The sequence below is a fragment of the Kitasatospora sp. NPDC101176 genome (assembly GCF_044768035.1).
GTDB lineage: Bacteria > Actinomycetota > Actinomycetes > Streptomycetales > Streptomycetaceae > Kitasatospora.
In genome coordinates this window covers 1-57,521 of the sequence record NZ_JBIWPA010000031.1, presented here as the reverse complement: position 1 = coordinate 57,521, position 57,521 = coordinate 1, and the positions used below count along the sequence as shown (strand labels likewise).

Below are 57,521 nucleotides of genomic sequence, written 5' to 3'. Positions count from 1 at the left end.
GGCTTCAACGCCGGCGACTTCGGCCGCTCCATCGAGAGCTGGAGCGACGCCCGGATCGTCGACAGCGCCATGGGCACGCTCAAGACGATCTTCGGCGGTGCGATCCCCGCTCCGATCGACTACCAGATCACCCGGTGGGCGTCCGACCCCTACTCCCTGGGCTCCTACTCCTACAACGGGGTCGGCTCCACGCCGGCCATGCGCGATCAGCTCGCGGCCGCCGTGGGCAGCCGGGTCCACTTCGCGGGCGAGGCGACCAGCCGGACCTCCTTCGCCACGACCCACGGCGCCTACCAGTCGGGCATACGTGCCGCCAAGGAAGTCCTGGCCTGAGCCAGGACTTCCTTGGAGTCCCGGGTTTCGGCCCGCCCCTCCAAGCAGGCCGAAACCCGGTCCGCCGGCCGGTCCGACCGACGGGCGACGGAGGGCCGCGGAAAGCCGAGCCCCTCATATCGTCCAGCACGTCTTCGCACCTCACAGCCCCGCAAGGCGTGCCCTCACCGAGCCACGACGCACACGGAAGCAGGTCTGAAGTGACCACGCCCATCACGGTCAACGGCGGTGTCTCCCACTGGTACTCCGCACTCGGCCTCCCCGTCCCGCGTCCCGCTCTCGAAGGCTCCACCGAGGTCGACGTCGCCGTCGTCGGCGGTGGCTACACCGGCCTGTGGACGGCCTACTACCTCAAGCAGGCCGAACCGGGCCTTCGCATCGCGGTCCTGGAGGGACACTTCTGTGGCTACGGCGCGTCGGGCCGCAACGGTGGCTGGCTCTACAACGGCTTCGCGGGCCGCTCCGTCTTCGCCCGGCAGTACGGCAAACCGCGCGCCATCGCGATGCAGCGGGAGATGAACGCCGCCGTGGACGAGGTGTTGCGTGTGTGTGCAGCCGAGGGCATCGACGCCGACCAGGTCAAGGGCGGTGTTCTGGAAGTCGCCCGCACCCCTGCCCAGGTGGAGCGGCTGGACGCGTTCGTCGCCGGCGAGCATGCCTTCGGAGAGGCGGCGGTGCAGCGGCTGAGCGCTGCTGAGGCGTCGGAACGGATCGCGGTCGACGGAGTCCTGGGGGCGAGTTGGACTCCGCACGGCGCCCGGATCCAGCCAGCGAAGCTGGTCCACGGGCTGGTAGAAGCGGTCCGGCGCATGGGCGTGGAAGTTTACGAGCAGACCCTCGTCACCGAGATCATCCCGGCAGCCGGCCCGCTTCCCGCCCGAGCGATCACCCCGCAGGGCGCCGTCTCGGCACGGTACGTGCTTCGTTGCACCGAGGGGTTCACCGCGAATCTGCGCGGCGAGAAGCGATCCTGGCTGCCGATGAACTCCTCGATGATCGTCACCGCTCCGCTCCCCGCGTCGTTCTGGGAGTCCGTGGGCTGGGTGGCCGGTGAGACCTTGGGAGACTTCGCCCACGCGTACATGTACGCCCAGCGCACCGCGGACGATCGCATCGCTCTCGGAGGCCGCGGCCATCCCTATCGCTTCGCGTCCCGGACCGACGATGACGCAGCCACACCGCACAGGACCGTCGAGCAGCTGAGCCGGATCCTCACCCACTTCTTCCCCGCGGCACGTGACGTGGCAGTCGAGCACGCGTGGTCGGGCGTGCTCGGCGTTCCGCGCGACTGGTGCAGCACGGTCAGGCTGGACCGAGGCACCGGTCTGGGCTGGGCCGGAGGCTACGTGGGCAGCGGTGTCACCACCGCCAACCTCGCCGCACGAACCCTGCGGGACCTGATCCTCGAGGAGCGGACGGGACTCACCGGGTTGCCGTGGGTCGACCACCGGGTCCGCAAGTGGGAACCCGAGCCGCTGCGCTGGATAGGCGTGCACGGTCTCTACGCCGCCTACCACTTCGCCGACGCACAGGAGCGCGGAGGCCGGCCCCGTACCTCGCCGGTGGCGCGGGTCGCCGACGTGATCTCCGGCCGGCGCTGACGTTGCCACGTCGACGGGCGTTCGGTTCCGCATGTCGCCTTCAGGCTGACCCCGCCTTCCCGGGGCGGGCCGGAGGACAGTCTCGAATCCGATCGACCACCAGCCGCAGGTGACGAAGCGGCAGGGAACATCACGCCGTGACGGCACGAAATGGTTCTGCGTCCCGACCTTCACGCAGACACCCGAACCACACAGATGAGCAGGCGTCATCACACCGGTTCGCAAGAGACCCGCTACAGCGATCACCCCACCCAGGAGCCTCCGTGACCATCGTCCTCCACCGCGCCGACCGAACGGACCTCGGAGCGCCTCTGCCCAAACCGACGAGCACCACAGTGGGACAGGTCGAGGCCGCACTCGTGGTCTGGGAAGGCACGGAAGGCGTGGAGACCGGCGTATGGGAGGCCAGCACCGGCACCTTCACCGCCAGTCGGGGCGGCTACCACGAGGTCTGCCAGATCCTCTCGGGCCGGGCGACCGTGACGCAGACCGGAGGCACGCCGGTGGAGATCGGCCCCGGTGACACCCTGATCACGCCTGCCGGATGGACGGGTGTCTGGGAAGTCCACGAAAGGCTGCGGAAGACCTACGTCATCGTGTCCGCGCCTCGCCGCCTGTGAAGCACCAGCCAGTACGTCTCCGTCCACCCGCGCCATTCGCGGGTGCTTGACCTCAGCCGCGGAACGATGGTGCCCTCGGCGTCGAGCCCGCGTCGAAACCACGCCTCTACTGGGGCGACCGGCCAGCAGACCGTTGGCAGCGTGCCGGCGACCTGCAGGGGGTGCGTCCGCGGCTGGAGGTGAGGGCGGTGTGGCTGCACGCGGGACGCGCGAGGTGCCGCCGCCCGAGGACCGGTGCCCTCGCGGTGCCGATCGCGTCGTCGACGGACCCGGGAGACTGCTGTGCCGTCCATCCGGTGGACGGTTGATGAGGCTACCGACGCGGGAACGGGCGGGTGGAGCGCTGTGCTCCACCCGCCCTTTCGACTGAAGGAGTTAATTTTGACGAGTCGTCGACCGATGACGGCCCTGGGAACGGGGTGCTCGCATGAAACGGCTCGCGTCCTGGATGTTATCGATGCCTGCGGCAAGACCCGGCACGGCGATCCCTGGCTCAAGGCCGTCCTCGGCCAGGCCGCGTCCGCCGCGTCCCGGTCCAAGGGCACCTACCTGGCCGCCCGGTTCAAACGCATCGCCTCCCGGCGCGGCAAGAAGCGGGCCCTGGTCGCCGTCGAGCACTCGATCCTCATCGCGGTCTGGTACATGTTCACCCACGACATCGAGTACCACGACCTCGGCGGCGACTACTTCCTCGAACGCACCGGCAAGACCAGACAGACCCGACGGCTGGTGAGCCAACTGAACCAACTCGGCTACCAAGTCACTCTCCAATCCGTCGAGGCTGTTTGATCTTCAAGAAGGGGCGCGAGAGGGGATTTTCGTATCAGGTGACGACGACGGTCATCTTTCCCAGGGCCAGGCCGGCCTCCATCACCCGGTGGGCCTCGACGATCTCGTCGAAGCGGAAGATCCGGGTGGGGCGGGCCCGCAGGGTGCCGGCCTCCACCTGGGCGTAGATCTCGTCCAGTGGCACCTCCGAGAGGGGGAAGGCGGGGGTGCCCAGGACGAAGGCACTGCCGAAGAAGCTGAGCCGGACACCGCTGGGCAGGTCGGCGATGGGGTTGAAGTCCGCTACCGGGGCGAGTCCGCCGAGGAAGCCGACCTGGCAGACCCGCCCGCGCGGCCCGACCGCGCGGAGCGAGTCGCGAAGGGCGGTGTTCCCGACGACGTCGAGCAGTGCGTCGACGGTGAGGCCGCGGTGCTCGACCTCCGCGGCCAGCTGACCGTCGTCGATGAGCACGTCGGCGGCCCCGAGGTCCCTGAGCAGGGTCGTGTGCGCCGGGTTGCGCGTGGTGGCGAGCACCGCCGCGCCGTGGTGGACGGCGAGGTCGACGGCGGCCTGTCCGAGGGAGGAGGTCGCGCCCCGGACGAGCAGGGTCTCCCCGGCCCGGAGGGCCAGGTTGCCGTGCAGTGCGCTGTGGGCCGTGGCGTACACCTCGGGCACGGCGGCCAGGTCGGCCCAGGGCAGTGGCGAGTTCACCACCACCACGTTGGTCGCGGGGACGGTGACCAGTTCGGCGTAGCTGCCGTTCCTGGTCCGGCCCATGCCGCCGAGGATCGCCACCACCTTGGCCCCGACGGGCAGTCGGCCCGACGGGTCGGCCTCGACGAGGCCGGCGCACTCGATCCCGGGGACGGCGGCCACCGGCCCCCATGCGCCGCTCCGCATGTACGCCTCGGCGTGGTTGAGGCCGAAGGCCTTGACCCGGATGAGGATCTCGCCGGCGGCGGCCACCGGGTCGGGCAGTTCCGTGATCGTGAGGACCTCGGGGCCGCCGTGGGTGGAGATGACAATGGCCTTCATGTCCGAACCTCGTTCTTGAGTAGTCATTCAACTATGGCGCCGACGAAAGGGCCACCGCGTACGGTGGCCCGGGGTGCCGCGCCGTCAGGAGAGCGTGGCGAAGGCGTTGTCGACGATCGTCCGCAGGGCCGTCTCGTCGGGATCGGCCTTGCCGACGACCATGAGCCCCTGGCACGTCGCGACCAGCAGCTTGGCGCTGCCCGCCGGGTCGAGCGAAGCCCGTACCTCGCCCCGGCGGACGGCGTTCTCCAGGGCGTGGGTCATGCACCGCTCCAGGCGCGCCAGGTGGCCGCGCACGACGGCTGCCGCGGCGTCGTCCTCCGCGGCGTTCTCGATGGCCGTGTTCACCAGGAGGCAGCCCTGGCGCCCCTCGGGGCTGAGCAGGTCGCGCACCAGCCCGTCGAAGTAGCTGCGGATCTCCGCCACCGACGCGCCCGGCGCGTCCAGCTCGCCGAGCTTCTGCGGCACGACCAGCTTGGAGTAGCGCTCCAGCGACTTCACGAAGAGCGCGTGCTTTCCGCCGGGGAACGCGCTGTAGATGCTGCCGGGCTTGACGCCCGAGGCCTTGACCAGGTCCTCGATGGAGGTGGCCCGGTACCCGCGCTCCCAGAACCGGAGCATCGCCTGGTTCAGCAGGGCGTCGGGGTCGAACTCGCGCGGTCGGGGCATGGGGGAAACATACCTGAGCGATCATTCAAGAACAAGGGTCGGCCGGGCGCGGAACACGCCTCCGGCCCGGAACACGCCTCCGGCCCGGAACACGCCTCCGGCCCGGAACACGCCTCCGGCCCGGAACACGCCTCCGGCCCTGAAGACGCCGCGGGCCCTGAAGACGCCGCGGGCCCGGGCCGCCCGATGGCGGCCGGGGCCCGCGGCGTCATGTCAGGTGCCGGGTGGATCAGCCCTCGCGGGTCTCGCCCCAGGGCTCCGAGGAGTGCTGCGGGTCGCAGTCGATCCGGAGCTCCAGGCAGTTCACCTGCTCCACGTTCTGCGCGTGGTCGACCGAGCGGTACTCGACCGTGTGCGTGCCGTCGCCGCTCACGGTGAACGGCCCGGTGTAGCGCGTCCACTCCCCGCCGTCGATCCGGTAGTCGGTCATCGCGACGCCGCTGATGTCGTCGGTGGCGTCGAGGGTGACCGTGACGTCCGAGTGGTAGACGCCGTGCCGGTCGGGGTGCGGGTGGGTGCGCGCCGTGGTGACCGGCGGGAGGGTGTCGAGGGGCAGCTCCATGGCGGCGTCCTCGACGGTCATCTCGTTCTCCTCGGTGGGCGCCGGGGCGCCGCCCGTGCCGGAGTGGGCGATCGAGCCGCCGCGCAGCTGGATGCTGCCCCAGTCGTCGTGCCCGGGCAGCAGGGTCTGCACCTTGTCGTTGTTGGTGTCGAACGCGACGGGGCTCTGGTTGATCATGCCGTCGCAGTCCCAGTCGACCTGCCCCGCACTGGCCTGGACGGTGACGAACCGGGAGCCCTGCAGGGTGTTCGGGCACCAGTGCATGACGTCGTAGCCCGCTGCGCTGGAGGGGAACTGGCGCTCGTTCAGCGAGGGCTCGTTGAGCGAGCCCACCTGCCGGGAGTAGTCCATGACCCCGGTGGTCGTGCCGACGGACAGGCCGCCGAGCTGGTAGGAGTAGTTCATCACGCTGAAGTACTGCGGCTGGTGGTTGGGGGTGTCGGCGTTCCCCGCGTGCTTCAGGCCGAGGTTGTGCCCGAGCTCGTGCATGAACGTGCCGGCCTGCTGGTCGAGGTCGCCGACCTTGTTGGTGAAGCTGCCCAGGCTGACGATGAAGTCGCTGCTCGGGGCACCGGCGGCGATGCCGCTGTAGGTCACGCCGGGCTGCAGGTCGTGCGCCGAGACGGCGTAGTGGAAGATCGAGCTCCGGCCGGTGCTGATGAAGCCGCCCTTGGCCGTCTTGAGCTTGTTGAAGTCGTCCCACAGGTAGCGCCCGCTGGCGTCCACCGTCCCGAGGTTGGCGGCCTCGGTCTGCTTCTTCGCCCTGCTGAGCGTGCCCCAGGTGGTGTTCTTGGCGAAGTCGAGGATGCTGTCCGGCCCCTCGTCGACGTGCAGGTTGATCCCCGTGGTCGGGCTGTGCCGGTTGTACGGCGAGTTCTTGAAGGAGTCGACCACCTTCCTGATCGCGTCACTGGTGAGCGCGTGGCTGTGGGTGTCGTCGGCCATCCAGTCCACCTGGACGAAGATGTCCGGCTTGTTGACGTCGGCGCCCATCGCCTTGAGGTCGATGAACTGCTCGGGGCTGCCGTCGCTGGGCTTGATGGTGACGCCGTTGCGCTTCCAGTCGTCCGGGATCCCGTCGCAGGTGGTGGAGTTGCAGTCGACGGTGAAGGTGACGGGGGTGAAGGGGTCGGTGCCCCCGGCGCGGTTCACCACGTAGCCGGTGGGCGCCGTCTGGGTGAAGGTGTTCGGCTGGTCGAGCGGGGCCGGGACGTTCCAGCCGAGCGTGATCACGGTGCCCTGGGCCTCGCCTGTCACCTGGTAGGTGACGGTCCCGGACGCTCCGGTGGAGCCGTTGCACACCCCGACGTTGAAGTCGCCGGTGCCGCCGAGGGCGTTGAGCCGTGCCGGCGGGTTCGAGTTGGCGCAGCCGGTGGTGACCTGGAGGTTGACGAGGGTCAGGTCGCGGTCGCTGCTGTTGACGAGGTTCACCCCGAGCAGGCCGCCCGCCCGGCGTGCGGCCGCGGCGGGGGCGATGGTCGCCACGAGGGTGAGCAGGACGAGGGCGAGCACGAGGAGGGGGGCGGGGCCGCGGTGCCGGAGGAGCCGCGGGAGCGCGGCGGCACCGAGTGGGTGATCTGTCGTCATGCGGTCACCGTAGGTGTTCGTCCGTCGCGGACCTGTCATGCCCCGTCGAACAGTCACCCCGACGGACGCGCCGGTCACGCGGCCGATCGAGGTGCACCTGTCCGGGCCGCCGCGGCCCGCCGAAGCGGCCGACACGGCGGACGGTGACCGGGTGCTCCGGCGCGCGGCAGGCCGGGGCCGCCGTCCTCGGCCGCTCATGGCAGATCGTCACCTACCGTGTCAAAGGGTCACCTGGCGAGCTCCCCTCGTGCCGGTCACCGCCGACGGGGCCCGCCACCACCCTCCCTCGTGTCGCTCTGACCTCCGATCACGCGCCCGGGACCCGGGCGGGATCGGGCCCCGGACCTCCAGAAGGCAGAACCTCGTGCAGAAGATCACTCGGCTCGTCCTGGCCGTCGCCACCGCCCTCGCGGCGGCGACCGCGGGCGCCCCGTCGACCGCCGCGGCGTACGGCGGCGGCGACCAACCGCACGGCGGACACCACGCGGTGTTCGTCCAGACCGACAACCCGGCGGGCAACCAGGTCATCGCCTACCGGCGGTCCGACGACGGACGGCTCACCCCGGCCGGCACCTACGACACCCACGGCCTCGGTGGTGTGCTGGACGGATCCGTCGCCGACCACCTCGCCTCCCAGGGGTCGCTGACCTACGACCCGCGCCACGCCCTGCTGTACGCGGTGAACGCCGGAAGCGACACCGTCTCGGTCTTCTCCGTCGACGGCGACCGGCTCGCGCTGCGCCAGGTGGTCGGCTCCGGCGGTCGCTTCCCGGTGAGCGTCGCCGTGCACGACGACACCGTCTACGTCCTCAACGCGCTGGACGGCGGCTCGATCCAGGGCTTCACCGTCCGCGACGGCCGGCTCCACACCGAGGCCGACTGGAACCGCTGCCTCGGACTCGACCCGAACGCCACGCCCCAGTTCACCAACACCCCGGGCCAGGTGGGCTTCACCGGCGAGGGCTCCCAGCTCGTGGTCACCACCAAGGCGAACGGCAGCAGCCTCCTGGTGTTCAACCTGGACCGCTCGGGCGGCCCCGGCGACAGCCCCGTCACCACGGCCCTGCCCGGGGCCGTGCCGTTCGCGTTCGTCCCCAACGGCCCGCACGGCCTGTTCCTCGCCGAGGCCGGCACCAACGCCGTGGCCACGTTCACGATCCACCGCGACGGCACTGCCTCGCAGGAGGCCTTCGCGGCCACCGGCCAGGCGGCCACCTGCTGGATCGTCGGGGTGCGCGACCTGCTCTACGCCTCCAACGCGGGCAGCTCCACCCTCACCGGCGTGCGCACCGCCGACCAGGGCCGACGGCTGACCGTCCTGGGCAACACGCCCACCGACCCGGGCACCGTGGACGCGGCGGTCTCCTCGAACGGCCGCTACCTCTACGCCCAGACCGGCGTCAACGGCGTCCTCGACGAGTTCGCGATCAACGACGACGGCTCGCTGACCCGGATCGGCTCCCAGACCGTCCCCGGCGGCGCCGGCGGCGAGGGCGTCGTCGCCTTTTGAGTCATCGCTCGGCGGACCGCCCGGTCCGCCGTACGGAGGCCGCCCCGGAAACGGCCGGGGCGGCCTCCGCGTGCCGGGACGTCAGAGCCCGGCCGCCTTGGTCCGCTCGTAGTGGCGGGCCGCGCGGGCCCTGGTCCCGCAGCCGGCGGAGCACCACTCCCGCCGCGGATGGTTCTTGACGAAGTACAGGACGCAGCCGGGGGCCTGGCAGGCCCTCAGGTCGGCGGCCTGATCGCCGGTGAAGAGGTCGACGGCCTGCTGGGCGATCTCGGCGAGGGCGGTGGTGACGGGCGGCGTCGCGCTGCGCGCGAGGGCCGACGGCCGCTCCCCCCAGGACAGCTCCCGCCAGCGGGCCGCGGCGCGGACCCGCCGGTTCACCTCCGCGACCGCGTCCGACGGTGCCTCGCCGCCCCGGACCGCGACGCCCGCCAGGGCGCGGATCGCGTCCCTCAGTGCCCGCGTGGCGTGCAGTTCCCCGGCGCCGACCTCCAGCAGGTCGGCGTCCGTGCAGGGTTCGGCGAACCGCTCGCCGTTGTCGCGGAACCAGGCCGCCACGTGCTCGACCGTCTGCAGGCCGTCGACCAGGCGCCCGCGCACGGCGTACGTGGCGTTGGCCAGCTCGATGGGCAGCGCCTCTCCGAGCAGGGGAGCCCCGCCGTTCTCCAGGTCCTCAACCTTCACGACCTCATGGTAGCTCAGCCTTGCAACCGTGAGAAGAATCTGCCTACAGTTCTCACGGTTGCAGCGCCGAGCAACCGTAAGAACCTTCCGTTTCGTGTCCTTGGAGGATCACCGTGTCCCGACTCCCGATCATCGAGCCCGCCCACGCCCAGGCTCCCGCGGCCGGCTTGCTGGCCGCGGTCCAGAAGGCCCTCGGCGTCACGCCGAACATGACCAAGGTGATGGCCAACAGCCCGGCCGCGCTCAAGGGCTACCTGGAGTTCTCGGGCGCGCTCTCCGGCGGCGCGCTCTCCGCGGCGGTCCGCGAGGGCATCGCGCTCACCGTGGCCCAGGAGAACGCCTGCGACTACTGCCTCTCCGCCCACACCCACATCGCCACCAACCTCGCGGGGCTCACTCCCGAGGAGGCCGGGGCCGCCCGCCGCGCCGAGTCCGCCGACGTCAGGACCCGCGCGGCCCTGGTGCTCGCCGCCACCCTCGTCCGCACCCGCGGCGGCCTGGAGGACACCGACCTCAAGGCGGCCCAGGACGCCGGCCTCACCGATGCCGAGGTCGCCGAGGTGATCGCCAACGTCGCGCTGAACGTCTTCACCAACTACTTCAACAAGGCCGCCGACGTCGACATCGACTGGCCCGAGGTCAGCCACCTGTCCTGAGTCCGGCTGCCGGTGCGCCGCCGCCCGACGCGCGGGCGGCGGCGCACCGGCGGAACGCGGCGGCCCCCGGTGCGGTCGCACCTGGGCCCCGGTCGCGGTGCGGTGCCAGACTGGTGATGAGCGACGGGAGGTCGCCATGGGGCTCTACAACGACCAGGTCGTCCCGCGGATCATCAACGTGGCCTGCGGCATGAAGGAGGCCGACCGGCTCCGGAGCCGGGTCTGTGCGGGGCTGGGAGGCGAGGTCGTCGAGATCGGCTTCGGTTCCGGGCTCAACGTCCCCTTCTATCCCGAGGCCGTCACCAGGGTGGACGCCGTCGAACCCTCCGACGTCGGCTGGAAGCTCGCCGGCAAGCGTCTCGCGCAGACGGACGTCACCGTGCGCCGGGCTGCCCTCGACGGCCAGTCACTGCCCTTCCCGGACGACAGCTACGACGCTGCCGTCTCCACCTGGACCCTGTGCACCATCCCGGACGCCGCCGGCGCCCTGCGCGAGATCCGGCGGGTGCTCCGGCCGGGCGGGACGCTGCACTTCGTCGAGCACGGGCTGGCGCCGGACGCGGACGTGCGCCGGTGGCAGCGCCGCCTCGACCCCCTGCAGCAGCGGCTGTTCGGGGGGTGCCACCTCACCCGGAGGATCGCCGACCTGCTGATCGGCGCGGGCTTCACCATCACCGAACTCGACGTCTTCTACGAGAAGGGCGCGCCGAAGGCCATGGGCGCCGACTCCCTCGGCATCGCGGTCTCCCCGGCCTGAGGCGGCAGGTCGCCGGTCCGAGGCGGCCCGACCGGGTCAGGCCGCCCCGCTCACGCCGGGCGCGACGAAGCGCCGGTGCAGGGGGGAGAAGCTGGTCTCGGGCTCGCCCGTGATGCCCGCCTTCCGGACCGCGGCCGCGAGGCGTTCGGCGAAGAAGCGCTCGAAGTCGGCGCGCGAGGTCCACACGTCCACGACGTGCAGCGCGCCCGACTCGAACCAGGCCACGTGCATCAGGGCGCCCTCGGGGGTGCGTTCCTCCCAGCCCACCGCCTCGCGCGTGGCGTCGTACTGCTCGGGTGTGACCCCGGCCCACCGCATCGACATGACCTCGGCCATCGTGGACACCTCGTTCCCGTCGATCCGTGCGTACCTCCAGCACACCGCACACCACCACCGGCTGCATCCGCAGCCCGGTTCGTTCCGCAGGCCCGTTCCTCCCGGTCAGGACGGGGGATGCGGCCGGTCGGCGACGGTGAGGAGGGCGTGGACGGTGGCGGCCATGGTGTGGCGGGCCCGGTCGGGGGTGAGGCCGGTGCTGCGCCAGTGGTGCCAGGCGCTCCAGGTGGTCACCGCGTCCAGGCCGTTGAGGAGGTCGGTGCGGGCCGGCTCGGGCAGCGGGTCGAGTTCGGTGGCGAAGACCTGGGTGAGCCGCAGGCGGGCGAAGTCCAGCATCTGCTGGACGGCCTCCTGGATCCGCGGGGAGGGGTTCTCCAGGCGCATGATCGCGAGCCGGGCCGGGGTGACGCCCTCCAGGATGCGGGCGCGCTGCTCGGTGAGGGCGGCCACCCGTGGCGCGCGCGGTCCGTCCGTGGGCAGCGGGCCGATCTGGGCGGCGAGTTGTTCCAGGCGCCGGTTGACGGCGACCTCGGCCAGCTCGGCCATGTCGGAGAAGTGGTGGAAGACCAGTCGGCGGGAGACGCCGGCCCGCTCGGCCACCTTGTCGGCGGGGAAGAGCGCCTGGTTCTCGTCGAGCAGTGACAGCACCGCGTCGGCGATCCGCTCGCGGGTCTGCCGCCCGCGTTCCGTGCGTCCGTCGGCCCCGGGTGCGGCGGCTCGGCTCGGCTTCACGCGGCTCCTCCACCCTCGCGTTGACATTTTTGCACCGTGAGTGCAAGTGTACGCGTTGCACGCTGAGTGCAATGAGTTTGGCGGGGGTTCCGCACGCCCCGCCGCCGTACGAAGGGCGGTTCGCCGCAGATGTTCACCGGTGTCGGGCGCTGGTGCGCCCGCAGACCCAAGCGCGTGGTCGCCGCCTGGCTGCTCCTCCTCGCCGCCGCCCTCGCGGCGCTCGCCGTCTTCGGCCGCGTCACCAGCGAGGCCGTCAACATCCCCGGCAGCGACAGCCAGACCGCGCGCGACCTCGGTGACCGGGCCTTCCCCGGCTCGGCCTCGGGCAAGCAGCCCGTCCTGCTGCACACCGCACCCGGCGCCGCCCCGCTCACCGCCGCCGACACCGCCGCCGCCGTCCGCACCGCCGCCACCGCGATCGCCGCGGTGCCGCACGTCGTCGCCGTCACCACGCCCTACGACCCGGCCGGCACCGGGGCCCTCAGCGCCGACGGCCACACCGGCTACCTCTCGGTCGACCTCGACGTCACCGGTCGCGAGGTCACCCCCGACACCACCCGCGCGGTGCTCGCCGCAGCGGCCCCCGCCACCGCCGCGGGCATCGAGGTCACCCCCGGCGGCTACCTGGCCGCGGCCGTCGACAAGGGGAGCACCGGCCGCAGCGAGGCCATCGGCCTCGGGGCCGCCCTGGTCGTCCTCGCCCTCACCCTCGGCAGCCTGGTCGCCGCCGGACTGCCGCTGATCGCGGGGGTGATCGGCCTCGGCATCGCCCTGCCCGTGCTCGGCCTGGTCGGCCACCTGATGGACGTGCCCGAGGCCGGCGAGACCATCGCCGCCATGATCGGCCTGGGCGTCGGCATCGACTACACCCTCTTCGGCCTCACCCGCTTCCGGGAGCTGCGCGCCGCGGGCGTCGGCATCGAGGAGGCCTCGGTGCGCACCACCGCCGGCTCCGGCAAGTCCGTCGCCTTCGCCGGCAGCGCCGTCGTCGCCGCCCTCGCCGGCCTCGCGCTGGGCGGACTCCCGCTGCTGTACGCCCTGGCCCTCGCCCCCGCGATCGCCGTGGTCACGGCCCTGGGCGTCAACCTCACGCTGCTCCCGGCGCTGCTCGTCCTGCTCGGCGCCCGGCTGACGCCCCGGCCGGTGGCGCCCGCCGAGCCCGGGCGCCCGCGCGGCTGGGGCCGGATCGCGGCCCTGGTCGCGGCCAGGCCGTGGCCGCTGCTGCTGGCCGGGCTCGCCCTGCTCGGAGCCCTCGCAGCCCCGGCGGTCCACCTCCACCTCGGGCAGCTCGACGGCAGCAGCAAGGCGGGCGGCACCATGAGCCGCACCGCGTACGACCGGATGGCCGCGGCCTTCGGCCCGGGCGCCAACGGCGTGCTCCAGGTCGTCGACGTCCTCCCCGCCCCGGCGCAGACCGCCGGGGGAGCGGGCGACCCGCGCGTCGCCGCCGTGACGGCCGCGCTGCGCGGCGCGCCGGGCGTCGCCGTCGCCGGTCCGCCCGCGGTGGCCGCCGACGGACGCACCGTCCGCTGGCAGGTCACCCCGACCACCGCCCCGACCGACCCGGACACCACCGCGCTGGTCCACCGGCTGCGCTCCGAGGTGCTCCCCGCGGCCACCGCCGGCAGCGGTCAACAGCTCCACGTCGGCGGCACCCCGGCCGCCCAGGCCGACCTCAACGCGCGGATCTCGCAGCGGATGCCGCTCGTCGTCGGTTTCGTGCTAACCGTCGCGGGCCTGCTCCTGCTGCTCGCCTTCCGCTCGCCGGTCGTCGCGCTGAAGGCCGCCGTGATGAACCTGGTCTCGGTCGCCGCCGCGTACGGGGTGCTCACCGCGGTGTTCCAGGACGGTCGGGGCGCCCGGCTGATCGGGCTGGAGGGCGCGGTGCCCGTCCCCGGCTACGTGCCGCTGCTGATGTTCGCGGTGCTCTTCGGGCTCTCCATGGACTACGAGGTCTTCCTGCTCAGCGCCGTGCGCGAGGCGTACCTGCGGCAGGGGGACAACCGCCGCGCCGTGGTGGAGGGCCTCTCCCGGACCGGACGGATCATCAGTTCGGCGGCCCTGATCATGGTCGCGGTGTTCCTCAGCTACCTGCTCTCCGACGACCCGGTGGTCAAGATGTTCGGCATCGGCCTGGCCACCGCCGTCGCCCTGGACGCCACCGTGGTCCGCGGCCTGCTGGTGCCCTCGACCATGGTCCTGCTCGGCGACGGCAACTGGTGGCTGCCCGCCTGGCTCGACCGGCTGCTCCCGCACGTCGACATCGAGGGCGACGGCCACCCCGAGCACCCCGCCCCGGCGGAGGCTCCCGTCGACCCCGCCCCCGCCCGCGCCGTCCGCTGACGCCCGCGGCCCCCGGCCCCCGACCCCAGTCCCGAACCCGTTCCGGAACCGACCCGATCAGGAGCACCACCCCATGCACGCACGACTCCGCCGCGGCCTGCCCGCACTGATGGCCGCCGGCCTGACTGCCGGAGTGCCCCTCCTCGCCGCACCCCCCGCGCACGCCGGGACGGACTGCGGGCGGGGGCCGGTCCAGTACTCCGTCGACGGCGGTGCGCACTGGACGGCCGACGCGTCGATGCCGGCGGCCTCCGGCACCGTCCAGGTCCGGCTGGCGGGCGTGCCGACCGCGGGTTGCGACTACCACGTCTCGCTGGGCTCCTACGCGACCGAGGGCGCGACCTGGGCCACCTCCGGAGCGCACACCCTGCTCGGCTGGGCGACCACCACGCTCACCCGTGACCACTACCGCGCGACGCTCGACATCGGCGACCGACTTCCGCCGTGCTACGGGGAGTTGGCCCTCCATGCGGGAGGCGAGAAGTACGACGGCGCCGACGGCGACCACCCGCTGCCGCACTACCCGGACGAGCCGTACTCCGGACTGCTGATCGCCTCGTGGAACGGCGGATCGGCCTGCCCGCCCAAGCCCACCGGCGGCCCGACGACCGCTGCCCCGGCGCCGACCGTACCCACCGCGACCCCGGTACCGACGACCGCGCCGACCGCCGGCCCGACCGCCACCGCCACCGCGACCCCGACCGCCACCACGACCCGGGCGGCGACGTCGGTGACCTCCCCGCACCCGTCCCAGCCCCCGGCCACGCCCACCGCCGCGCTGGCCTCGACCGGAGCCGACGACGGCTCCCTCGCCGTCACCGCGGTCGCCGCCGCCGCGCTGCTCGCCGCCGGCGGTGCGGCGCTGCAGGCCGCCCGCCGCCGCTCCGCCCGCCGCTGACGACACGTCGACGGGCCCGCGAGCCGGGGGGCTCGCGGGCCCGGACGGGGATTCCGGCGGCTACTTCTCGCTGAAGACCAGGTCCTCGATCGGGCGGGTCATCCGGAGCGTTCCGTCGGTGACCTCGACCACGTGCTCGAGACCGATGACGCGCTTCTTCCGGTCCTCGGGGAGGGTGAACTCGTCGCCCCCGCCGGCCAGGAAGGCGGACAGGCCGCCCAGGCCCGGGCCGAAGACGCGGACGTAGTCGGCGAGTCGGCGGAACAGCTTGGGCAGCAGGACGAGGTCCTCGGTGATCGAGTCGAGGTTCTCGATCTTCGCGCCGGTGGTGGTCACGTCGTTCAGCCAGACGCTGTGGGGGGCCTTGGCCGCCCGCGCCTGCTGCGCGGTGGTGGTCAGGTCGGCCCGGAGGTCCTCGGGGAGGTTCGCGTAGAAGGTGGGGTAGACCAGCCCGAGCGAGAGCAGGTGGTGGTTGGCGGTCGCGTGCAGCATGTCGACGGTGACGTCGAGGTGGGAGCCGCTCCGCGCGGGCTTGGCGGCGGCGCCGACCTTCGGCGCGTCGCCCCGGCCGAGCAGGGCGACGCAGCGGCCGAAGAGGTCGGCGCCGCCGGTGAGGAGGTAGCCGGGGGCGGCCGCGGGCGTGGAGGAGGTGACCTTCTCGTCGTCGTCCTGCACGACCTGGCTGAAGCCCAGCCAGCTCAGCAGCTCGTCGCGGGCCGCGTGTGCGCCGAGCCCGAGCGGCTGGTGCACGAAGTCGCCGACGCCCTGGTAGTGGGTCTCCAGGGCGTCGATCCCGTCCAGCCGGATGGAGACGCCGCCGTTGTCGTCGCGCTTGACGCGGTGCAGGCCGGGCAGGTCGCACCAGAACGCCGGGTCGTAGGGCACGAAGTGGACGGTGTCGCCGTCGGGGCGGTCCCCGACGATCCGGTACGAGCCGGTGATGAGCAGCATGGACATGTGTGCCTCCCGAGTCCGATCGGGTGCTCATTGTTCCTCTTTGCCCGAACCATCGGTGGGAGCCCGGGCCGGTGGCCTCGCGGAGGAATCGTCAGGGACCGCGGCGGACGGACCGTCAGCGGGGCGGGATGATCCCGGTCAGCCAGGTGAAGGTCGGGACGACCAGCGGCTTCCAGGTCGAGGTCAGGTGCGGGCCGGTGGTCTCGAACGGGGTGACGCTGGTCGGGCTCTTCGCCGCCCGCTGCAGGGCGGTGGCGTCCTCCAGCCCGTCGCCGCGCCGGCCGGTGACGTAGAGCGCGACGTTCGGCGGAGTGGCGGCGTGGGTGAGGATGTGCAGCGGGTTGTCGGCCTCGCGCAGCTTCGGGTCCTTGGCGGTCAGCGAACTCGGCTCGCCGGCCGGGTCGTTGTAGCCGGACATGCTGATCGCGGCCCGGTACCGGTTCGGGTGGGCGAGCGCGAGGCGCAGGGCGCAGTGGGCGCCGGCCGAGTAGCCGGACAGGGCCCAGCGGTCCGCGGTGGTGTCGGCCCGGAAGTTGTCCACGATCATCTGGGGCACGTCCCGCGCGAGCCAGGTCTCGGCGTTCACCTTGCCCGGGACGTCGGCGCAGCCGGTGTCGTTGCCGGCGAGGAGGGAGACCCGCGGTGAGACCAGGATGAACGGCGTCACCTGGCCGGACTTCATGAGCGGTTCGAGCTGCTTGGTGGCGTCCATGGTGTCGCCGAACCAGGCGCTGGAGGAGCCGGGGTAGCCGACGAGCAGTTCGACCACCGGGAAGGTCCGGTCCTTGGAGGCGGGGTCGTCGTACTGCGGCGGGGTCCAGACCAGGACCTCGCCGTCGACTCCGGAGAGCCGGCCCTTGAGGTCGGCCTGCTTCACGCTCCTCGGCACGGCGTCGGAGTCGGGTGCGTGGAAGGCCTGCGGGACCTTCGGGGCGGGGCTGCCGGAGGCCCCGGGGGCCGCGGCGCGGTCGCCGGCCAGGCCCTCGTCCTTGGGGGGCACGGGCACCGCCCGCACGTGGCTGGCGGTGCCCAGCAGGTCGCCCCAGCTGTCGTAGAGCTGGTTCTCGTCGTTGACGACCACGAAGACCATGGCCACGGCGGTGACCTGGCAGAGCAGCACGGTGCCGAGGTAGGAGAGCGCGCGCAGCGGCGTGCGCCGCCCCTGTGCCGTCCGTCCCGGTCCGAGGAGGGCCCCTCTGCCCAGCCACTGCGCCATCGCCAGCGCGATCGAGGCCGCGAACAGGGCGATGGTGAGGAGGAGGAAGGGGGTGCCAGTGAGGTTCATGCGTTCGTGCCCGGTTCCTGTGCCGTCCGGGCCCGTGTGCCCGGTCTCGTGGGAGACGGTGGGAACGGCCGTTCGGTTGCCGGTTCCTGTGAGTTTCCTGGGAGGGGGGGTGACCTCGCGGGACCGGCCCGGAGCGGGCCCGGGGTCGCCCGGACAGCCCACCCCGGGGTGCCTGGCGGCGCGCGGTGCGCAGCAATGGTGCGAGACGCGTTATCCCGAGGGACAGGTGGTCATGACACGTCGCCCGAACATCCTGCTGATCGTGACCGACGAGGAACGGGCCGCGATACCCCGGCCGCCGGGCTTCACGCTGCCCGCGCGGGCCCGGCTCGCCGAGCGGGGCACGACCTTCGAGCGCTACTACACCGCCTCGGCGATGTGCAGCTCCGCCCGGTCCGTGCTCTACACCGGTCAGCACCTGCCGCTCACCGAGATCTACGACAACGACAACATGCCGTACATCCGCCCGCTCGACCCCGGGCTGGGCACCCTCGGCACGATGCTGCGCGGGGCCGGCTACCTCTGCACCTACCAGGGCAAGTGGCACCTCTCCAACGCGTACCGGACGCCGGAGCGCCCCGGACCGACCACGGACGCCCTGGAATCCTACGGCTTCAGCGAGTTCAACGACTGGGGGGACATCGACGGCGGCGCCTGGGCCGGGCTCAAGCTCGACCCGGTGATCGCCGGCCAGGCGGTGAAGTGGCTGCGCAACCGGGCCCCGACGGTGGCGGCGGACCAGCCGTGGTTCATGGCCGTCAACTTCGTCAACCCGCACGACATCATGAGCTTCGACTACGGGGGCCGGCCCGCGATCGACATGCCGCCCGAACTGGCCCGCGCCTGCGTGCTCAAGGCCGCGGCCGACATCCCGCTGTACCGCAAGCGCTGGGATGTCGACCTGCCGGCCACGCTGCGCGACGACCTGAGCGGCGCGGCGCCCGCGGTGGCCGAGTACGCGCGCATGCTCGACACCGTCTTCGGCCCGGTGGCCGGCGACCGGCACTGGTACGACGGCCTGAACTTCTACCTCAACGCGATCCGCGACGTCGACCGCAGCATCGAGCACGTCCTCGACGCGCTGGAGGCCTCCGGGCAGGCCGACCACACCGTCGTCGTCCTCACCGCCGACCACGGCGAGATGGCCGGCTCGCACGGCCTGCGGCAGAAGGGCCCGCTCCTGTACGACGAGAACCTCCACGTCCCGTTCGTCCTGAGCCACCCCGACTCCGCCGGCGGGGCGCGCACCCAGGCGCTCGCCTCCGCGGTCGACCTCGCGCCGACGCTGCTGGACTTCGCCGGCGTCGACCCCGCCGAGGCCGCCACCCGCCACCCCGCGCTCAAGGGGCACTCCCTGGCCCCGGCCCTCGACGGCGGCAGCGTCCGTGAGGGCGTGCTGGCCGCCATCGAATCGGTGCTGGCCCTGGACGCGGACTTCTGGTTCGAGTTCGCCGACCCGCGGGCCCCGCAGCGGATCCAGGCCGGCGAGCTGCGCCCCGACTGGAGCAAGCGCGGCTTCCTGCGCGGCTACGTCGACCACCGGTACACCTTCGGCCGGTACTTCTCCCCGCTCGACCCCAACCGGCCGGCCGACCCGGAGTCCCTGTACGCGCGGAACGACGTGGTGCTCTACGACCGGGCCGCGGACCCCGGCGAGACGCGCAACCTCGCCGCCGACCCGGCGCACCGCGAGCTGGTCGCGCAGTACTGCACCCGGCTGGAGGACCTCATCACCGCCGAGATCGGCACCGACACCCGGGCCTGGGTCACCGAACGGCCGCGGCTGCTCGGCTGGCCCACCTGGCACGGCGACACCGACCGGCCCGCGGCCGCGCCGGCGGCCGCCTCCCACTGAGAAAGCAGGACACCGCCATGCACACCCACGTGAACCTCGCCGCCGACTACCCGGTGCTCGACATCTTCTGGACCACCTGCCTGATCTTCATCTGGATCCTCTGGTTCATGCTGCTCTTCCGGGTCTTCGGGGACCTCTTCCGGGACGACTCGCTGAGCGGCTGGGCCAAGGCCGCCTGGGCGATCTTCGTCCTGATCCTTCCGTTCCTGGGCGTCTTCGTGTACCTGATCGCCCGGGGCAAGAGCATGGGCCAGCGCGAACTCACCGAGGCGAAGGAACGCGAGGAGCAGTTCCGCACCTACGTGCGGGACACCGCGAGCGCCCCCTCCACCACCGACGAGCTGGCCAAGCTCGCCGAGCTGCACAGCAGCGGCAAGCTCACGGAGGAGGAGTACGCGGCGGCCAAGGCCAAGCTCCTCGGGTGAGCGGCCGGCCTCCCCGGATGAGCGCCTCCGCGCTCCCGCCCCGCGCGGCCGTGGGCCGTCACCTCCCCGGAAGCAGGGACCCCGGATCGCGGCGCGTCGGCCGCCGCCGCAGGATGGAGGGAAGCGGGCCGGGATCGCCGGCCCGCGGGCGGCCCCGCGGGGCCGTGGTCCGGCACCCGTCCGTCGACGGCGTGCCGGGCGGCAGGGCAGGCGCAGGGAGCACGGCATGAGCGCGAGCGATCCGGCCATCGACTACCGGGCGGTGTTCCACGCCCTGCCCGGCATGGTGGCGCTGCTGACGCCCGAGCTGGTGTACGCCGACGCCAACGAGGACTTCGTGCGCAACTCCGGCCGCTCACTCGTCGAGCTGCTCGGCCACCACGTCTTCGACGTCTTCCCCGACAACCCGAACGACCCCGCGGCGACGGGGGCCAGGAACCTCGCGGCCTCCCTCGGCCGGGTGGTGGCCGAGGGGGAGCGGGACACCATGGCGCTGCAGCGCTACGACGTGGAGTCCCGGGAGCGCCCCGGGGAGTGGCAGGAACGCTACTGGAGCCCGATCAACGCCCCGGTCCTCGACGCGCAGGGCCGCGTCGTGCTCGTGGTGCACCGGGTGGAGGAGGTCACCGAGCTGATCCGCGCCCGGTCCCGGGCGGCGGGTGACCGCTCCCGCGTCCTGGAGGCGGAGCTGTACACCCGCTCCCGCGAGCTGCAGCAGGTCATCGAGCGGCTGCGGCAGGCGCACGCCCGGGAACGGGAGGTCGCCCTCGCCCTGCAGGACGCCATGCTGCCCGCGCCGCGCCTGGTGGGCGACCACCAGGTCGCGGTGCGCTACCAGCCGGCGGTGGGCGCGCTCAACGTCTGCGGGGACTGGTACGACCTCGTCGAGCTGCCGGGCGACCGGATGGCGGTGGCCGTGGGCGACGTGGTGGGGCACGGCCTGGACGCCGCGGGGGTGATGGGCCAGCTGCGCAGCGCGCTGAGCGCCGCCTCCCGGGTCTCCCAGGGGCCGGGCCAGGCACTGGAGGTGCTCGGGCTGTACGCGCGGTCGGTGGAGGGCGCCGAGTCGACCTCCGCGGTGTCCGTGCACATCGACTGGACCACCCACCGGCTGGCCTACAGCAGCGCCGGGCACCTGCCGCCGGCCCTGGCCCGGGCGGACGGCACGGTGGTCTTCCTGGACGCGGCCACCGACCCGCCGCTCGGCGCGCGCCCCGAGCACCTGCCCCGCCCTCAGGCCGAGCAGGCCTTCGAGGCGGGCGACACCCTGGTGCTCTACACCGACGGCCTGATCGAGCGCCGCCACGAGGACATCGACACCGGTCTCGGGCGCCTCGCCGACTCGCTCACCGGGCACCGGAAGGACGGGCCGGAGGAGCTCGCCGACGCGCTCCTGCTGGATCTGCTGCCCGCGGCCGGTGCCACGGACGACACCGCGCTGGTCGTCATCCGGCTGTAGCGGGCGGTGGCTGTGGCGGGCAGTGGCCCGCCTCTCCGGACGTCTCCCTTCACCGGACGTCCCCGGGCGGGCGCGGGCCTCACACCGGGACGACCGCCACCGGGCACCGGGCGTACTGGACGACCGCCTGACTGGTGGAGCCGAGCCGGCCGAACGGGCCGCTCGGCTCGCCCCGGCGCCCCACCACGACGAGCGCGTGCCCGGCCGAGGCCGACACCAGCTCCTTCGCCGAGCCGGACCGCACCGCCGTGGCGGTGACGGCGACGTCCGGGAAGCGCTCCCGCCACCCCGCCAGGGCCTCGGTGAGCAGCCGCTCGTGCTCCGCTTCGACGTGCCCCTCCTCGTAGACCGGCGGGACCTCGTGGCCCGGGCCGAGCACCAGCGGGTAGCTCCAGGCGTGGACCACGGTCAGCGGCAGCGACTGCCGCCGGGCCGCCTCGAAGGCGTACGCGAGGACCGGGCCCTCCTCGTCCCTGCCCTCGACGCCGACCACCACCCCGCCGTCGCCCCCGGTGGCCGCGTCGTGGTGCACCACGACGACCGGGCAGGCCGCGTGGGCGGCCGCGTGCAGGCTCGTCGAGCCGACGAGCAGCCGGGGGAAGCCGCCCGCGCCCCGGGCGCCGAGCACCAGGAGCGCCGCGTCCGCGGCGGCTGTGAGCAGCGCCTCGCGAGGCGCGCCGTCGACCAGCTCGGCCGCGACGGTGACCTCGGGGTGGTCGGCGGCGACCCGCGTCCACTCCCGGTCGAGCTGCTGGGCCTCGACGGGCCCGGCCGCCCCGGACCGCGCGTGGACCAGTCGCAGGTCCGCCCGGCGGCGCGAGGCCTCGTCCGCGGCCCAGTCCACCGCGGCCCGGTTCGGCTCCGACGGGTCCACGCCCACCACGACAGCTCGGTTCATCGCCGGCACCTCCGTACCGCGTCGTCCGGTCCCGCTCCCAGGCTAAGCCGACGCCAGGCGGAGCACCCACCCGGTCGCACGGGGACGCCACCCGTCCGGTCTCACCGTGGCCGGAAGACGCGGCCGAGGTGCTCGGCCAGGCCTCCGGCGGTCGGCGGGGTGAGGCGGGCGCCCAGGTAGCCGTCCGGGCGCACCACGAAGGCGGTGGGTCCGCGCAGCCCGTAGGCGCGGGCGAACTCGCCCCGGCCGTCGCGGTAGGCGGGCAGGCGGAGTCCGTCGGCGGGCCGGTCGTCGGGGAGGATCGCCAGGGCAGTGACCTGGTGGCCCGTCAATTCTCTTGCAGTGTCGGTGAGTTCGTCGAATCCGTCACTCGGCGCGTCCGCCGTCGTGGCCAGCAGGAGGATGTGGTCGCGGTCGCGCAGGAGGTCGTACAGGCGCTGCGGGTAGCGGGCGATCGGACCGGTCAGGCCCCCGCAGTCCGGGGCGCGGTCGCCGGCCCGCGGGGCGGCCCCGTCCCGGTCGCCGTTCCCGTCCGCGGGGCCCACGATCGGGCTCTCCCGGTACCCGACGAGCAGTTGGGCCTCGCGCAGGAGCACGGTCTCCGGGTCCACCGGGTCGGCCGGGAGGCCCTCGGTGGCGTGCCGCACGGTGCGGCCGACGACCTCCTCGCCGACCGGGCGGCGTTCGGCGTCGTAGCTCGCGACCAGGTCCGGGTGTGCGCTCCCGTCGACGGCCAGGGCGAGTTTCCAGGCGAGGTTGTAGGCGTCCTGGACGCCGGTGTTCATGCCCTGGGCGCCCGTCGGCGGGTGGATGTGCGCGGCGTCCCCGGCGACGAGGACCCGGCCGTCGCCGTACCGGTCCACCAGCCGGTGGCTGATCCGGAAGACGGAGGACCAGCGCATCGCGGAGGCCGTGGTCGGCCGGGGTGAGAGCCGGTCCAGCACGGCCTGGATGTCGGCCAGGGCCGGGCCGTCGCCGCCCTCCAGCCCGTGCGCCACTGCGGCCCGGCCGGAGCCGGTCCCGGTGGCGCGCCGGGCGGCCGACAGTTCGGGGGGCACCTTCATCGACACCCGGTACCGCTTGTGCCCGGGCAGCGGGATGCAGACCAGCAGGTCGGTGGAGCCGTCGGCCGCGCGGCGGGTCGTGCGCACGCCGTAGCCGGGCGGCAGGTCCCAGTCGACCTCGACGTCGGCGAGCATGTACTCCTCGGGGAAGGCGCCCCCTTCGAAGGAGAGTCCGAGCCCCTTGCGGACGGTGCTGTGGGCTCCGTCGCACCCCACCAGGAAGCGCGAACGGACCTCCTGCTCCCGGCCGTCGGCGCCGACCAGCCGACTGGTCACCCCGTCGGCGTCCTGGACGAAGGAGACGAGTTCGGTGCCGCGCTCGATGCGGCCCCCGTGGCGGGCGAGGAACTCCTCGAGGATCCGCTCGGTCTCGTACTGCGGCAGCGCGGCGAAGCCGTACGGCACCTCCGGCGGCAGCGCGAGCTCGATGCGCTGCTGCTCGGCGCCGTCGACGAAGACCAGCTGCCCGCGCATCGGGACGGCGGCGTCGACCGCCGCGCGCACCAGGCCGCTGCGGTCCCAGAGCTCCAGCGTGCGCGGTTGGACGCCCACCGCCTTGGCGTAGGGCATCCGCTCGGGCAGCCGGTCCACGATGCGGCAGTCGACCCCTCGGCGCCGCAGCTCCACGGCGGCGGTGAGTCCGACCGGCCCGGCGCCGGCGATGAGGACGTCCACGACGTCGGTTCCCGCCATCGAAACCTCCCCCGGGGGTGCGTCGGGCTCCCCTGGTCGCGTGCTCCTCCCATCGTCGCGGGCCGGGCCGTCCGCGGCCACCGCACGGTGGGTGGCGTACCCGGTGCACGGTGCACGGTGCCCGTGGGTCACTCGGCGTGTGCGCCGGGCCCGTCGAGGCGGCCGGTCTCTTGTTGACGAAAAGTCAGCAAGTTCGACCGACTGTCTTGACGGTGCACGTACACGGCCCTACAACGTAGTCAGCGCCCCGGGCCCCCACCGCCCGGAGAGCCGTGAAAGGTCGTCTTCTCGATCCCCCCATCACCGAGGAAGAGGCTTTCCCATGCGCATCCGCACCCGTTTCGCCGCGCCCACCGCCGCCGCCGTCGCCGTCCTCGCCCTGACCGCGCCGGGAGCCGGGGCCGCCGACGCAGGCGCTCCCGGGCCCGTCGCCGCCTCGTCGGTGCTGACCGCCGGCGGGGCCGCCGTCGCCGCGGGCGACGCGCTCGCCGCGCCACTCGCCGCCGGCAGCCGCGCCACCTTCTACTCGACCGCGACCAGCACCACCGGCGTCACCTGCGCCACCTCCCAGCTCTCGGCCAGCGTCCAGGGCAACCCGGCCGCGCCCGGCACCGCGACCGCGTCCCTGACCGGGCTGGTCTTCGGCTCCTGCACGAGCAACGTCACCGGCGTCACCTCGGTCCGCAGCCTGACGGTCGGCGGGTTCCCCTTCGGCGTCGCCCTGAGCGACGCACCCGGCCTGCCGGTCACCCTCACCGGGCCGATCCAGGCCACCGCCGTGCTCAACACCTGGTTCGGCACCATCACCTGCAGCTACCAGCTCAGCGGCGCCTTCACCGGGAACGCCGACAACGCGGCCCACAGCCTGGCCTTCCGCACCGAGCACTTCGCCAAGAGCGGCGGATCCTCGCTCTGCCCCGGTGACGGCTACTTCTCCGCCGCCTACGGCCCCGTCACCGACACCAGTCGGCCCGGCAGCCCGGCGATCGACGTCAACTGACCGCTCGCCCGGCCGGCGGACCGCGGAGTTCAGGGCTCCCGCGGTGCCCGGCCGGGCCGGCCCCCTCCGGTGGGCCCGCGGGTCAGGGCCCGTCCGGCAGGCGGTCGAGGAGCCAGTCGCACAGCTCCCCGGTGATCGTGGTGTGCCCGGTGTTCTCCGAGGAGCAGACGAACTCGTCGAAGTCGCTCCCGTCCGGGGCGAGCGCGCCGATGTCGGCGTAGAGGTCCTGGTTGTCGTCGAGGTCGCGGATCGACACGGCGCTGACGGCGGGCACGAAGCAGACGTGCTCGTGGCGCAGGTCCACCGCGGCGCCGAGCTTCCGCAGGGCGTCGGCGAGGATCCCGTAGGAGCGCAGGGTGCCGCCGGGGGCGCCGTCCAGTTCCGGGAACCCGTCGGTGGTGACGGTCCGCTCGGCCCGGGGGAAGCGGCGCCTCAACTCGGCGACCACGGTGCCCTCGCCCTGCGCCTGGGCGCGGAAGGTGGTGCCGGGGTAGATCCGGTGCAGGGTCATCGCCACGTCGCCGGGGGTGACGTCCAGGCCGGTGCCGTCGCCCCGGCCGTTGGCGAGCGCGATCCTCCGGGGGATCCGCGGCCAGCCGCCGACGCGCTCCGACTCCGCCAGGAAGGCCGTGCGTTCGGGGGCCACCCCGATCCGGCCGGTCCTCGGGTCGTAGTGGCGCCAGAGCATCTGCCGGGCGGCCGGACTGTCCATCTGCCGGGCGAACCTGTTGAACGCGGCGGGCACCGGGATGAAGTGGGCGAAGGCCTGCAGGCCGACCGGCACGACGGCGCCGCGGTGCGGGCTGTCGTAGGAGAAGTACAGGGCCGTCCGGTGGTCCACGCCCTCGTGCTCCAGGCGGGCGAGCGCGTGGCGGGTGACGAGGCCGCCCATGCTGAAGCCGCCCACCGTCAGCGCGCCGTCGCCGAGCGACTCGGCGCAGGCGCGGCGGATGCAGGCGGCCGCGGCCCGGGCGTTGTCGAGGAGGGAGGCGGAGCGCTCCTCGAAGCCGAGCAGGACGACGTCCCGGCCGCCGCGGCGCAGCCGGGAGAGGAGCGGGTAGTCGCGGTCGAGCCCCGCGTAGAGCCATCTGAGGTCGCTGCGGCCGAGGTTGAAGCCGTCCGCCATGATCACGGGCCGGGTCAGGACGCTGCGGCCCTCGGCGTGGAAGACGTGGGCGAAGCCGTCGGGGAGGAGCCACTCGTCGTCGGGCGGGGGCACCGGGTGGGGGACCGGGGCCGGGGCCCCGCCGGTGAGCGGCGCCGCCACGGTGACGTCGCCGACGCCCTGCTCCGCCTGCTCGTCCTGGTCGGACACGGTGCCTCCTGCACGGCCGCGCGGGCCGCGGCAGGCCGCGGGGCGCGGGCTGGGGGCCGCGTCCCGCGCGGGTGCCAGGAGCATCATTGGGCGGCGGCGCCGCGCGGACCGGCTCCCGCGCGAACCGTTAGCCCCAAAGGCGCAGTCGGGAGCCCGGGAGCCGGGGAGCCGGTCCGCACCGGCGCGGGCGAGACCGTCAGCCGATCAGGCCGAGGCGCGGGCCGCCCCGTGCGTGCAGGCGGCGCAGGAACGCGAGCACGCCGGCGGAGCCGCCGGCCCAGGTGGCGCTGGCCCCGGTCAGTCCGGCGTCCGGGAAGACCGGGCGGGACGGCGGGCCGCCGGAGCGGCTCAGGATGATCGCGGTGACGGTCTCGGCGGCGGTCCAGAACTCCTCCGCCGTCCGGTCGTCGCAGGCCAGGGCGACGTCGACCATCAGCTCGCCGACGCCGGCCAGCCCGCAGCACTGGTTGACCAGGGGCATCCGGGGGGCCACGGCCGCACAGGTGCGGGCGGCCTGCCGGGCGAGCGCCAGGTGGCCGGGTTCGCCGAGCCGGTCGGCGGACCGGACGAGCACCGAACCGATCCCGGCCAGGCCGCGGCACCAGGAGCCGTAGCGGCGGGTCGCCCCCGGGGCGGCCGCGGCGGCGATGAGGCCGGGGACGGCGGCCGCGAGGTCCGCGCAGGCCCGGCGGGCCCGGTGGAGGGCGGCGGGGTCGCCGGTCGCGGCGGCGTGTTCCAGCAGGAAGTACGCGACGCCCGCGTCGCCGTGCGCGAGCCCCTGGCGCAGGGCGGCGCTGCCGGGGGTGTCGGCGCCCGCGGGGGTCAGCCGGGCCCGGCCGGACGCCAGCATCCGGTCGCATGCGGTGGCGACGGCGAGGTGCCGTGCGGCGAGCCGGTCGTCGCCGGCGGCACGGGCGTGCCGGGCGAGTAGCAGGCGGCCGGTGCCTATGCCGGCGACGCCCTCGATCTGGTCCGCCTCGGGGAGTCCGCCGTCCGGTCCGTGGGTGGGCAGCGGCGGGTGGGGTTCGGGGTGGCCCGCGGCGCCGGCCCGGCCGGTCGTGCCTGCCGGGCCCGCCTCGGCGAGGAAGAGTGCCACGCCGGTGCGGCCCGAGTAGAAGGCGGGGGACAGGCTCCGGGACTGCCCGGCCGTCCAGCGCGCCAGGGCGTCGACGGACGCGCGCACGCCGGGCCGGTGCAGGTGCCGGAGGAGTTCCAGGCCGAGGCCGGAGGCTCCGCCGTACACGTCGACCGGGGTGGGCACGGCCGCCCGCGCGGCGAGCTCCGGGTCCGCGATCCGGTGGGCCTCCTCGACGCAGTAGGCCGTCGTGTGCGCGAGGACCTCCTCCAGCAGGCCCGCGTCGAAGGGGAGTCGGCCGGGGCCGCCGGCCGCGCGGGGGGCCGCGGGCGCTGCGCGCCGGAGCCGGTCGGCGCCGGCGGTGCGCACGGCCGGGTCGAGGCTGGTCAACTCACCGATCACCGAGCGGATCCACCGGTGGCCGTCGCCGGGCAGCAGCCAGGCCAGGCCGGCCAGGGTGCGCTCCCGGTTGACGGCGGGGTCCCGGTCGACGACCACCGGGTCCATGCCGGTGGCCGCGAAGCAGAGGGTGGTGCCCAGGGCGTAGTAGTCGTCGGCGGGCTCGGCCGGGCCGGTCCGGCGGCGGACCGGGCCGCTGTAGCCGGGGGTCGCGCCGTCCGGGCCGCTGCCGTGGAGGGCACTGATCCCGAAGTCGACCAGGTGGCAGCGGCCGGCGGCGTCGAGCACGACGTTGTCGGGCTTGAGGTCGCGGAACACCACGCCGCGGGCGTGGACGGCGTCGAGGAGTCGCAACAGCCGCCCGGCCAGGTCGGTGAGCGTGCGCGACGGCCCGGTGCCGGCCACCCCGTAGGGGCCGTGCTCGTTGACCTCCCGGCGCAGGTCCCGGTCGCCGCAGCTGGTCGTCACCAGGAACTCGTCGCTGCGGTGGCGGAAGTAGTCGAGCGCGCGCGGCACCCCGTCGACGGCGTCGAGCGCGGCCAGCACCGCGCGTTCGTTGCGCAGCCGGTCGCGGGTGTCCGCCCCGGACTCGTCCTCGGCGACGAAGGCCCGGGCCTGCTTGACCACCACGGGAAGCCCGGTGGTGCGGTCCTCGGCGCGGTAGACGTTGCCCTGCGGCTTGCGGGAGATGCCGCCCGTGACGCGGTAGCGGCCGCCGGCGAAACCGGCAGCCGGCTTCCCGACCTCCCCGGAGGCGGAGGCGGGCGCCGCGTCGGCGGAGGCGGGCGGGACGGAGGCGGGGGCCGCGGGCCCGGACCGGTCCGCGAAGGGGTCCTCGGCCCAGGGCGGGCACCGGTACGAGCCGCCCGCGAGGCCGTCGTAGGCCCGCCCGTCCGGTCCGACCATGACCGATTCGAGGCGGCCGCTGCGACCGGTCCGGTAGTCGCCGGTGAAGGGCCCGTAGCGGTAGTAGACGGGGGAGTCCGGGTCGACGCGCCGGTCGCTGACGATCTGCGGGCCCTCCCGGCCGCGCAGGACGGCGACGAGCTCGTCGGCGAGCGCGACGACGGTGCCGGGCGCCGGGTAGACCGTGATCGCCTTCCCCACCACGCCCGCGCTCGCGGTACCGGAGTTGATCTCGCGCAGGGTCTCCGGGTTCCGGGCCCACTTCGCGTGGCAGACGTGGCGCGCCAGCACCGGCAGGACGAGGCCGGTCACGGCCTCGAGGTCGCCGGGCCGGGCGGAGACGTGCAGTTTCCAGCCGTGGTCCATCGCCGGCATCCGCGGATCGTTCAGGTACGACCAGGTGTCATCGGACCATCCGCTTCGGCCGGCGATGGACTCGGCCACCGTCAGGAGTTGAAGTCGCAGGCGAAACGGGTGGTCGCGGTCACCCACGGGTCGGCGAGACACGCCGTGGCGTCGTGGTCGGCGTTGTGGTCGTCCTCGAACACGATGGCCTCGTCGTCGAGGACCAGCGGACCGGCATCGCGGATCTCTTCGATCATGGCTGCGGGCATGTGACGCCTCCAGGTCTTGTCGTGCGTCCTGCGGAGGCGCGGGTTGCGCCTGCCGCGGACCGCCGGGCCCGATGGGGCCGGAGTCCTGATCCACGAAGGTAGGTAGGAATGATTGGTCTGACAAGGGGTCAGAACCCGTGAACTTCACAGGCCTGCCACATCCGTGGAGGAACGGTGCGCTCGACTCCGGGTCGGCGCGGGCCCGGGGTGGCCGGTAGGGCCGGCGTACCCGCAGGAGGCCCGGGGCGGTGCCCGGACGGTCCGCGCGACACGCCGCGGGCCCGCCGACCGGCATGCCGCGGGCGGCCGCCCGGCCGATCCGCAGGTCACCGGCCGTCGCCGGCCTGCTCCCGCCCCGCTCTGAACCCCGCGGCGGCCCCGGCCCGTTGGAATGGGAATTGAATTGCGGCCGCCGAGATTTTCTCCCCGGTGTTGAACCGGATAGCGGTCGCAATCCGTTGGAATGGGATCGGAATTGCGCCCTCACGGCCGGGGTGTGCGGCCCCGAACGGCATCGTTGACATGGCCGGGCTGATCGCCCAGACTGAATTCCGGAATCGCCGCCGGACCTCCGGATAGCCATCGATTTCGGATCGGGTGAATACGGGGAAAGTGCACCGATGGCCAATGGTGAGTTTGTGGCCCAGTGGACCAGGGCAGGGGGTGAAAAGGATTGATGGCACACAGGAAGAACGTTCGGCACATTGACGGTCGTCCAGCGGCCCGATTCGCGGACGTCAGGTGCTCTGATCGCGCGACCGGAGGGAAATCGCAATGAGCACGAACGCCACCTCGCCCGCCGGCTTATCGACGATCCCGTCGCCGGCGGTGGTGCGATCCACGGTATTACCCGTCATCCGGCGGCAGGTCTCGACGCTGGAACCGTCCCTGGCCCGCGTCTGCGGCTACCACCTCGGCTTCGTCGACGAACACGGTGGGCCCGGCGGCGGCGGGGGCGGCAAGATGACCCGCGCCGCCCTCATGGCGGCGGTGGCGGGCGGCGTCGGCCTGCGGCCGGAGGACGTGCAGGCCCAGGCCGCCGCGGTGGAGCTGCTGCACAGCGCGACGCTGCTCCACGACGACATCGCCGACGGGGACGAGCTGCGCCGAGGCCGCCCGGCCGCGTGGAAGGCCTTCGGCACCGGCCTGGCCATCCACGCCGGGAACGCCCTGCAGGCGCTCGCCCTGCGGATGGTCGTGGACGACCCCGGCCCCGGCGGCACGGAGATCGCCCGATCGTTCGCCGAGGCCACCGGGCTGGTCCACGCGGGCCAGGCCCGTGAACTGACCGTCCGGCCCGGCCCGGGCACCGCCGGCCTCGCGGTGTACGAGCAGGTCGTGCTGGAGAAGGCCTCGGCCCTGCTGGAGTGGTCGCTGCGGACGCCCGCCGTGCGGGCGGGACGGCCGGAGCGGAGCCTCGCCGCCCTGCGCGACGCGGGCCGGCACCTGGGCATCGCCCTGCAGGTCGCCAACGACGTCGAGGACGTCTGGGGCGATCCCGCGGTGACCGGCAAGCCCATCCGCGGGGACATCGCGCGGCGCAACCCGACCTTCCCCGTGCTGGCCGCCCTGTCCGAGGCGAGCCCGGCCGGCGACCGGCTGAGCCGCTTGTGGCACACCGACGGCGCCACCGCGGAGCACCTGCAGGCCATGGCCGACCTCATCGAGGAGGCCGGCGGCCGCGGCGCGGCGGAGCAGCTGTCCCGCCGCCACCTGGAGTCGGCCCTGGAACACCTCGGGCGGGCCGGGCTCTCCCCGGCCGCCACCGCCGAGCTGACCACCCTGTTCGACCGCATCGTCAATCGCGCAGTCTGACCGGCGCCGCCGTGAATCGGCGGCACATGCGAAATCGGAGAATTCATCATGACCACTGTCAACGAGAACTCGGCCCCCGCTGTCGTGCGCTCCGAATTCGAGCGCCGGGCACAGGCCCACTACGAGACCAAGACCCAGGACCCGATCAACCTCCTGCTGGGCAAGGACGACGGTCTCTACCACCACCACTACGCCGTCGGAGGATTCGACAAGTCCGTGCTGGAGGTTCCCGAGCCCGAGCGGGAGGCCGCCATTCTCGGGGAAATGGCCCGAATGGAGAACGAGCAGGTCGAACTCGTCCTGCGCGGGCTGGCCCCGCTCTCCTCCGACGCCAGGGTGATGGACGGCGGATCGGGTCGTGGCGGTACGTCCTTCCTCGTCAACCGGCGTTTCGGGTGCGAGGTGGTCGGGGTGAACTTCTGCGCCCACCACATCGAGTTCGCCGAGCGCCTCGCCGTCGAGAAGCACGACTGCGCCGACAAGGTCTCCTTCCGGTATGCCAACATGTGCGACACCGGCCTTCCCGAAAGCTCGTTCGACGCGGTCTACACCAACGAGACCACCATGTACGTCGACCCGGCGGAGGCCTTCGCGGAGTTCGCCCGGGTGCTGCGCCCCGGTGGCCGGTACGTCTGCGTCACCTGGTGCGCCAACGACGCGGTGTCGACCGACAGCAAGGCCGTGCGGCTCATCGACGAGCACTACGACTGCCACATCAACACCCGCAGCGCCTACTTCAACGCGCTCGCCGCCAACCACCTGGTGCCCTCGCAGGTCTGGGACCTCACCGAGGAGGCCATCCCGTACTGGGAGCTGCGCTCGCACTCCGGCCTGCGCACCGGTGTGGAGCAGCCGTTCCTCGACGCGCACCGGAGCAACGAGCTCAACTACATCGTCGTCGTCGCCGAGTACGCGCCGCCGGCGTAGCGGCAGCCGTCCCCGGACGCGCGCAGGCGCGGCGGACCCACCGCGCGTGACGGCCCCGCACGGCCCCACCCCGCGTGACGGCTCCGCACCGGCCTCGGCGCGACCGCGTCGCTCCGCGGGCCCGACACCGGCGCGCGCCCGCCGCGGCCCCGGCCCCTGGTGGCCGGGGCCCCTGGTGGCCGGGGCCGCGGCTCCGGTCGCCGGCACCACGGGCCGGCCGCGACCGGCGGCACCCGGTGCCGGCTCGACTCCGCCCCGGCTCGACTCCGCCTCGGCTCCGGCGGGAGCCGTCACGAGGCCACGACGACATGGAGGTTGTCAGTGAACACCCCTGCTCAATTGCCCTTCGAGCAGACCCATCTGCTGCACGTCGCGCCAGGCCTGCGCACGCTCCAGTCCCGCGGCGCGGTCCACCGGGTCCGCACCGCCGAGGGGGACGATGCCTGGCTGGTCACCGGTCACGCCGAGGTGCGGCAGCTGCTGGACGACGACCGGCTCGGCCGCTCCCACCCCGACCCGGAGATCGCGGCCCAGGACAGCGGGTCGGTGCTCCTCGCCAACCTGCTGGGCGACTTCGCCACCGACCACACCCGGCTGCGGGCGGTGCTGGAGCCGCCCTTCGCCCCGGAGCGCATGCAGGTGCTGCGGTCCCACGTCGAGACGCTGACCGAGCGCCTGCTCGACGAGCTGGCCGAGCAGGCGCCCTCCGCGGACCTGCGGCTGGCACTGGCCCTGCCGCTGCCGATCCAGGTGATGTGCGCGTGGCTCGGTGTGCCTCACGAGGACAAGGACCGCTTCGGCGCCTGGACCCAGGACGCCGCCAACGTCCAGGACCGGGCCCGCTCCCAGCAGGGGCTGGCCCAGCTGTTCGGCTACTGCCGGAACCTGGTGGCGGAGAAGCGGAAGAGCCCCGGCGACGACGTGATCTCCGCGCTGTGCGTGGCCGAGGGCCTCGACGACCGCGAGGTCATCGGGCTGTCCGCGCTGCTGCTGTTCGGCGGTTACGAGACCACGGTGGCCAGGATCGGCACCGGCGCACTGCTGCTGCTCACCAACCCCGAGCAGCGGCAGAGGCTGCTGGACGACCCCGGCCTCGTCCCGGGCGCGGTGGACGAGATCCTGCGGATGTCGATGCCCAACCCGCACAACGGCGGCATGCCGCGCTTCGCGCGGACGGACCTGGAGGTCGACGGCACGACCATCCGGGCCGGCGAGCTGGTGCTGCTGAACATCATCGCGGCCAACCACGACCGGACGGTCTTCGCCGACCCGGAGCGGGTCGACGTCGCCCGGCCGACCGCGGCCAGCCTCACCTTCGGCCACGGCATGTACCACTGCGTCGGTGCGCCGCTGGCCCGGATGCAGCTGCAGGTGGCGCTCGCCCGGCTCATCGAGCGGTTCCCGACCATGCGCCTGGCCGTCGACGTGGCGGAGCTGAGGCTGCGTCACGACACGCTGACCGGCGGGCTGGTCGAGCTCCCGGTGACGTGGTGACCAGCGCCCCGGCGGCGGTGCGCCCCGCCAGAGCCCCGGGTCTCTGCGCGCGCCTGGTCGGGAGGAGTCCCGAGCCGCTGCGCGCCTACCTCCTCCTGATGCGTCTGCACGCACCCACCGGTGTCGTGCTGTACCTGCTGCCCGGGCTGTGGAGCCTCTCCCTCGCCTCCGGGCGGCGGCCGGACCTCCTGGCGGTGGCACTCCTCGCGGTCGCGGCCGTTCTGGTGCGCGGTGCGAGCTGCGCGGTCAACGACGTCGTCGACCGGGACATCGACGCCAAGGTCGCCCGCACGGCGTCGCGTCCGGTCGCGGCGGGGACGATCGGCGTCGGCAGGGCGCTGCTGTTCTCCGCCGCGCAGGCCGCGGCCTCGCTGGCCGTCCTGGCGCTGGTGAACGGCGCCACGGCCCTGGTCGTGGCGGCCTCCTACCCGCTGCTCGTCGCGTACCCCTACACGAAGCGCGTGTTCCCGTGGCCCTCGGCCTGGCTGGCGCTGGTGATCAACGCCTACGTGCTGGCCGGGTGGACGGCGGTGACCGGGCGGCTCGACTTCCCGCCGGCCGTGTTCGGCCTCTACGCCTGCGGGTTCTTCTGGACCCTGTTCCACGACACGGTCTACTCCCACCAGGACAAGGAGTACGACCGGAGCATCGGCGTCAGGTCCTCCGCCCTGATGTTCGGCGAGTCCAGCAAGGCCTGGCTGGCCGTGTTCATCGCGCTGAGCGTCGCCGGCGCGCTCTGGGCCGGAGCCGAGGCGGGGACGGGCTGGGCCTACCACGGGCTCGTCGTGCTCGCCGGGCTGCTGCTGGCCCACCAGGTCGTCCGGGTGGACCTGGACGATCCGGCGTCCTGCTGGGACACCTTCGTCACCAACCGCTACTTCGGCTGGATCGTCCTCGCGGCGACGATCGCCGGACAGTTCACCTGACCGGGGGGATACGCATGACGGATTCGATGTGGCAGGGCGCCGGCGTCGACCTGGACGCCTACCTGGCCCGCGTGGGGTACCGGGCCGACGTGGCCCCCGACCTCGCCACGCTGCGCGGCCTGCATGCCGCGCACGTCGAGGCGATCACCTTCGAGAACCTCGACGTGCTGCTCGGGCGGCCGGTGCCGCTGGACCTGGACAGCGTCCAGGAGAAGATCGTGCGGCGCGGCCGCGGCGGCCTCTGCATGGAACAGGTCGTCCTGGCGGCGGCGGTGCTGGACCGGATCGGGTTCACCTTCTCGGCGCTCGCGACGAGGTCCCGGATCCGCACCGGGCACAAGACCGGCCCCGCCGTCCACGTCGCCCTGTGCGTCGAGCTGGACGGCGAACGCTGGCTCCACGACGTGAGCTTCGGCGGCTACGGGCTGTACGAGCCGATCCGCCTCGTCGACACCTCGACGCTGGACGGCGACTGGCCGTTCGACCTGGTGCGGGAGCCGAACGGCGAGCACGTCCTGCGGTTCCTGCGGCCCGAGGGCCCGTCGGAGCTCTACGGCTTCACCACGGACGCGCGCTACCCGGCGGACTTCGAGGTGCTCAACCACTTCTGTCTCAGCCACCCGCGCTCACCGTTCAACAAGCGGCTGATCCTCCAGCGCACGCGGCCCGCGGTGCGGCACGTCCTCCTCGGCAGCACCCTCACGGAGCTGCGGCCCGGCAAGCCGGCGACCTCCCGCGAGCTGGACCAGGACGAGCTGCTCGCCGCTCCCGCGGAGGTCTTCGGACTCACCCTGGACCCGGCCGACGTGCAGTCCCTCAAGGCGCTGGAGGGCCCGGCGGCGGCCGGCCGCCCCTGACCCGGACCGAGCGGAGCCCCCTGACCCGGACCGAGCGTCCCTCCGGCCCGTCCGCGGGCCGGGGGCGCGATCTTAAGGACCACCATGGATGAGATGCCGAACGACGCGGAATCCGGAGCGTTCTCCCTGGCGGAACGGCTGCGGTCGCTCCCGGGGCACGATCCGGAGGACGCGGTGGAGAACGCCGTCCTCAGCAGGCTGGCCGACAACTGGGACCGCCGCGCCACCGTCCGGCGGCGCGGCGAGACCCTGGACGACGTGTTCGAGCCCGACCGGCCGGACTTCCCGGTGGCGCTGCTGCCCTTCCGGGACCACCCCACCTACCTCGGGCTCGACGACGAGCTCAAGTCCCGGATCCTGGCGTGGGGTTGGGTGGCGTTCAACAAGAACGTCATGGACATCGAGCAGTGCGTCGTCAACCCCGGGTTCGCCCTGATCGCCAAGGGCGCCTTCGCGACGGGCCTGGACGACGCCATGGTCCTCGCGGTGACGCAGGCCATGGTCGACGAGCAGTACCACACGCTGATGCACCTGAACGCCAGCGCCGTGACGCGCCGCCGGCGCGGCTGGCGGATGCCCGAGTCCGCGCTCCCGCTCGGCCACAAGACGCGCCGGCACGCCCACCGGCTCGCCACCGCCGGGACACCCCGGAAGCAGGCACTGGTCTCGCTCGCCTTCACCACGGTCGCGGAGATCTCGATCAACGCCCACCTGGACCTGATCGCCGAGGACCACGAGATCCAGCCGGTCAACCGCCTGACGGCCGTCCTGCACAACCGTGACGAGTACTGCCACGCCTCGATCACGGACACCGTCGTCCAGGAGGTGTGGAAGCGCCTGGACGCCGGGGAGCGCGACTACTTCCTGACCGCGATGGCCGAGGGGATGGAGGCCTTCGCCGCCCACGACTTCACCACCTGGGCGAGGGTCCTGGACCTGCTCGGGGTGGAGGGACGGGAAGGGATGCTCCGGGACGTCAGGAGCGCCGCTGGCGCCGGCCGGCTGCTCCAGGACTTCAGCGGGCTGCGCACCCTGTGCGAGGAGCTGGACGTCCTCGACTCCGTCCCCTTCGACTTCTCGACGGTGCGGACCGGGGCCCCGTAGGGCCCGTCCGGAACGACCGCGCGCCCCCTCTTCCGCCTCCGACGATCACCTGGTGTCAGCCCATGCGCGTCCTGCTCATCGACAACTACGATTCCTACACCTACAACCTGTACCAGCTCCTCGCGGAGGTGTACGGCATCGCGCCCGTCGTCGTACGGAACGACGCCTCCGCGTGGGACCACCTCGATCCGGACGGCTTCGACGCCGCGGTCATCTCGCCCGGGCCCGGCCACCCGGCCGTCCCCCGTGACTTCGGGCGCTCCCGCGACGTCCTGGAGCACACCCGGCTGCCGGTGCTGGGAGTCTGCCTCGGGCACCAGGGGATGGGACTCCTCTCGGCCGCGCGGGTCGTCCCGGCCCCGCAGCCCCGGCACGGGTACCTGTCCACGATCCGGCACAGCGGCGACGGTCTCTTCGCCGGCATCCCGCAGGACTTCACGGCCGTGCGCTACCACTCGCTGAGCATCGCCGAACCCGCGCCCGACCACCTGCGGATCACCGCGCGCGCCGAGGACGGCGTGGTGATGGGCCTGGCCCACCGGGACCGGCCCTGGTGGGGGGTGCAGTTCCACCCCGAGTCGATCTGCACGGAGTACGGGGCCCGCCTCGTGGCGAACTTCCGCGACCTGGCGCTCGGCCGGGCCGCCGCCACCGCCGTCGGCGCAGCCCCTGCCCCCGCCGTCGGCGCGGCCACCCGCGTCGTCGACCCGCCCGCGCGCGTCGCGCCGACGGCCGCGCCCGCCGCCCGACTCCGGATGCAGGTCGGCGTCCTGGAACGGGCCGTCGACACCGAGGCCGCCTTCCTGACCCTGTACGGCGCCGGCGAACGCGCCTTCTGGCTCGACAGCTCGCACGTCGAACCCGGCCTGGCCCGGTTCTCCTTCCTCGGCTCCGCCGACGCGCCCGGGGCCGAGCTGCTCAGCTACCGGGTGGAGGACGGCCACGTCCGGGTGGAACCCGCGGGAGGCGCCCCCCGCACCGAGAGCGGCACTATCTTCGACGCCCTCGACCGGCGCACCGGCCGCGTCGTCGACGGCGCCGAGGAGCTGCCCTTCGACTTCGCCGGTGGCTACGTCGGCTACTTCGGCTACGAGTTGAAGGCCGACCTCGGTGCCGAACGCGCCCACCGGGCGGCCACCCCGGACGCGGTGTGGCTGCAGGCCGACCGCTTCGTCGCCGTGGACCACGCCGAGGACCGCACCTACGTCGTCGCCGTCCACGGCCCGCAGGGGTCGGCCGCCGCCCGGGAGTGGATCGGCACCGCCGCCGCCGCCCTGGGCGCCCTGCCCGCGGCGCAGCCGGACGCGACCCCGCGGCCCCGCGCCGAGGACCACGACGCGTCGAGGCGGCTGGTCCGCCCGCGCACCCGGTACCTGGCCGACATCCGCGAGTGCGACCGGCGGCTGAGGGAGGGCGTGAGCTACGAGATCTGCCTCACCAACAAGCTCCGGCTGCCCGCGCCGGCCAACGACCTCGCCTACTACCGGCGCCTGCGCCGGCTCAACCCCGCCCCGTACGCCGCGTTCCTGCGCCTCGGCGAGGTCACCGTCCTCAGCTCCTCACCCGAGCGGTTCCTCAAGGTGGACGCCGCCCGCACGGTGGAGACCAAGCCGATCAAGGGCACGGCGCCCCGCCACCCGGACCCGCGCACCGACGACGAGCGGCGCCGCTCCCTGCAGATGGACCCCAAGACGCGCGCCGAGAACCTGATGATCGTGGACCTGCTCCGCAACGACCTCGGGCGGATCTGCGAGATCGGCAGCGTCGACGTCCCGGCGCTGATGGTGACGGAGTCGTACGCCACCGTGCACCAGCTGGTCTCCACCGTCACCGGGGAGCTGCGCGGAGGTACCTCCGCCGTGGACGCCGTCCGGGCCTGCTTCCCCGGCGGATCCATGACCGGAGCGCCGAAGCTGCGCACCATGGAGATCATCGACGCCCTGGAGGGGGAGGCCCGCGGGGTCTACTCCGGCGCCCTCGGGTTCCTCGGGTACACCGGGACCACCGACCTCAGCATCACCATCCGCACCGCCGTCAGCCACGATGGCGAGCTGACGATCGGTGCGGGCGGCGCCATCGTGCTCGACTCCGACCCCGTCGCGGAGTACGAGGAGATGCTGCTCAAGGCCGAGGCGACCCTGCGGGCCCTGCCGAAGGCGAGGGTCCCCGGCTCCTGACCGCCGGGCCCGGGACACGGGCGGCCCGGCGGGGACCGGAGCGGGACGCACGCCGCGCCTCTCAGCAAATCCTCAGGCCCCGACGGCGAGGCTCACGGCATGCAGCAGCAACGGGCGCGACGGCGACGGAGTGGAACGGGCGGCACGGCACGGGGCGCTCCGCCGGCGCTCCGACGGGCGGCCGCCGCGGTCCTCGCGGTGGCCGCGCTGCTGGCGGTGGCGGTCGCGGCCAGGACGGTGGCCGCCGAACCGAGGCCGCGGAAGACCTTCTGCCGGCACCTCGCGGAGTCGGCGCACTGGCGGTCGGCGATGCCCAGGTGCCGCCGCGCCCCCGGGCCGCCGCCCGGGCGGCCGGCGCGGGCCTCATCGAATCCTCAGGATCGGGCTGGGATGCTCGTGGAGGTCGACGGCGGCGCCCTCCTGATCCCCCACGGAGAGGGCGCCGCCTCGGCGTTCCCCGCCGGCGCCCCGGCTACCGGTGCGGGGCGGTGGTGAGCGCGGAGCGGGGACGGCCGCCGGAGGCTCCGCCCCAGGTCACGGCTATCCTGACCGGCATGCGAGTGCTGGTGGTGGAGGACGACGAGGACCTGCGGTTCGCCGTGGCCGCAGCCCTGCGCGGCAGCGGCCTGGCCGTCGACGAGGCCGCGGACCTGCCCGCCGCCGACGAGGCGCTGTTCGTCACCGCCTACGACTGCGTCGTCCTCGACCGGATGCTTCCGGCCGGCGACTCCGCGGACTACGTGCGCCGGATGCGGGCCGACGGCCGGACGGTACCGGTGCTCTTCCTGACCGCCCGGGACACCGTCGCCGACCGGGTCGAGGGCTTCGCGACCGGCGGGGACGACTACCTGGTCAAGCCCTTCGCCGTGCCCGAACTGGTGGCGCGGGTACGGAACCTGTGCCGGCGCACCGCCGTCGCCCGCCCGCCCGTGGTCCGCTGCGGGGACCTGGAGATCGACACGGCCCGCCGCACGGTGCACCGCGGCGGCGTGCTGCTCTCGCTCACCACCAAGGAGTTCGCCGTCCTGGAGACCCTCGCCACCCGGCCCGGCCAGGCGGTGCGGCGCACGGACCTCGTCGAGCGGTGCTGGGACGAGCTGACCGAGCCCAACTCCAACGTGGTCGAGGTGCTGATCTCCCAGCTGCGCCGCAAGCTCGGCGACCCGCCGGTGATCCACACCGCGCGGGGCGTCGGGTACCGGCTGGAGGCGGAGGCGTGAGACCGGACCGGGCCGGCGGCGCTCCGGTCCGGCGCCGCCGGCTCCGCCCCGGCCCGGCCGACCGGCCGCCGCCGACCCCGGCCGGCCGGATCCGCCGGCTGCGGCGGCGCATCGCCCTGCTCTTCGCCCTCGTCAGCGCGCTCGGCCTGATCGGCATGACCGTCATCGCCGTGCACGCGGACGACGCCTCCTGGCGCTCGCAGGTCGACGCCGATCTCAAGCTCCGGACCAGCGAGTTCGCCGCCGACCTGCACTACGACGAGCAGGGCGCCGTGGAGTACCCCGACCCCCGGGAGGGCGCGTACGACTGCCCGCCGGTGACGGTGTTCACCGGCTCCGGCGGGAACCTGACCCCGGCGGCCTCCCCGCACCGGCCCTGCCTCACGGTGCCCGCCGCCGCCCTCCAGGCGGCCGCCACCGGGGCCGGCCGCGAGGGGGACCTCGTGCTGACCACCGTCACGGCCCCGGACGGTCACCCGCTGCGGCTGTCCGCCCAGCCGTTCGGCGGCCCCGCGGTGGAGGCCGCGGACGTCGTCGTGGTCACCGCCGTCGACGTCGCCAAGAACGTCGAGGACCACGACCGGATGACCCTGCTGCTCACCGCCGTCTGCGCCGTCCTGGTGGCCGTCTCCGCACTCGCCGGGCGCTGGCTCGCCGGGCGGGCCGTCCGACCGGCGCTGGCCGCGATCGAGCAGCAGGAGGCGTTCTTCGCGGACGCCGCCCACGACCTGCGCACCCCCGTCGCCTCGCTGCGGCTGCTCGCCGAGACCGGCCTGCGCGGCGAGGCCGAGAGCACCGAGATCATGCGCCGCACGCTGCGCCAGTCCACCCGGATGAGCGAACTGGTCGACGACCTGCTGACCCGCGCCCGGCTGATGGCCGGCGCCGTCCCGCTGGACCGCGAGCCGCTGCGGCTCGACCAGCTCGTGGACGCCGTCGTCGCCGACACCTCGGCGGACGGTCACCGGGTGGCCGTCCGGGCCGAGCCGGTGGTCGTGCTCGCCGACGCCGGACTGCTGCGCCGCGCCGTCGCCAACCTGCTGGGCAACGCGCTCGCCCACGGCCACGCCCCGGGCGAGCCGGCGGACGTCGAGATCACCGTCGGCGCGGACGGCACCGTCGCCGTCGACGACGCGGGGCCGGGCATCCCGCCCGAGCTGGCGAAGTCGCTGTTCGAGCGCTTCCGCAGCGGCGCCGGGTCGAGCGGGCTGGGCCTGTCCATCGCCGCCTGGGTGGCGCACGCCCACGGCGGCTCGCTCACCGTGGCGCGCGGCGCCCGGGGCGGGGCCCGGTTCCTGCTGCACGTCCCCGTCCAGAAGCGGCCCTGAGCCCGGGCACCGCGCGGCGTCGGGCCCGTACGCCCGGGGGCCGGTCCGTGGTGCGTCCGGGCGCCGGCCGTCCTCACCAGAACCTCAGGTCACCTCGGCCATGCTCCTGTCCCGTACCGAGAACCCGCGACAGGACGGACGACAGAACAGTGCACGGATCCGACCGGCGCCCCCGCACCCCGGAGCCTCCGACGACCGCCGTCCGCCTCGGCGCCCTGGCCGTGGCCCTGACCGCGCTGGCCGCCACCGCGCTCGTCGGCTGCGAACCGGCCCCGCCCGGTGCGCCGGGCGCGGCCGTCGCCGCGGTCCAGCCGCCGCCCGCCGCCGATCCGGCCGACCAGCCCGCGCTCTGGGCCTTCTACCGGCAGAAGCCGACCTGGACGGCCTGCGGCGACCTGCAGTGCGCCACCCTGAGCGTCCCGATGGACTACGCCCGGCCGCAGGACGGCAGGACCTTCACCCTGCCGCTGATCCGCGCCGTCGCCACCGACCCGGCCCGGCGCACCGGCTCACTGGTCTTCAACCCCGGCGGCCCCGGCGGCTCGGGCGTGCAGCACCTGAGCTCGGGCGGGCTGGACTCCTTCGGCCCGGCGGCCCGGGCGCACTTCGACATCGTCGGCTTCGACCCCCGCGGCGTCGCTGGCAGCCGGCCCGCCGTGGACTGCACCGGCCCCGACGACGCGCCCGAGCAGGGCCAGGGCGCCGCGGACGCGCCCGCCGTGCCGCTCTACCCGCGCACCGACGCCGAACGCCGGGCCGCGCTCGCGGACGCCGACCGCAGCACCGCGGCCTGCGCCTCCCGCAGCGGCCCGATCCTGCCGCACGTCGGCACCCTGGACGCCGCCCGGGACCTCGACGTGCTCCGGGCCGCCCTCGGCGACGAGCGGCTGACCTACCTCGGCTGGTCCTACGGCACCTACCTGGGCACCGTCTACGCCGAGCAGTTCCCGCGCCGGGTCCGCGCCCTGGTGCTCGACGGCGCCGTGGACCCGTCCCTGGACTGGCGGCAGCGGATCCTCAGCCAGGGCCGGGGGTTCCGCAAGGCCGTCGACGACTACGCCGAGAACTGCTCGGTGGTCGTGAAGAAGGCGTGCCCCGAGGCGACGCCGGACGGCATCCGCCGACTGGTCGAGGAGCTGTTCGCCAAGGCGGCCGGCCACGCCCTGCGCGTCAAGGGCAGCTCCGAACCCCTCGACGAGTCCGTCCTGCTGGCCGCCATCACCCTGTCGATGTACTCGCCCGAGTCCCAGTGGCAGGAGCTCTCCGAGGCGCTGACCGCCGCCCGCGCGGGCGACGGCGCCAAGCTCGCCGCGATCGCCGGGCAGGACGCCCCGGCGGAGGACGGGGGCACCGACGGCGCCGGGGACGCCGTGGCCGCAGGCGGGGCCGGAGAGCCGGCGGGGGAGCAGCCCCGCGACAACGGCGCCGACGTCCTGAGCGCCGTCAACTGCCTCGACGTGCCCCACCCCACCGACCCCCAGGCGTACTGGGACCTCCTCGACGAGGCCTACCGCGACTCCGGCGTCCACGGCGCCTCCGTGGTGCTCGCCGACCTCGGCTGCCGCACCTGGCCGGCCGGTTCGCAGCAGCCGCACCGGGTCTCGGCCGAGGGACTGCCGCCGGTCCTGGTCGTCGGTACCACCGGCGACGCCCCGACCCCCTACGCGGAGGCGCAGAGCCTCGCCGCCCAACTGCCCGGCGGCATGCTGCTCACCAACCGGGGCCTGGGCCACACCGCCTACGGGCGCGGCAACCAGTGCGTCACCGACGCCGTGGACGGCTACCTCGTGGACCTCCGGCCGGTCCCCGCCGGGACGGCCTGCTGACGGCCCGCCCGGCTCACCCGGCCGGTGCGCCGGGCCCGCCGGACCGTCACCCGGATCCGACCTCCGCCCGCCCCGACCGCCGGACGCGACGGGCGCCGTGGTGGGACCATCGGGGGATGAAGTACCTGGTCCTGATGTACGCAGACCCGGCGGCGACCGAGGTGATGACCGACCGGCAGCGGGCCGAGGTGTTCCAGCGGCACGGCGACCTCCACCGCGACCTGGAGGGCACCGGCGAGATGCTCAACGGCGCGGGGCTCGCCCATCCGCGGGACACCACCACGCTCCGGTGGCAGGAGGGCGGCGCCCCGGTCGCGGCGGACGGCCCGTTCACGGCCGGGCAGCTGCAGCTGACGGCCTACCACGTGCTCGAGTGCGCGAGCCCGGAGCGGGCCCGGGAGATCGCGGAACGCGTCCTGGACTTCCACGTGGTGGCGGTCGAGGTGCGACCCGTGCACGACGCGTTCGGGATGACCGGGGACTGAGCCCGTCGGCGACGCCGGCCCGGGCACGGTGGGCGCGGGGGTCACCTCGACGAGCGGCGGGCCCGACAGCCTGGACAGGGCCCCGGTCAGAGCGGCGGGTTGGGGCGGGTCAGGCCGAGATCGTAGGCGAAGATCACGGCCTGGACGCGGTCCCGGGCCCCGATCTTGGCGAGCACCCGGCTGACGTGGGTCTTGACGGTGGACTCCGCGAGCACCAGGCGCTCGGCGATCTCGCCGTTGCTCCAGCCCCGGGCGACGGCGACGAGGATCTCCCGTTCGCGGTCGGTCAGGGCGTCCAGCCGGGCGTCGTCGGCCGGGCCGGCCCCCGCCGGGCGGACCGGCAGGTGGTGGGCGTAGGCGTCGAGCAGCCGGCGGGTGACGGCGGGTGCGACGACGGCGTCGCCGCCGGCCACCGCGCGGATGCCCGCGAGCAGTTCCTCGGGGCGGGCGTCCTTGAGGAGGAAGCCGCTGGCACCGGCGCGCAGCGCGGCGTGGGCGTACTCGTCGAGGTCGAAGGTGGTGAGGACGAGGATCCGCGAGCGGCCGCCCGCGGCGACGATCTGGCGGGTGGCCTCGATGCCGTCCATGCCGGGCATCCGGATGTCCATGAGGACGACGTCGGGCCGCAGGCCGGCGGTCAGCCGGACGGCCTCGGCGCCGTGGGCGGCCTCGCCGACGACCTGGGTGTCCGGCTGGCTCTCCAACAGCATGCGGAAGCCGTACCGCTGCAGCGGCTGGTCGTCCACGATGAGGACGGTGGTCACGTCGGGCCGCCTGTCGGGTCGGGGGTGAGGTCGAGCACGGCCTCCACGGTCCATCCTGCACCAGGGCCGGGCCCGGCGGTGACGGTGCCGCCGTAGAGGGCGGCGCGTTCGCGCATGCCCGCGAGCCCGTGGCCCTCGGTGCCCGGGCGCGTGGGCGGGGCCGCGTCGCCGGGCGGCCCGTCGTCCCGGACCCTGATTCGCAGCCGGCCCGACTCGGCGCTCACCGACACGTGTGCCCTGGTGTCCGGGCCGGCGTGCCGCAGCGTGTTGGTGAGGGCCTCCTGGACGATCCGGTAGGCCATCAACTGGACACCGCGGTCCAGGTGTTCCAGCTCGCCGGCCGCGGTGTACACGATGCGGGGCCCGGCCGCGCGGGTGCGCGCGCACAGCCCGTCGATGTCGGCGATGCCCGGCTGCGGGGTGAACTCGGCGCCCTGCTCGCCCTGGTCGCGGAGCACGCCGAGCATGCGCCGCAGCTCGCCCAGCGCCTGCCGGCTGGTCTCGCCGATCAGCAGCAGCGCCTCGCGGCCCCGCTCCGGGGAGGCCTGGGCCGCGTACGCGCCGCCGTCGGCCAGGGTGACGATCACGGACAGGTTGTGGCCGATGATGTCGTGCATCTCGCGGGCCACCTTGGTGCGCTCGGTGGCCGCGGCGAGTCGGCTGCGCTGGTCGCGTTCGATCTCCAGCCGCGCGGCGCGTTCGCGCAGCCCGGCGAGCTGGGCGCGCCGGATGCGCACGGCGATGCCGAGGGCGACGGCGGCCGTCGCCGCACTGAACAGGAAGAACAGGGCGTCCCCGAGGGAGACGCCGGAGGACAGCTCGACGGCGACGAGGACCAGCGCGCCGGCCGTCGCGCCGCAGGCCCAGGCCAGCTTCCGCAGGCTGCCGTGCAGGGCGAGGCTGTAGAGGGCGACGAACAGGGCGGCGTCCGCGCGCAGCGCCGCGCCGAGCGACCACTGCAGCACGAACACGGCCATGATCGCCGCGAAGGAGGCGGCGGGCCGGCGCCGGCGCCACAGCAGCGGCAGGACCAGCCCGATCTGGAGGGCCAGCACGGCCGGCAGGGGCAGGTGGGTGAAGACGATCCGGTGCTCGTGCGGGCCGTCGCCGTCGCCGTGGAACGGGCCGGCGCCGCCGCCGCGGACGAGGTCGGGCACGCACAACAGGACGAAGGCCACCGCGACCACGGCGGTGTCCAGGACCCACGGGTGGTCGCGGTCCGCCAGCCGGACGCGCTGGCCGAACCGGCCGAGCGGGCCGAACAGCGGGTGGGCCGACAGGGGGTCGGCGACCGACGCCGGGGCGCCGGCGTGGAGGTGGCTCACGGGTGTCACCTGTCCATCGTGGCGTGGGGCCCGCCCTCCGACTGCGGGGGGCGGGCCCTGGGCCGGGGGGGGGGGGGGGGGGGCCCCCCCCCCCCCCCCGGGGGGGTGGGGGGGGGGGGCCCCCCCCCCCCGCCCCGGGGGCCCCCCCCGGGGGCCCCCCCCCCCCCCCGCCAACCAACACGGCGGCGGGCGGGGGCGCGGTGGTTGGGGGGGGGGGGGGGCCGGCGGGGGGGGGGGGGGGGGGGGCCGGGGGGGGGGGGGGGGGGGGGGCCCCCCCCCCCCCCCACCGCGGGGGAGTTCACGCGTCGCTGCGCACCAGGCGGACGGCGGCGCCGGCCAGGGCGAGCACCGTCCAGCCGAGGAAGACGAGCAGTCCGGCGGTCGGCGAGAGGGTGGTCGAGTCGTGGTGCAGGGCGAACATCGCCTCGCCGGCGTGGCTGGGCAGGTAGGGGCTGAGGTGGCTCTGCCAGGAGGTCGGCAGCAGCGAGGTCAGGCCCGGGACGAGCATCAGCGAGGCGACCAGGACGGCGATGCCGCCCGCCACCGACCGCAGCAGCGCGCCCAGGGCGACCCCGATCACCCCGACCAGGGCGAGGTAGAACCCCGCGCCGAAGAGGCCGCGGACCACACCCGGATCGGAGATCGTCATCGCCGCGCGGGTGCTCGCCAGGATGCCGCTGTCGGCGAGGAAGACGGCGAACACGCCCGCGGTGCCGAGCAGCAGCGCGATCACGCCGAACACCGCGGCCTTGGACCACAGCACCGGCAGGCGGCGCGGCACGGCGGCCAGGGTCGAGCGGATCATGCCGGTGGAGTACTCGCCGGCGGCGACCAGCACGCCCAGCACGCCGAGCGCCAGCTGCGCGAAGTTGGTGCCGAACAGCGACAGGCTCAGGGCGCTCGCCGAGGCGAAGTCCCGGTCCATCGGGCGGCCGGAGGTGATCCTCGACTTGAACTGGACGGCGGCGATCAGCCCGAAGCCGACGAGGAACAGCAGGGCCAGGCCGAGGGTGATCCAGGTGGAGCGCAGCGACCACAGCTTCGCCCACTCGGAGCGCAGCACCCGGGCGGCCGTCACCCGGTGGACGGGGCGTGCGGGGCGCGCGCCGGCGGGTGCGGAGGTCTTGCTCGGTGCGATGGTGCTCATGCCGCACTCCTCGCGGTCTCGGCGCCGGCCTCGTCGCCGGCGGTGGTGCCGGTGCCGGCGGTGCGGCCGGTGGTGGAGCCGTGGTACTCCACGGCGTCTCTGGTCAGGTCCATGAAGGCCTCCTCGAGGGAGACCGTGCGGGGCGTCAGTTCGAACAGGGCGATGCCGTGTTCGGCGGCGGTGAGGCCGATCTCGCGGGCCGTGCGGCCGGTGACGAGGAGCTCCTCGGTGCCCGAGCGGCCGGTCACCTCGACGCCGGGCCCGGCCAGGGCCGAGCGCAGCCGGGCCGGGTCGGCGCTGGCGACCTTGACGGCGTCCCCGCCGGCCTGGCGGACCAGCTCCTGCACGGTGGTGTCGGCCAGCAGCCGCCCGCGCCCGACGATGATCAGGTGGTCGGCGACGAGGGCGACCTCGCTCATCAGGTGGGAGGAGACGAAGACGGTGCGGCCCTCGGCGGCGAGGGAGGTGAGGAGGTTGCGGATCCAGAGCACGCCCTCCGGGTCGAGGCCGTTGACCGGCTCGTCCAGCATCACCGTCGCCGGGTCGCCGAGCAGGGCGGAGGCGATGCCGAGCCGCTGGCCCATGCCGAGCGAGAACGCCCCGGCGCGCTTGCGCGCCACCGAGGTGAGGCCGGTCAGCTCGACGACCTCCTCGACCCGGCGGCGGGGGATGCCGTGGGTGTGGGCCTGCGCCATCAGGTGGTTGAACGCCGAGCGCCCGGGGTGGATCGACCGGGCCTCCAGCAGGGCGCCGACCTCCTGCAGCGGCGCCGCGTGCTCGGCGTAGCGGCGGCCGTTGACGCGCACCGAACCGCTGGTCGGCGCGTCCAGTCCGACGATCATCCGCATCGTGGTGGACTTGCCCGCGCCGTTGGGCCCGAGGAAGCCCGTCACCGTGCCCGGCCGGACGGTGAAGTCCAGCCGGTCGACGGCCGTCTTCTCGCCGTACCGCTTCGTCAGCTGGTGCGCCTCGATCATCGCTCACCCCTGTGCTCCGGGGCCGGACCGTCCCGGCCGCCCTCACCGTCCACGCTAGGTGCCGGGGCGGCCCGATCCGTGGTACCCGGGGGCTGATCACCCCCAGGCGGGTAGTACCGCGGTACCACGGACGGGCGCCCTCCGGGCGGTCCGGCCGGCCCGCGGCTGCGCCCTCCGGGTGATCGAGCCGGTCCGCGCCGTGCCCTCGCCGGTCGGCGGTACCGAAGTTGTCTGGTCAAGTTCGGCCGGAGTTCGCCCGGGAGCCCTTCCCCCGGACGGCCCGGACCGGTAGCTATGTGCAGCCGGTCGCGCACGCCCCGGCACCACCCTCACCCAAGCTACGAGGTATCCCCATGCGACTGCGCCGGAGCGCCCTCGGCGGGCTGCTCGCCACCCTCCCCCTCGTCGGCGCGCTGGTCGTCGCCGCCCCCGTCACCGCCACCGCGGCCGGGAGCAGCGGCAACCTGATCGTCAACGGCGACGCGGAGGCCGGCGGCTACTGCACCAGCGACTGGAGCGCCGCCACCACCGTCCCCGGCTGGACGGTCCAGGCCGGCGGCGCCGACGTCATGTGCCACTCGGTGGCCCCCATCGGCCTGCCCGCCGACGGCAACACGCCCGGCCGGGCCTTCTTCGGCCCCGGCAACTTCGGGGACGGCGCGATGGCGCAGACCGTCGACGTCTCCTCCGCGGCCGCCGCCGTCGACGGCGGCGGCGTGCACTACAACCTCTCGGGCTGGCTGGGCGGTTGGGCCGTCTACAGCGGCTACGTCGCCGTCAGCCTGCACTTCCACGACGCCGCCGGGCGCCCCCTCGGCGCCGCCGCCACGCTGCCCACCGTCTCCGCGACCGACCGCGGCCTGAGCACCCGGTTCCTCTCCCGCAGCACCACCGGGGCCGTCCCCGCCGGGACGCGCTCGATCCAGGTCGAGGTCCAGTTCCTGTCCAGCTCGAACGAGACCGGCTACCTGGACGACCTCTCGCTCACCCTCGACACCCCGGTCGCCGCACCCGCGCCGCTCACCCCGCCCGCGTCCGCGGTGCCCGGCTACGACCACGTGTTCACCGTCATGATGGAGAACACCGACTACGCCCAGATCATGAACGACCCCGCGGACACGCCGTTCATCCACGGCCTGATGGCCCAGGGCGCCACCCTCACCGACGCCCACGGCGTCTACCACCCCAGCGACGAGAACTACCTCGCCGTCGCCGGCGGCGACACCTACACCAAGGGGGCCACCTACTGGCCCGACATCAACTCCCCGCAGCGCAACCTCGGTGACACCCTGGAGGAGGCCGGCAAGACCTGGAAGGCCTACGAGCAGGGCATGGGCACGCCCTGCAACACCACCAAGGCCTACGACAGCTCCTACATGCCGGACGACGCGCCGTTCATCAACTACACCGACATCAGCGGCAACCCGGCCCGCTGCGCGGCGCACCTCTTCGACACCACGCAGCTGACCACCGACCTGCAGTCGGCGGCCACCACGCCGAACTTCTCCTGGATCGCCGCCGACGACTACTACGACGGCGAGGGCTCCGGCAACGGCAGCGCCACCAGCCTCAAGGTGCAGGACGGCTGGCTGAAGCAGACCCTCGCCCCCGTGCTGTCCTCCCCGGCCTGGACCCAGCAGCGCTCCCTGCTCGTCCTCACCTGGGACGAGAGCGAGAGCGAGGGCTACAACCACCTCGCCACCGTCCTCGTCGGCTCGCAGGGCACCGTCCCGGCCGGCACCAGCAGCCCGCTGCACTACGACCACTACGGCATCGGCCGCACCATCGAGGCCGCCCTCGGCCTGCCCGGGCTCACCGGCAACGACACCTACGCCACGCCGCTCAACGCCGCCTTCGCGCCCTCCGGGGCGACCGGGCCGACCCTCACCGGAGACCTGAACGCCGTGGCCAACGGCGGCAACCTCACCCTGCGCTACGCCCTGCCGAACGCCTCCCAGGCCGGCCCGAAGAACTGGGTCGGGATCTACCCGGCGGGCGTCACCCCGGGCTCGCGCTCCTCGCTGACCTGGTCCTACGCGCCGAACCAGAGCGGTGCCGTCACCCTCTCCACCGGCAAGCTGAGCGGCGCGGGCCGGTACGACGCGTACTACCTGGCCAACGACGGGTACTCGGTGCTGGCGGGGCCCTTCACGGTGACGGTCGGCTGACGCGGGACGGCCGTCGGGGGCGGGGGCCCCCCCGGGCCCCCCCCCCCCCCGCGGGGGGGGGGGGGGGGGGCGCGCCCCGGGGGGGCGGGGGGGGGGGGGGGGGGGGGGGGGGGGGGGGCCCCCCCCGGGGCCCCCCCCCCCCGACGGCGGGTTCGGTCGTGCGCTGCTGCGCTCGTGCGGGGCTGGGTTCCGTCGGGCTCGTGGGCGCGTCCGGCCGCGGGAGCAGCTGCGGGTTCAGCCGCGGGTTCAGCTGCGGGCGAGGAGCTCCAGGGTGTCGACGACGCGGTTGGAGAAGCCCCACTCGTTGTCGTACCAGGCGACGACCTTGACGTGGCGTCCGTGCACCCGGGTCAGCGCGGCGTCGAAGATCGAGGACGCCGGCTGGCCGGTGATGTCGGAGGACACCAGCGGCTCGTCCGAGTAGTCCAGGATGCCCTTGAGGCGGCCGTCGGCGGCCCCCCGGTAGGCGTCCAGGACCTGCTCCAGCGTCACCTCGCGGGAGACCGTGGTGTTCAGCTCCACCAGGGAGCCGACCGGGACGGGCACCCGGATCGAGTCGCCCGACAGCTTGCCGTCCAGGGTCGGCAGCACCAGGCCGATCGCCTTCGCCGCACCGGTGCTGGTGGGCACGATGTTGACCCCGGCGGCCCGGGCGCGGCGCATGTCGCGGTGCGGGCCGTCCTGGAGGTTCTGCTCCTGGGTGTAGGCGTGGACGGTGGTCATGAAGCCGTGCTCGATGCCGGCCAGGTCGTCCAGCACGGAGGCCAGCGGAGCCAGCGCGTTGGTGGTGCACGACGCGTTGGACACGATCACGTGCTCGGCCGGGTCGTACGCGTCGGTGTTGACGCCGTAGGCCAGCGTGACGTCCGCGCCGTCCGAGGGGGCGCTCACCAGGACGCGCTTGGCACCGGCGGTCAGGTGGGCGCGGGCGGCGTCGGCGGCGGTGAAGCGGCCGGTGGCCTCCAGCACGAGGTCCACGCCCAGCTCCGCCCAGGGCAGCGCGGCCGGGTCGCGCTCGGCGAGCACCGCGATGCGGTGGCCGTCCACCACCAGGTCGGTGCCGTCGACGGAGACGGAGCGGCCGAGGCGGCCGAGCGCGCTGTCGAACTTGAGCAGGTGGGCCAGGGCGTCGGGCGCGGTGAGGTCGTTGACGGCAACCACCTCGAGGTCGCTGCCGCGCTCCAGCAGGGCGCGCAGGGTGTTGCGTCCGATGCGGCCGAAACCGTTGATCGCGATGCGGGTCACGGGGGGTTCCCTTCGTTCCGTTCGTGCTGGCACCTCGTCGGTGCACCCCCATCCTCTGCACCGGGCACCGGCCCCGACAGGGGCCGGATCGACACGCTCCGCAAGGATCCCGCCAAGCCGGTGGCGGCCCGCCCGATCGCGCTGACCTGCGCCGACGCCCTGACGCGCCGACCCGCTGACGCGCTGACGCCTTGACCCGCCGACCACGTCGGGCCGGTCAGGGTGTCCGGGCGGCGAAGGTGTGCCGGTACTCCGTGGGCGAGGTCCCGAGGATGCGCTGGAAGTGCAGGCGCAGATTGGCGCCCGTCCCCAGCCCGACCCGGTCGGCGACCTGCTCGACCCCGAGGTCGGTGCGCTCCAGCAGCTCGCGCGCCAGGTCCACCCGGGCCCGCAGCACCCACTGCATCGGCGTGTACCCGGTGTCCTGCACGAACCGCCGGGAGAAGGTCCGCTCCGAGACCCGGGCGATCCGGGCCAGCCCCTCCAGCGTCAGCGGCTCGGACAGGTGCGCCAGCGCCCACTCCCGGGTGCCCGCGAACAGGTCCCCCAGCGGCTCGGGCACGCTGCGCGGCACGTACTGGGCCTGCCCGCCGCTGCGGTACGGGGCCGCCACCAGGCGCCGCGCCGTGTGGTTGGACAGCCCGACGCCGTGGTCGCGCCGCACCAGGTGCAGGCACAGGTCGATCCCGGACGCCGCCCCCGCCGAGGTCAGCACGTCGCCCTCGTCGACGAACAGGACGTTCTCGTCCACCGACACCAGCGGGTGCTGCTCGGCCAGCGCCCTCGTGTAATGCCAGTGCGTCGTCGCCTTGCGGCCGTCGAGCAGGCCGGTGGCCGCCAGGGCGAACGCCCCCGTCGAGATCGCCGCCAGCCGTGCCCCCCGTTCGTGGGCGGCCACCAGCGCCAGGACGACCTCCTCCGGCGGCCGGGTGCCCGCAGGGTCCCGGTAGCCGGGCACGAACACCGTGTCGGCCCACGCCAGCGCCTCCAGCCCGTCGGCCACGTGGTACGCCAGCCCGTCCCCGCCGGTCACCAGCCCGGGCCGCGCCCCGCACACCCGCACCTCGTACGGCATGCTCGGCCGGCGGGAGAACACCTGCGCCGGGATGCCGACGTCCAGCGGCTTCGCGCCCTCCAGCACCAGTACGGCCACCCGGTGCCTCGCGTGCCCCATCGGACTCCTCCCGTTGCCGTTCCGTGCCCCGGGGTGGCTCGGGTGCCACCCATCGCAAGCATCCTGCCACCGCGGGGCCGGCTGCCACCGCCCGGCCGACCCGCCGCCCGCGGACCGGTCGCACGGACGAACGATTGGCGGGGTGTGCGAATCACCCGCGGCGCGATCACCCGCCCCGGAGGGCCCGGAACGCGGTGTTTGCGGGCCGTGTCGCCACCGGCCGCCGCAGTGTCGTAGGGTGCGGCGCCGCGGGGCCGCGCCGGGACGGACGGCGGGCAGCCGAAGGACGGCGAGCGGGCAGGAACGGGGAGAGCACCGACGATGGACGAGCGGACGCAGCAGGACGACAGACCCGACGGCGGGAGCGTTCCCGAGGCCGCCGCGGGCGGGACCGCCGAGGCCCCCGCCGCCACGGGTGGCACGGCCACGGTTCCGGTCGCCGTGGACGACCCGGCCACGGCTCCGGCCCCCGCCGAGAGCGACGCCCCGGCCGAGGGCATGGCGTCGACCGTCCCCACCCCCCCCCCCGTCGAGGACGACACCCCGGCCGAGGGCGCGCCGTCGACCGCCCTCACCCCCGCCCCCGTCGAGGACGCCCGCCCCTGGGAGCTCCCGGACTACCTCCACGAGCGCGAGCTCGGCGCCGGGGCCAGCGGACGCGTGGTGCTTGCCCACCACCGGGAGACCGGCACCCCCGTCGCCATCAAGTACCTCCACGACCGGATCGGCACGCCCGCGCTGCGCGCCGAGGCCGAGGTCCTCGCCCAGGTCGACTCCCCGCACGTCACCCGGCTCTACGAGTACGTCGAGGGGGAGCAGGGCTCGGCCATCGTGATGGAGCTGGTCGACGGCATCGCGCTGCGCGACCTGCTGCGCGCCGAGGGCGCCACCACCCCCGAGGCCGCCCTGGTCGTCCTGAAGGGCTCCCTGCTGGGCCTGGCCGCCGCGCACGAGGCCGGCGTGGTGCACCGGGACTACAAGCCCGCCAACGTCCTCGTCGACGCCGCCGGCGTCTCCAAGCTCGTCGACTTCGGCATCGCGGTCCCCAGCGGCGCCGACCGCGATGTCTCCGGCACGCCCGCCTACATGCCGCCCGAGCAGTGGGCGGGCCGCCCCGCCTCCCCGGCCGGGGACGTGTACGCCGCGACCGTCACCTTCTTCGAGTGCCTCACCGGCGCCCGCCCCTACGGCGGCACCACGATCGCCGAACTCGCCGTCCAGCACACCGAGGCGCCGATCCCCGCCGAGCTGGCGCCCGACCCCGTCCGACCGCTCATCCTGGCGGGCCTGGCCAAGGACCCGGAGTCCCGCCCGGACAGCGCGGCCGTGTTCGTCCGCGAGCTGGAGGCGGTCGCCACGGCCGGCTACGGGGCCGGCTGGGAGGAGCGGGGCCGCCTCGACCTGCTGGCGCTGCTCGCCCTGCTCGCGGCACTGCTGCCCACCGGCGGAGCCGCGCCCGGCGGCACCTCGCTCGCCCACACCTCGCTGGGCCCGCAGGCCTCCGCGGGCTCGCAGAGCGGCGCCCTCGGCGCCGACCTCGCCCTCGGGGCGGGGGCGGCCCGGGGCCTGCTGCGCAAGGTCCCGCCGCGCCGGGGCAAGGTCCTCGTCGGGGTCGCGGCCGGAGCCGTCACCCTGGCCACGCTGGCCGGCCTCGCCGTCGCCGGGGCCACCGACGGCGACGCCCGGACGCCCGTCGGCGCGGCCTCGCCGGAGGCGACCACCAGCCTGGGCCCGCAGCAGCCGACGGGTGCCGCCGCCCCGACACCGACCGGTGACGGCGCCACGGCGAGCCCGACGCCCTCCACCCCGACGACCGCGCCCACCTCGCCCACGGCCACCCCGAGCGGCCCCGGCGGCAGCCCGGTCGCCGCACCGACGGCCAAGGCGCCCACGGCCCCCGCGGCACCGGCTCCCTCCGGGCCCGGCCTGCCGCCGGCGCCGTCCACCCCCGCCGGGGCTCCCACCCCGCCGCCCGCCGGGCCGGCGCCGACGTCGGCCGCGCCCACCGCGACCACGGCCGCGCCGTCGCCCGTCGTCGTCCCGCCCAGCCCCAGCCCGACCGTCGCCCCCGTGCTGAAGGTCACCTCGGTCAACCTGAACTCCCTGACCTGCAGCGGCCGGTGGAGCCTCACCGCGAACGTCACGGTGACGGCCCAGGGCGGCGGCAGCGGGACGCTGACGCTCAGCTGGTACCACAGCTCGGGCGGCCGCGCCGTCACCGTCGCGACGGACACCGTGACGGTCCAGAACGGCACCGCCACCATCACCCGGGCGCACGACTTCGGCTCGGCCGACACCTTCCCGACCTGGGGCGTGCGCGTCGCGACCAGCCCGGCGGCGGCCAAGGCGGGCACCACCTCCAACGAGACGGCCGCCTTCCTCTGCGACCCGCCCCGCTGACCCGCCCGCCCGTCCCCTCGCCGACTGCCCCGTCCCGTTCGTCCTGTTCTGGAGAAGCCATGCCCACGCCCCGCCCCGACTCCGCCCCCGACCCGGGCGCCGAGCAGACCGTCGCCCTCGGTCCGGGCGCCGGCGAGGCCACCGTGCGGCTCTCCCCGGACGCGGAGGCCACCGTGCGCCTCGCGGACAAGGCGCCCGCCGAGGCGCGGTCCGGGGCGGAGGCCGCCAGCGCGACCTTCCTGGACCCCCGAGCCTGGGGCGGCGACGAGGAGGCCGTGGAGACCGTCACCCTCCCCGGGGCCGCCGCCGGGACGGCATCCGAGCCCGAGCCCGAGAGCGCCACCTTCCTCGACCCCCGCGCCTGGGGCGGCGCCGCACGGACCGGGGAGACCGCCACCCTGCCCGAGGCCGCCCCGGAGGCGGGGGATACCGCCACCCTCCCCGACCCCCACGACCCCGCCGACGAGCCCGGCCGCACCGTCGAGGCCGCCACCCCGGTGGAGGAAACTCCCTTCGCGCCAGGTGAGTTGCGCCGCTTCGGGCCCGGTGTCCCGCCGCGCGCCGCCGCGGTGTGGCACGGCCAGACGACCCCGGAGGCCGAGCAGCCGAGGCGCCGCCGGGTGTGGCGCTGGCTGGCCCCGCTGCTCGTCCTCCTCCTGGTGCTCGCGGCCTTCCTCTTCTGGCGGCAGCTGCGCACCCCGGCCCTGGCCGTCACCGGAGTCTCCGTCACCACCGACCCGGCCGGCCCCGGCTGCGGCGGCACCGCGGTGGTCACGGCCTCGGTGGCGACCAACGGCGGCACCGGCACCCTCCGCTACCGCTGGGTGCGCAGCGACGGCACCACCTCGGACGAGATCGTCCAGGACGTCCGCTCCGGCGCGCACCACACCGATCTGGTCCTGCGGTGGACCTTCGACGGCCAGGGCTCCCTCCAGGCCACCGCCACCCTGGAGCTCCTCGCCCCGGACACCCGGACCGCCGCGGCGTCCTTCCCCTACCGCTGCGCCTGACCGCCCGCAGGCGCCCGCCGCGCACGTGGACGCACCGAGCCGCCCGGTCCACACGGACCGGGCGGCTCGGGCCGCGCTCCGCCCCTCCCCCGAGAGGGCGGAACGCGTGCCGGACACGGTCAGGAGTCCGCCGACACCTGACCGGTCCGGAGCTCACCCCCCGTTCAGGAGGTGACGGCTGAGGGACCGCCGGTGAACCCGGCCCGGTCCGTTCGCCGCGTCAGTGGGCGGCGATGGCGCCGCCGGGGATTTCGGCCCAGGCGTTGCTCCAGCGGCCGGCGGTGTAGTCGGCGTCCATGGTGTAGACGGTGCCGGTGGCGCCGATGGCGTAGAGGTGGACGGTGTTGCCGGTGAGGGTGGAGGTGAGGGCCTTGAGGGCGGAGCCGCCGATGCGGTTCCATGCGCCGGTCCAGTGGCCGGTGGTGTAGTCGCCGTCGGTGTTGTAGAGGGCTCCGTCGGCGCCGAGGATGTTGAGGTGGACGGTGTTGCCGGTGGCGGTTGCGGTGAGGGCGGTGGCGCCGGCGGCGCCGCCGGGGACCTCGACCCAGGCGTCGGTCCAGTGGCCGGTGGTGTAGTCGGCGTCCATGGAGTAGACGTGGCCGGTGGCGCCGATGGCGTAGAGGTGGACGGTGTTGCCGATGGTGACGCTGGTGAGGGCCTGGAGGGCGGAGCCGCCGATGCGGTTCCATCCGCCGGTCCAGTGGCCGGTGGTGTAGTCGCCGTCGGTGTTGTAGAGGGCTCCGTCGGCGCCGAGGATGTTGAGGTGGACGGTGTTGCCGGTGGCGGTTGCGGTGAGGGCGGTGGCGCCGGCGGCGCCTCCGGGGACCTCGACCCAGGTGCCGCTCCACTGGCCGGTGGTGTAGTCGGCGTCCATGGAGTAGACGCGGCCGGTGGAGCCGATGGCGTAGACGTGCATGCTGGTGCCGATGGTGACGCTGGTGAGGGCCTTGAGGCCGGAGCCGCCCAGGGGTGACCAGGCGCCGGTCCAGTTCCCGGCGGCGTAGTCGCCCTCGGTGGCCCACATCCCGCCGTCCGAGCCGATGATGTCCAGGTGCACCCCGTTGCCCGTCGCCGACGCCGCCACCGTCGAACCCGACACCGACGCGGCGGTGATGGTGTCGACGATGCGTTGGGCGTCGGTGGCCTGGGGTTGGTAGCGGTCGGGGTAGGCGGAGACCTGGACCTTCTGGCAGACGACGCCGACGGACTGGCTCTGCCAGCTGCCGTTGGGGTAGGCCTTGAGCATGGCGTTGAGGAAGGAGTTGGTGGCGTAGGCGGGGTCGAGGCGCTGGTCGACGGTGCCCCACCAGTCCTGTTGCTGGAAGAGGCCGACGCTGGTGGCGTCGAGCTTGTTGGGGTTGTTGCGCAGGTCGGATTCGACGATGGCGGTGGTGAGGGCGATGACGGCGGCGCGGTCGGGTAGGCCGCGGGTGCGGGTGGCGTTGACGATGGCTCGGGCGCAGGAGACGCGGTAGGCGTTCATGTAGCCGGCGAGCTTGCCGGTCATGGTGGCGTTGAGGGTGGTGGCGGCGGTGCTGTCGGCGTCGGTGACGGTGCCGCAGGTGCGGTCGGGCAGTAGGGCGTAGGCGGGGGTGGCGGTGACCATGGCGGGGATGGCCAGGGCGGCGGCGGTGGCCAGGGCGGGCAGGATCGAGCGCAGGCGGGTCTTCATCGGGAGCGGGAGCCCTTCGGGAGCGGTGGGTGGAGTGCCGGGTACGTGCGGGCGCTGCCCGGAAGGGGCGCGCCGGCCCGCGGCACCGGCCGGGGAGATCCGGCCGGTGCCGTCAGGGCGTGGCAGGGGAGGGCGTGCGGCTGGGCGGGGCCGCGGGGTGTCGCCGTGTCAGTGGGCGGCGATGGCGCCGCCGGGGATTTCGGCCCAGGCGTTGCTCCAGCGGCCGGCGGTGTAGTCGGCGTCCATGGTGTAGACGGTGCCGGTGGCGCCGATGGCGTAGAGGTGGACGGTGTTGCCGGTGAGGGTGGAGGTGAGGGCCTTGAGGGCGGAGCCGCCGATGCGGTTCCAACTGCCGGTCCAGTGGCCGGTGGTGTAGTCGCCGTCGGTGTTGTAGAGGGCTCCGTCGGCGCCGAGGATGTTGAGGTGGACGGTGTTGCCGGTGGCGG

The 57,521-nt window shown here is 74.4% G+C and carries 47 protein-coding genes and 1 pseudogene (1 of these 48 running past the window's edge); 27 read left to right on the top strand and 21 right to left on the bottom strand.

Annotation, left to right across the window (positions count from 1 at the left end; translation table 11 throughout):
- The 4 genes from ACIRS1_RS31055 to ACIRS1_RS31040 all read left to right on the top strand — a co-directional run.
- Positions 1-333, top strand: partial view of a flavin monoamine oxidase family protein gene (locus ACIRS1_RS31055; protein WP_402845461.1) — the 3' portion only. 1,071 nt of this gene lie to the left of the window's left edge; the window shows 333 of its 1,404 coding nt (coding positions 1,072-1,404); the start codon falls outside the window, past its left edge; the stop codon is at positions 331-333.
- Positions 334-533: 200 nt separating this feature from the next.
- Entirely contained in the window at positions 534-1,934 is a 1,401-nt protein-coding gene (locus ACIRS1_RS31050) for an NAD(P)/FAD-dependent oxidoreductase (protein WP_402845459.1), read from the top strand.
- A gap of 263 nt (positions 1,935-2,197) precedes the next feature.
- Entirely contained in the window at positions 2,198-2,554 is a 357-nt protein-coding gene (locus ACIRS1_RS31045; RefSeq protein ID WP_402845458.1) for a cupin domain-containing protein, read from the top strand.
- A gap of 381 nt (positions 2,555-2,935) precedes the next feature.
- The gene (locus tag ACIRS1_RS31040; RefSeq protein ID WP_402845456.1) at positions 2,936-3,343 is read left to right on the top strand and encodes a hypothetical protein; all 408 of its coding nucleotides are present in this window, start codon (positions 2,936-2,938) and stop codon (positions 3,341-3,343) included.
- A 34-nt stretch (positions 3,344-3,377) separates the two neighbouring features.
- Here the strand turns inward: ACIRS1_RS31040 and ACIRS1_RS31035 are convergent, their stop codons facing one another.
- The 3 genes from ACIRS1_RS31035 to ACIRS1_RS31025 all read right to left on the bottom strand — a co-directional run bounded on the left by ACIRS1_RS31035 (position 3,378) and on the right by ACIRS1_RS31025 (position 7,176).
- Positions 3,378-4,358, bottom strand: a complete 981-nt coding sequence (locus ACIRS1_RS31035) for a zinc-binding dehydrogenase (RefSeq protein ID WP_402845454.1) — start codon at positions 4,356-4,358, stop codon at positions 3,378-3,380.
- Between the two features lie 84 nt (positions 4,359-4,442).
- Positions 4,443-5,027, bottom strand: coding sequence for a TetR/AcrR family transcriptional regulator (locus ACIRS1_RS31030; RefSeq protein ID WP_402845452.1), 585 nt, complete (start codon positions 5,025-5,027; stop codon positions 4,443-4,445).
- A gap of 229 nt (positions 5,028-5,256) precedes the next feature.
- The gene (locus ACIRS1_RS31025) at positions 5,257-7,176 is read right to left on the bottom strand and encodes an OmpL47-type beta-barrel domain-containing protein (protein WP_402845450.1); all 1,920 of its coding nucleotides are present in this window, start codon (positions 7,174-7,176) and stop codon (positions 5,257-5,259) included.
- 364 nt (positions 7,177-7,540) lie between these two features.
- On the opposite strand from ACIRS1_RS31025, the gene ACIRS1_RS31020 reads away from it, so the two are divergent.
- Positions 7,541-8,686, top strand: coding sequence for a lactonase family protein (locus ACIRS1_RS31020; protein ID WP_402845449.1), 1,146 nt, complete (start codon positions 7,541-7,543; stop codon positions 8,684-8,686).
- Positions 8,687-8,767: 81 nt separating this feature from the next.
- Here ACIRS1_RS31020 and ACIRS1_RS31015 read toward each other — a convergent pair whose 3' ends face one another.
- Entirely contained in the window at positions 8,768-9,367 is a 600-nt protein-coding gene (locus ACIRS1_RS31015; protein WP_402845447.1) for a CGNR zinc finger domain-containing protein, read from the bottom strand.
- 113 nt (positions 9,368-9,480) lie between these two features.
- Between ACIRS1_RS31015 and ACIRS1_RS31010 the strand changes: the two genes are divergently transcribed.
- Both ACIRS1_RS31010 and ACIRS1_RS31005 read left to right on the top strand, forming a co-directional pair.
- Positions 9,481-10,023 carry a carboxymuconolactone decarboxylase family protein gene (locus ACIRS1_RS31010; protein WP_402845445.1) on the top strand — a complete coding sequence of 181 codons (543 nt, stop codon included), beginning with the start codon at positions 9,481-9,483 and terminating at the stop codon, positions 10,021-10,023.
- A gap of 136 nt (positions 10,024-10,159) precedes the next feature.
- Positions 10,160-10,780 carry a class I SAM-dependent methyltransferase gene (locus ACIRS1_RS31005; RefSeq protein WP_402845443.1) on the top strand — a complete coding sequence of 207 codons (621 nt, stop codon included), beginning with the start codon at positions 10,160-10,162 and terminating at the stop codon, positions 10,778-10,780.
- A gap of 36 nt (positions 10,781-10,816) precedes the next feature.
- On the opposite strand, the gene ACIRS1_RS31000 is transcribed toward ACIRS1_RS31005, so the two are convergent.
- Entirely contained in the window at positions 10,817-11,116 is a 300-nt protein-coding gene (locus ACIRS1_RS31000; RefSeq protein ID WP_402845441.1) for a hypothetical protein, read from the bottom strand.
- Between the two features lie 105 nt (positions 11,117-11,221).
- The gene (locus tag ACIRS1_RS30995) at positions 11,222-11,848 is read right to left on the bottom strand and encodes a TetR/AcrR family transcriptional regulator (RefSeq protein WP_387899007.1); all 627 of its coding nucleotides are present in this window, start codon (positions 11,846-11,848) and stop codon (positions 11,222-11,224) included.
- A gap of 129 nt (positions 11,849-11,977) precedes the next feature.
- Between ACIRS1_RS30995 and ACIRS1_RS30990 the strand changes: the two genes are divergently transcribed.
- Together ACIRS1_RS30990 and ACIRS1_RS30985 are read left to right on the top strand one after the other, a co-directional pair.
- Complete coding sequence (locus ACIRS1_RS30990) at positions 11,978-14,191, top strand: MMPL family transporter (RefSeq protein ID WP_402845439.1); 2,214 nt, start codon at positions 11,978-11,980, stop codon at positions 14,189-14,191.
- A 73-nt stretch (positions 14,192-14,264) separates the two neighbouring features.
- Positions 14,265-15,089, top strand: a complete 825-nt coding sequence (locus ACIRS1_RS30985) for a hypothetical protein (protein WP_402845437.1) — start codon at positions 14,265-14,267, stop codon at positions 15,087-15,089.
- A gap of 60 nt (positions 15,090-15,149) precedes the next feature.
- On the opposite strand, the gene ACIRS1_RS30980 is transcribed toward ACIRS1_RS30985, so the two are convergent.
- Positions 15,150-16,046, bottom strand: coding sequence for a nuclease (locus ACIRS1_RS30980; RefSeq protein WP_402845435.1), 897 nt, complete (start codon positions 16,044-16,046; stop codon positions 15,150-15,152).
- 115 nt (positions 16,047-16,161) lie between these two features.
- The gene (locus ACIRS1_RS30975) at positions 16,162-17,331 is read right to left on the bottom strand and encodes an alpha/beta hydrolase (protein ID WP_402845434.1); all 1,170 of its coding nucleotides are present in this window, start codon (positions 17,329-17,331) and stop codon (positions 16,162-16,164) included.
- Positions 17,332-17,563: 232 nt separating this feature from the next.
- Between ACIRS1_RS30975 and ACIRS1_RS30970 the strand changes: the two genes are divergently transcribed.
- The 3 genes from ACIRS1_RS30970 (at position 17,564) to ACIRS1_RS30960 (ending at position 21,070) form a co-directional block, all read left to right on the top strand.
- Complete coding sequence (locus ACIRS1_RS30970) at positions 17,564-19,186, top strand: sulfatase-like hydrolase/transferase (protein WP_402845433.1); 1,623 nt, start codon at positions 17,564-17,566, stop codon at positions 19,184-19,186.
- Positions 19,187-19,203: 17 nt separating this feature from the next.
- Positions 19,204-19,611, top strand: a complete 408-nt coding sequence (locus ACIRS1_RS30965; protein ID WP_360220024.1) for an SHOCT domain-containing protein — start codon at positions 19,204-19,206, stop codon at positions 19,609-19,611.
- A gap of 226 nt (positions 19,612-19,837) precedes the next feature.
- Positions 19,838-21,070 (top strand): PP2C family protein-serine/threonine phosphatase, encoded by a 1,233-nt coding sequence (locus ACIRS1_RS30960; RefSeq protein ID WP_402845431.1) that lies wholly within the window; start codon positions 19,838-19,840, stop codon positions 21,068-21,070.
- Between the two features lie 79 nt (positions 21,071-21,149).
- Here the strand turns inward: ACIRS1_RS30960 and ACIRS1_RS30955 are convergent, their stop codons facing one another.
- Together ACIRS1_RS30955 and ACIRS1_RS30950 are read right to left on the bottom strand one after the other, a co-directional pair.
- Positions 21,150-21,968: a universal stress protein gene (locus tag ACIRS1_RS30955; RefSeq protein WP_402845429.1), complete on the bottom strand. Its 819-nt coding sequence runs from the start codon at positions 21,966-21,968 to the stop codon at positions 21,150-21,152.
- A 101-nt stretch (positions 21,969-22,069) separates the two neighbouring features.
- Positions 22,070-23,725 (bottom strand): FAD-dependent monooxygenase, encoded by a 1,656-nt coding sequence (locus ACIRS1_RS30950; protein ID WP_402845427.1) that lies wholly within the window; start codon positions 23,723-23,725, stop codon positions 22,070-22,072.
- A 322-nt stretch (positions 23,726-24,047) separates the two neighbouring features.
- Between ACIRS1_RS30950 and ACIRS1_RS30945 the strand changes: the two genes are divergently transcribed.
- Positions 24,048-24,725: a Tat pathway signal sequence domain protein gene (locus ACIRS1_RS30945; RefSeq protein WP_402845425.1), complete on the top strand. Its 678-nt coding sequence runs from the start codon at positions 24,048-24,050 to the stop codon at positions 24,723-24,725.
- Between the two features lie 82 nt (positions 24,726-24,807).
- Here the strand turns inward: ACIRS1_RS30945 and ACIRS1_RS30940 are convergent, their stop codons facing one another.
- The 3 genes from ACIRS1_RS30940 to ACIRS1_RS30930 all read right to left on the bottom strand — a co-directional run bounded on the left by ACIRS1_RS30940 (position 24,808) and on the right by ACIRS1_RS30930 (position 29,034).
- A complete protein-coding gene (locus ACIRS1_RS30940) occupies positions 24,808-26,040 on the bottom strand; it encodes a hypothetical protein (protein ID WP_402845423.1) in 1,233 nt (410 codons plus the stop codon).
- Between the two features lie 196 nt (positions 26,041-26,236).
- Entirely contained in the window at positions 26,237-28,795 is a 2,559-nt protein-coding gene (gene lanL, locus ACIRS1_RS30935) for a class IV lanthionine synthetase LanL (protein WP_402845421.1), read from the bottom strand.
- A gap of 71 nt (positions 28,796-28,866) precedes the next feature.
- Entirely contained in the window at positions 28,867-29,034 is a 168-nt protein-coding gene (locus ACIRS1_RS30930) for an SflA family class IV lanthipeptide (RefSeq protein WP_360220044.1), read from the bottom strand.
- 828 nt (positions 29,035-29,862) lie between these two features.
- Here ACIRS1_RS30930 and ACIRS1_RS30925 point away from each other — a divergent pair.
- The 11 genes from ACIRS1_RS30925 (at position 29,863) to ACIRS1_RS30875 (ending at position 43,193) form a co-directional block, all read left to right on the top strand.
- On the top strand, positions 29,863-30,849 hold the full coding sequence (locus ACIRS1_RS30925; RefSeq protein ID WP_402845420.1) for a polyprenyl synthetase family protein: 987 nt from the start codon (positions 29,863-29,865) through the stop codon (positions 30,847-30,849).
- 48 nt (positions 30,850-30,897) lie between these two features.
- A complete protein-coding gene (locus tag ACIRS1_RS30920) occupies positions 30,898-31,776 on the top strand; it encodes an SAM-dependent methyltransferase (RefSeq protein ID WP_402845418.1) in 879 nt (292 codons plus the stop codon).
- A gap of 321 nt (positions 31,777-32,097) precedes the next feature.
- Positions 32,098-33,270 carry a cytochrome P450 gene (locus ACIRS1_RS30915; protein WP_402845416.1) on the top strand — a complete coding sequence of 391 codons (1,173 nt, stop codon included), beginning with the start codon at positions 32,098-32,100 and terminating at the stop codon, positions 33,268-33,270.
- 98 nt (positions 33,271-33,368) lie between these two features.
- A complete protein-coding gene (locus ACIRS1_RS30910) occupies positions 33,369-34,196 on the top strand; it encodes a 4-hydroxybenzoate octaprenyltransferase (protein WP_402845414.1) in 828 nt (275 codons plus the stop codon).
- Positions 34,197-34,210: 14 nt separating this feature from the next.
- Positions 34,211-35,053, top strand: coding sequence for an arylamine N-acetyltransferase (locus ACIRS1_RS30905; RefSeq protein WP_402845412.1), 843 nt, complete (start codon positions 34,211-34,213; stop codon positions 35,051-35,053).
- An 84-nt stretch (positions 35,054-35,137) separates the two neighbouring features.
- Entirely contained in the window at positions 35,138-36,157 is a 1,020-nt protein-coding gene (locus tag ACIRS1_RS30900) for a diiron oxygenase (RefSeq protein ID WP_402845410.1), read from the top strand.
- Positions 36,158-36,219: 62 nt separating this feature from the next.
- A complete protein-coding gene (gene pabB / locus ACIRS1_RS30895; protein ID WP_402845409.1) occupies positions 36,220-38,334 on the top strand; it encodes an aminodeoxychorismate synthase component I in 2,115 nt (704 codons plus the stop codon).
- Between the two features lie 554 nt (positions 38,335-38,888).
- Entirely contained in the window at positions 38,889-39,554 is a 666-nt protein-coding gene (locus ACIRS1_RS30890) for a response regulator transcription factor (RefSeq protein ID WP_387898971.1), read from the top strand.
- Positions 39,551-40,882 (top strand): sensor histidine kinase, encoded by a 1,332-nt coding sequence (locus ACIRS1_RS30885; RefSeq protein WP_402845407.1) that lies wholly within the window; start codon positions 39,551-39,553, stop codon positions 40,880-40,882. Before ACIRS1_RS30890 ends, ACIRS1_RS30885 begins: the two co-directional genes overlap by 4 nt.
- A gap of 149 nt (positions 40,883-41,031) precedes the next feature.
- Positions 41,032-42,708 carry an alpha/beta hydrolase gene (locus tag ACIRS1_RS30880; protein WP_402845405.1) on the top strand — a complete coding sequence of 559 codons (1,677 nt, stop codon included), beginning with the start codon at positions 41,032-41,034 and terminating at the stop codon, positions 42,706-42,708.
- Between the two features lie 116 nt (positions 42,709-42,824).
- The gene (locus tag ACIRS1_RS30875; RefSeq protein ID WP_402845403.1) at positions 42,825-43,193 is read left to right on the top strand and encodes a YciI family protein; all 369 of its coding nucleotides are present in this window, start codon (positions 42,825-42,827) and stop codon (positions 43,191-43,193) included.
- Between the two features lie 86 nt (positions 43,194-43,279).
- Here ACIRS1_RS30875 and ACIRS1_RS30870 read toward each other — a convergent pair whose 3' ends face one another.
- The 4 genes from ACIRS1_RS30870 to ACIRS1_RS30855 form a co-directional block, all read right to left on the bottom strand.
- A complete protein-coding gene (locus ACIRS1_RS30870) occupies positions 43,280-43,957 on the bottom strand; it encodes a response regulator (RefSeq protein ID WP_387898962.1) in 678 nt (225 codons plus the stop codon).
- Positions 43,954-45,282, bottom strand: coding sequence for a sensor histidine kinase (locus ACIRS1_RS30865; protein WP_402845401.1), 1,329 nt, complete (start codon positions 45,280-45,282; stop codon positions 43,954-43,956). The genes ACIRS1_RS30870 and ACIRS1_RS30865 overlap by 4 nt, the downstream gene beginning before the upstream one ends.
- 298 nt (positions 45,283-45,580) lie before the next feature.
- Positions 45,581-46,429, bottom strand: a complete 849-nt coding sequence (locus tag ACIRS1_RS30860; protein WP_360216229.1) for an ABC transporter permease — start codon at positions 46,427-46,429, stop codon at positions 45,581-45,583.
- On the bottom strand, positions 46,426-47,406 hold the full coding sequence (locus tag ACIRS1_RS30855; protein WP_360216226.1) for an ATP-binding cassette domain-containing protein: 981 nt from the start codon (positions 47,404-47,406) through the stop codon (positions 46,426-46,428). The genes ACIRS1_RS30860 and ACIRS1_RS30855 overlap by 4 nt, the downstream gene beginning before the upstream one ends.
- A gap of 353 nt (positions 47,407-47,759) precedes the next feature.
- Between ACIRS1_RS30855 and ACIRS1_RS30850 the strand changes: the two genes are divergently transcribed.
- On the top strand, positions 47,760-49,574 hold the full coding sequence (locus tag ACIRS1_RS30850; protein WP_402845398.1) for an alkaline phosphatase family protein: 1,815 nt from the start codon (positions 47,760-47,762) through the stop codon (positions 49,572-49,574).
- A 246-nt stretch (positions 49,575-49,820) separates the two neighbouring features.
- On the opposite strand, the gene gap is transcribed toward ACIRS1_RS30850, so the two are convergent.
- Positions 49,821-50,819 carry a type I glyceraldehyde-3-phosphate dehydrogenase gene (gap, locus tag ACIRS1_RS30845; protein ID WP_360216220.1) on the bottom strand — a complete coding sequence of 333 codons (999 nt, stop codon included), beginning with the start codon at positions 50,817-50,819 and terminating at the stop codon, positions 49,821-49,823.
- A 217-nt stretch (positions 50,820-51,036) separates the two neighbouring features.
- On the bottom strand, positions 51,037-51,993 hold the full coding sequence (locus ACIRS1_RS30840) for a helix-turn-helix domain-containing protein (protein ID WP_360216217.1): 957 nt from the start codon (positions 51,991-51,993) through the stop codon (positions 51,037-51,039).
- 321 nt (positions 51,994-52,314) lie between these two features.
- On the opposite strand from ACIRS1_RS30840, the gene ACIRS1_RS30835 reads away from it, so the two are divergent.
- Together ACIRS1_RS30835 and ACIRS1_RS30830 are read left to right on the top strand one after the other, a co-directional pair.
- On the top strand, positions 52,315-54,393 hold the full coding sequence (locus ACIRS1_RS30835; protein WP_402845396.1) for a serine/threonine-protein kinase: 2,079 nt from the start codon (positions 52,315-52,317) through the stop codon (positions 54,391-54,393).
- Positions 54,394-54,452: 59 nt separating this feature from the next.
- Positions 54,453-55,403, top strand: coding sequence for a hypothetical protein (locus ACIRS1_RS30830; protein WP_402845394.1), 951 nt, complete (start codon positions 54,453-54,455; stop codon positions 55,401-55,403).
- 220 nt (positions 55,404-55,623) lie between these two features.
- Here ACIRS1_RS30830 and ACIRS1_RS30825 read toward each other — a convergent pair whose 3' ends face one another.
- Entirely contained in the window at positions 55,624-57,075 is a 1,452-nt protein-coding gene (locus ACIRS1_RS30825; protein ID WP_402845392.1) for a hypothetical protein, read from the bottom strand.
- Positions 57,076-57,243: 168 nt separating this feature from the next.
- Positions 57,244-57,521, bottom strand: a pseudogene (locus tag ACIRS1_RS30820) (hypothetical protein); the annotation flags it as partial.

Excerpts from the sequence above, each read along its gene's own strand:
- ACIRS1_RS31000 (WP_402845441.1), bottom strand. The coding sequence starts at position 11,116 with ATGGCCGAGGTCATGTCGATGCGGTGGGCCGGGGTCACACCCGAGCAG.
- ACIRS1_RS30890 (WP_387898971.1), top strand. The coding sequence starts at position 38,889 with ATGCGAGTGCTGGTGGTGGAGGACGACGAGGACCTGCGGTTCGCCGTG.
- ACIRS1_RS31005 (WP_402845443.1), top strand. The coding sequence starts at position 10,160 with ATGGGGCTCTACAACGACCAGGTCGTCCCGCGGATCATCAACGTGGCC.
- ACIRS1_RS31025 (WP_402845450.1), bottom strand. The coding sequence starts at position 7,176 with ATGACGACAGATCACCCACTCGGTGCCGCCGCGCTCCCGCGGCTCCTC.
- ACIRS1_RS30945 (WP_402845425.1), top strand. The coding sequence starts at position 24,048 with ATGCGCATCCGCACCCGTTTCGCCGCGCCCACCGCCGCCGCCGTCGCC.
- ACIRS1_RS30980 (WP_402845435.1), bottom strand. The coding sequence starts at position 16,046 with ATGTCCATGCTGCTCATCACCGGCTCGTACCGGATCGTCGGGGACCGC.
- ACIRS1_RS30985 (WP_402845437.1), top strand. The coding sequence starts at position 14,265 with ATGCACGCACGACTCCGCCGCGGCCTGCCCGCACTGATGGCCGCCGGC.
- ACIRS1_RS30860 (WP_360216229.1), bottom strand. The coding sequence starts at position 46,429 with ATGAGCACCATCGCACCGAGCAAGACCTCCGCACCCGCCGGCGCGCGC.
- ACIRS1_RS30920 (WP_402845418.1), top strand. The coding sequence starts at position 30,898 with ATGACCACTGTCAACGAGAACTCGGCCCCCGCTGTCGTGCGCTCCGAA.
- ACIRS1_RS30905 (WP_402845412.1), top strand. The coding sequence starts at position 34,211 with ATGACGGATTCGATGTGGCAGGGCGCCGGCGTCGACCTGGACGCCTAC.
- ACIRS1_RS30955 (WP_402845429.1), bottom strand. The coding sequence starts at position 21,968 with ATGAACCGAGCTGTCGTGGTGGGCGTGGACCCGTCGGAGCCGAACCGG.
- ACIRS1_RS30965 (WP_360220024.1), top strand. The coding sequence starts at position 19,204 with ATGCACACCCACGTGAACCTCGCCGCCGACTACCCGGTGCTCGACATC.
- lanL (WP_402845421.1), bottom strand. The coding sequence starts at position 28,795 with ATGCCGGCGATGGACCACGGCTGGAAACTGCACGTCTCCGCCCGGCCC.
- ACIRS1_RS30830 (WP_402845394.1), top strand. The coding sequence starts at position 54,453 with ATGCCCACGCCCCGCCCCGACTCCGCCCCCGACCCGGGCGCCGAGCAG.
- ACIRS1_RS30840 (WP_360216217.1), bottom strand. The coding sequence starts at position 51,993 with ATGGGGCACGCGAGGCACCGGGTGGCCGTACTGGTGCTGGAGGGCGCG.
- ACIRS1_RS30875 (WP_402845403.1), top strand. The coding sequence starts at position 42,825 with ATGAAGTACCTGGTCCTGATGTACGCAGACCCGGCGGCGACCGAGGTG.
- ACIRS1_RS30855 (WP_360216226.1), bottom strand. The coding sequence starts at position 47,406 with ATGATCGAGGCGCACCAGCTGACGAAGCGGTACGGCGAGAAGACGGCC.
- ACIRS1_RS31035 (WP_402845454.1), bottom strand. The coding sequence starts at position 4,358 with ATGAAGGCCATTGTCATCTCCACCCACGGCGGCCCCGAGGTCCTCACG.
- ACIRS1_RS30950 (WP_402845427.1), bottom strand. The coding sequence starts at position 23,725 with ATGGCGGGAACCGACGTCGTGGACGTCCTCATCGCCGGCGCCGGGCCG.
- ACIRS1_RS30930 (WP_360220044.1), bottom strand. The coding sequence starts at position 29,034 with ATGCCCGCAGCCATGATCGAAGAGATCCGCGATGCCGGTCCGCTGGTC.
- pabB (WP_402845409.1), top strand. The coding sequence starts at position 36,220 with ATGCGCGTCCTGCTCATCGACAACTACGATTCCTACACCTACAACCTG.
- ACIRS1_RS30975 (WP_402845434.1), bottom strand. The coding sequence starts at position 17,331 with ATGAACCTCACTGGCACCCCCTTCCTCCTCCTCACCATCGCCCTGTTC.
- ACIRS1_RS30970 (WP_402845433.1), top strand. The coding sequence starts at position 17,564 with ATGACACGTCGCCCGAACATCCTGCTGATCGTGACCGACGAGGAACGG.
- ACIRS1_RS30825 (WP_402845392.1), bottom strand. The coding sequence starts at position 57,075 with ATGAAGACCCGCCTGCGCTCGATCCTGCCCGCCCTGGCCACCGCCGCC.
- ACIRS1_RS30990 (WP_402845439.1), top strand. The coding sequence starts at position 11,978 with ATGTTCACCGGTGTCGGGCGCTGGTGCGCCCGCAGACCCAAGCGCGTG.
- ACIRS1_RS30910 (WP_402845414.1), top strand. The coding sequence starts at position 33,369 with ATGCGTCTGCACGCACCCACCGGTGTCGTGCTGTACCTGCTGCCCGGG.
- ACIRS1_RS31030 (WP_402845452.1), bottom strand. The coding sequence starts at position 5,027 with ATGCCCCGACCGCGCGAGTTCGACCCCGACGCCCTGCTGAACCAGGCG.
- ACIRS1_RS30960 (WP_402845431.1), top strand. The coding sequence starts at position 19,838 with ATGAGCGCGAGCGATCCGGCCATCGACTACCGGGCGGTGTTCCACGCC.
- ACIRS1_RS30900 (WP_402845410.1), top strand. The coding sequence starts at position 35,138 with ATGGATGAGATGCCGAACGACGCGGAATCCGGAGCGTTCTCCCTGGCG.
- ACIRS1_RS30850 (WP_402845398.1), top strand. The coding sequence starts at position 47,760 with ATGCGACTGCGCCGGAGCGCCCTCGGCGGGCTGCTCGCCACCCTCCCC.
- ACIRS1_RS30835 (WP_402845396.1), top strand. The coding sequence starts at position 52,315 with ATGGACGAGCGGACGCAGCAGGACGACAGACCCGACGGCGGGAGCGTT.